Genomic DNA, 57671 nt, shown 5'->3' with positions numbered 1-57671 from the left:
TCGTATTTAAGCTGAAATTTTAGAAAACACACGACTCTGTAGCTATACGCTCTACATGCATGATTTTTGACTCTGCTTTTTAGTTGTTAATGACAATATCTCTGCGTATTTCTTGATTTTTATTCAATAGTATTTTGCCAACTCAATGATTTTTAGTGAGATAAATTCATTCTAAGATGCCTGTCATCTCTAAACAATAAGTCCTTTTAATAACGATAAAAGGCTGTTTTAAAATGAAATATTCAGGTGGAATACATGAAAACCAAACATTATTTAACATTGAGTGATGCAGAAGTTTTATTGGAACGCGCACAGCAAGCTGCCAATGAAATGGGTCTGAACGTCAGTATTTCTGTTGTTGATGAAACAGGAAGTCTGTTAACTATGAAACGTCTTGATGGAGCATCACCCTTGACGGCTAGCTTTTCTTTGGAAAAAGCCAAAGGCTCTGCAATAAGTAGACTTCCATCAAAAAGCTTGGAGGATATGATTAAGAACGGCCAAATTGGTATTCTTAATATGAGCAGTTTTTCTGGTAGCTTAGAAGGTGGTGAACCAATACTGTATCAAGGGAATCTAATAGGTGCGGTAGGTGTCTCTGGTGCTCAATCTTTTCAAGATGCTGAAATTGCACGCTCAGCAATAGATGCTTTTTTAGCACATGTAACTCAATAAATAATAATGCTGTATAAGTAAAAAATTATCAGGTTACGGTCAAAATTAAAAAAAGCAGTAAGATTAATCTTGCTGCGTTTTTTTATGTCTGGTTTATAACGACCCGTGAAGTAAACAAGCTTAGTGCTTTGTAAGTTAAAAAATCTAACTGATTCTAATAAGCTGTATAAGTTGTTAAGAGGGAAACCTGTATTTGCGTATTGGCCAGAGTGGTAGCAAATACGGATATTCAACTATACACACCCTTTTTAGGCAAACGTAACGATTTATCTTTGGATAATTACCCAGAAGTTTCTCTAGATGATGCCCGCTCGCATCATTCAGGATTCTATCAGGAGGCATTAGATCAGACAGCATGATAAGGTTATATGAATGCTAAGTTTGAGGGGGAGGCGGTCTTGGATGTAGTTAATGAGTTTTATAATCGTGATGAACAGGGACAGCCCCTAGACTGATACTTTAAATACGAATGTAGGACCACTGCAAAAGGAATTAGTACAGAGTGTCACGGTACTGAATTAAAGAATCTTAGGGCCGTTTATTACCTATATTCTTATTTTATTTTCATATTTTAATGGAATATATCAGTTTCATATTTTTAATAAGTCTAATCTAAACAACTTTTTTGAAATAAAATCCACAAAAGCTCTGATTTTGGGAGAAAGATGACGGTTTGACGGCCATAATGCCCAGAACTGAACGAGTTCCTGTTCGGCATTATTCAATACAATTTGAAGTTTTCCCTCTTCGAAAGCTTTATACACCAAGAAATCAGGCATGTAAGCAATCCCGTGTCCATCAATCGTAGCAGTCAATACGGCCTCCATGTTGTTAAACGTTAAGATAGTGTGTAGCCGTAGTTGTGACCAGAGAGGATCGGCTGACATCGTCCATGCCATGAGCTTCCCAGTATTTGGAAAGCGATAACGTATGCAGTCATGCTGTTCCAATTCAACAGGTGTGCGTGGGATGCCCCTACGTGCAAGATATGCAGGCGCTGCACACAATACATGACGACACGTTCCTAGCCGCTGCGACATCAGTTTAGAATCTGGCAGATCTCCACTACGTATGACGATATCAAAACCTTCCTTAATGACATCGACAAGTTGGTCATTAAAATCAATGTCTAGCTCAATTTCTGGATAAAGTCGGCGAAATTCAGGTAGCTCAGAAAGTAAGAAGTGGTAACCGATGGTCGGCAAGCTTAATCGCAGCTTACCGCGTGGTGTCTGGATGGCATGCGACAGCATAGCCTGTGCTTCGTCGAGATCGTCCAAGATTGATCGACAACGTTGATAGAACATCTCACCTTCAGCAGTCAAATGAACTTTGCGCGTGCTGCGCTGAAACAATCGTACTCCCATCGCTTGTTCAAGCTTAGCAATACTTTTGCCCACAGCAGATGCGGACACACCGAGTGCGCGGGCAGCACCGACAAAGCTGAGTGCTTCAGCTGTTTTTACAAAGTAGACAATTCCATTAAAGCTATCCATGAAATACCCGATTAATTATAGAATTTTATTCCATTATAAGTGGAATTATATCGTATTTATCTAATATTAAGTCGAAATTATACTCACCATAGCAATTCATTCACTGAAATCATCTTTCTCAGAATAGGTATTTTCATGACAAATACGACTTTCACCACTGACCGAAGCAAAGTACTCATTCTGGTTTCGATTTGCCTTGCTGCGGTAGTCCTGCCATTGAGCTTTACTGGAGGAGTAGTTGCAACGCCTATGATTGGCCATACTTTGGGCGGTAGTGCCACAGCCCTTACATGGATCACTAATGCTTTTATGTTAAGTTTTGGCAGTTTGTTAATGGCCACTGGAGTCTTGGCCGATAAGTTTGGCCGGAAACGTATGTTTATTCTAGGCATGACATTATTCATTATTACTTCGCTGGTTTTAAGCATGTGCTCGACTGTAGTATGGCTTGATGCATTACGTGCCATACAAGGAGTCGCTGCAGCGGCAGCGCTGTCTGGTGGTTCGTCTGCGCTGGCACAGGAGTTCGAGGGACATGCGCGTACACGCGCTTTCAGTATGCTAGGCACAAGCTTTGGGGTAGGCCTTGCTTTCGGTCCTCTAATGTCTGGTGCATTAATTGACATATTTGGTTGGCCATCAATTTTCTTTGCAATTGCAGGCATTGGTACTGTGGCACTGATTTTGGGAATGTCACAAATGCGTGAAACGCGTGATCCCGATGCGACAGGATTTGACTGGTTAGGTATGCTGACCTTTACAGGGGCCTTGTCGCTTTTCACATTTAGTGTCATTGAGGTGCCTGAAAGTGGCTGGACGAGTCCAAAGGTGATGACTTTATTGATTGCTTCATTGGTTTTGTCGGTCATCTTTATTTTTATTGAACTACAAGTGACGAAACCAATGCTTGATCTCAGTTTGTTTCGTTATCCACGTTTTATAGGCGTGCAGATGCTGCCTATCGGAACTTGCTATTGCTATATCGTGTTGATTGTCCTATTACCGCTGCGCTTTATTGGAGTTGGTGGTTATTCTGAAATCGAAGCAGGTCAGTTGATGCTGGCTTTATCGGCACCATTGCTCGTAATCCCCATGCTGGTTGCTTCGTTGACACGCTGGATCTCAGCCAGTGTTCTGTGCGGAATTGGTTTCGTAATCGCTGCGATTGGGCTTTATTTGCTTGGCTTGATCAACGATGGTCACTCTGGGTATGCTGTCATCATTGCAATGTTACTTATTGGGGTTGGCGCTGGTATGCCGTGGGGACTCATGGACGGGCTTGCAATCAGTGTTGTGCCTAAAGAGAGGGCAGGGATGGCGACTGGTATTTTTAATACCACGCGAGTTGCGAGTGAGGGTGTTGCGCTAGCCATTACCGTAGCTTTGCTGTCGACTTTCGCTAGCATGAAGCTACAGTTTTTATTATCAAATAGTGCGAGCTCTGTTACAGCTTTGCGAATCACGGAAGCATCACAGCATATTGCAGTAGGCGATCTCTCTTCTGCATCTGCAATGTTACCTGAGATGAATCGCAACCTTCTTATGTCGAGTTATACCAATGCTTTCCAGAGCCTGACTTATGTTTTGATCGTCATTACTCTCTTGTCGGCTCTTATTGCCTTCTTCTTCTTGAATCGTACATCGCGTACGAATTGCGGTTATTCAGATAATGAGCATATTGAATCAAAGTCAGACACCATATGACGGTCACTCCATTGATTAGTCAGTCTTTGGATATATTGGTATGAGATACAGTAATAGTGTAAACGGTGGAGCACAAGTGCTCCTAAGGAATAATTGAGGTTGTATGGCTTGATATTGTTTTTCCAAATCTGAGCAAATTGTAGGTTGGGGCCGGCTAGGATTACTGGCTCAATTCGGTCAAAAACCGCCAATCGAAGCTGCTTTGAATTCGATTTGCTACAAAATGTGGTAAAAATTACGTTGTAGCTGATGAACTTTCTGAAAAATTTGCTATCAAGGCTGCATTCTCTTTATCTGCTTAAGACAATACGGTTGTTTGCTTTAATTGTAATAAAGCAAATGTAGATGCCAAAAAGATAGTAAAAGTGCACAAATATTTTTCTTTCCCGCCACGTGAGATCGCAGAGTTCGTCACCCCCCTCACCAAATCAAGAACATGAAATTGATCTACTACTTGTTAAAGGTGCGAACAGTTCGTGGTGGTTGAAAGATAACCAAATTCTTAAAAAGATAATGGCTTTTTTTATGCATATAAATTACTAAAAATAATCTTACGCTCTTTTATATATTTCTAAGTATGGTCTCTCCCGTTCGAGGGTTTGTTAAAGTCACATTTTCAAGCGCCTGAATGTACCAAGAATTGTTCTTCTTGGTGAGTACAGTAAGAATGAGAGTATCAATTTGATGGGGGCCCTGAAGGTTGAGCTACGCCCGCAGTTAAGCGACTCCAAAAGTGTGAAATACAGATATCATCACTCATTGGTGTAATGTCTATGAGTTCATTTTCTAGTGTTGAGTCGCTATAGATGGTGTCATGAATAGGCTGGTGTAGTGCAACAATTTCATCAACGCCTTTAACGTAATGGCCAAAACGATTAACGAAAGTCGCGTCTTGATGAAAAAGAGCAGCAAAGGCCTTCATATCATGATTATTCCAAGCAATTTGAAATGCTAGAGGAATGTCTTCTGGGTTTATTATGTGTTGACTCATATCATCCCTACTATTTAAGTTTTAAGTCCATTTTGAATATATTATAAATGAATGGGCTTCGACATGCTTAAGCGGAACAGCTAGTCACAGCTCAGCATGCAAGGACTTATTCCTATAAACACGCCATACTTTTAACGCAAAAAAGTTTAGGGGTGAGCAGTATTAAACAACTATAAGTTTGAGCTAATCGATGGATAAGTTTTTAGAAAAATACAGATAAAAATATAAGATAAATAGAAATGACTCATAATGACTTTAATATACTGTTAATAATCAAACATCCGTTAAAAATTTAAATAGAATCTTCGATTTTTTGGGGTTTTTTTAATGTTTAGAACGAATTAATTAAGTTTAAAATATGGAGAATTTGTATATCGGATAGCATTTATTAGTTTTATTAAAATTAGAGTTATATAAATCTTGTGAATTATAGGTTTTTACTTCGCTAGTTTTGTACGTTTTTCATCCTAATGATGATGGCGAAATTCAAACATTGCAGCTAAAAGCTTAATTTTTTTAGAAAATATGAGCCTAAACAATCGGAATTTATATATTATTAAATAGACTTCAAAACTAAAACTTTAATCTTGATTTAAGTTCAATTATTTAATTTATGACATATCTTGATTTCTTTAATGGGTCAGAAAAACAAACATGACTTCATTTGAGCCAAATCAGAAAATTAAAGAGAGTATAAAAATGAACCAGTTTGTAACAAACACGAATAATATTATTCGTGGAAAGTATCATCCGGAATTTTTGCAGCATGAAGTCTTGGCCGATATTTTTGTCCATACTGCACAAACTCTTCCTGATAAAACGGCTTTAATTGAAGCAGATAAAACGTTGAGTTATGGTGAGTTATATCAGCAAGCCTTAATTATGGCTCAACATTTGACGATAAGGGGGGTAAAACCTGGTCATATTGTTGGCTTATGGTTGCCTCGTGGTATCGAGCTTTTAAAAGCTCAATTGGCGATTTGTTTAAGTGGCGCAGCATGGCTTCCTTTTGATATGGATACGCCAGCGGACCGTATTGCTGTGTGTCTTGAAGATGCCGACGCTGTAGGAATGATTACTACAGATGAATGGCATGCACATTTAGATGAAGTACCACAAACAAAGTGGACCAATACCGAACTGCAAAAACCACTCAGTGAAAACATTCCTTTAGCTAAAACGACTCCAGAACAGCCTGCGTATATTATTTATACATCGGGTTCGACAGGTAAGCCGAAAGGGATTGTGATTACCCAAAGAAATATTTGTCACTTTTTACGTAGTGAAAATAATGTTTTGGGTATTCAAGAGCAAGACAAAGTCTATCAAGGCTTTTCTGTTGCTTTTGATATGTCATTTGAAGAGATTTGGCTTTCTTACTTGGTCGGTGCAACATTATGGATTGCACCTAAGTCGCTTGTGAGTGACCCTGAACGTTTATGCCAAATATTAAAGCAAGAACAAATTACAGTATTGCATGCTGTACCGACATTACTTGCTTTATTTCCAGAAGATGTACCTAACTTAAGAATTATTAACTTAGGTGGGGAAATGTGCCCGGATTCACTGGTTGACCGTTGGGCATTGCCTCATCACAAAATGTTTAACACTTATGGTCCAACTGAGACTACGGTTACTGCAAGCCTTGAGGCGTTAGAGCGTGGCAAACTCGTCACGATTGGTAAGCCTTTACCAAACTATGGCATGTTGGTCATTAACGCTGAAAGAGAATTACTGCCGCAAGGTGAAACAGGTGAGCTCTGTATCTTTGGCCCAAGTGTGGCAGAAGGATACTTAGGTCGTCCTGACTTAACCGCTGATAAGTTTATTCAAAACCCGTGGGCAGACGGTCCAGATGAACAATCGCTCTATCGCACCGGCGATTTGGCTAAAATTGATGAATTTGGTCAAGTACACTGCTTGGGACGTGCGGACGATCAGGTGAAAATCCGTGGTTTCCGTGTGGAACTTGGTGAAATCGAAGCTGCGCTTTGCGATATTGAAGGTATTGGTACTGCGGCAGTTATTCTTCGTCCAGAAGACGGTATTGATCAGCTTATTGCGTTTATTGCGCCAGAAATTGATGCGAAAAAAGCAATCGAAATTAAAGAACTCCGTCATAATTTAAGCCAACGTTTACCACCTTATATGGTGCCAAACCGTTTTGAGATTATTGAAGAAGTTCCACGTTTATTGTCAGGAAAAATTGACCGTAAAGCTTTAAAAGCACGTCCACTTACGAGTGTGATTGACCGTAGTGAATCTGACCAACCGCAAAACCCGGCAGAAGAAATCTTATTTGGCATTTTGAACCGCTTGTTCCCAAATATGCCGATTAAACTCGATTCAGATTTCTTTGACGACTTAGGCGGCCATTCACTTTTAGCGGCTGTTTTAATATCGAACTTGCGTGAACACCCAGAATATAGCCATCTGACTATTCAAAACTTATATCAAGCGAGAAGGGTTGGGGCAATTGCTGCACTCATGCTAGAGCAACCAACGCCTACTGTATTTGATAGCCAAATTGGACAAGATAACCCTCGTAACCAAACTTATAAGTGGTTATGTGGTATTGCACAGCTCGTTACCATTCCAGTTTTAATTTCGATTAATATCTTGCAGTGGTTAGCGCCATTCTTTACCTATCACTATTTTACTGGTGGAACACGCGACAGTATCCCAAATGCTATCGCGATGTCTTTATTGGTTTACATCAGCGTTATTATTGCCAGTTTTGTTGTTTCAATTTCTGTAAAACGACTATTAATGATGGGCGTTGGTGCAGGGCAATATCCATTATGGGGATTAACCTATTTCCGTTGGTGGTTAGCAGACCGTATTAGCAACATTTCACCAGTTTATTTATTGTCAGGCTCGACTTTACTTAACTTATATTTGAAAGCGCTTGGTGCGAAAATCGGCCATGACGTGACGATTAGTTCAGTGCATATTCGTATGCCGTCTTTACTTACTGTTGAAGATGGGGTGAGCATTGGCTCTCAAGTAAACTTAGAGAATGCCAAAGTCGAACATGGTCACTTGGTTTTAGGTTCAATTCACTTAAAAGAAGACAGTTATGTGGGCTCTTATGCTGTATTAGAAGAAAATACAGTGTTGGAAAAACAAGCTCACGTAAATGCCTTAACTTCAATTGAATATGACACAGTGGTACCAGCTGGAGAAATCTGGGATGGTACACCTGCGAAGAAAATCGGACATGTAGACGATCACGATAAATTACCAGAGCGTCCAAAATTATCGTTTATTCGTAAAATTGCAGAATATGCATATTATGGAATTAGTGCGTTAATTATTGCGTGTTTGTTCTTTATTCCAATTTTCCCAAGCTTCCTGTTGGTCGACTGGTTAGATGCAAACGTATTTAATATTAACCCGAATGAACATTTACAAATCGCACTGTACTACTTCATTTTAGCGATTCCAGCTAGTGCAATGATGATGATGATTACTGCTGTAATTTCTTCAGTCATTCGTAAAGTTGCATTGCCTCGTCTTGAAACAGGAACGTATGCGGTTCATGGTGGTACGTATTACCGTAAATGGTTTGCGTCTCAAATCTTGGAAACAAGCTTACAAACCTTGCATGGCTTGTTTGCTACGATTTATGCGCCAACATGGTTCCGTATGCTCGGTGCAAAAGTAGGTAAAAATACTGAAATTTCTACCGCAAACGGTGTTATTCCAGAAATGCTGACTTTGGGTGAAGAAAGCTTTATTGCCGATGCTGTAATGCTAGGTGATGAAGAAATCAAAGGCGGCTGGATGACATTAAAATCGACCAAAATTGGTAACCGTAGTTTTGTCGGAAACAGTGCGTATATTGCTGATGGTACCGTGTTACCAGACAACGTCTTGATTGGCGTGCAATCTAAAACACCTGATAACGTTGAAATGTACGATGGTCAAACTTGGTTTGGTTCACCGCCATTGTTATTGCCTGCGCGTGAAGCTGCTGAAAAATATCCAGATCATTTAACATTCTTACCAAGTATCAAACGCCGTTTAATGCGTGGTTTTATTGAAGGCCTTCGTGTTGTATTACCTGCTGCTCTTGCGATTGGTGTGGGTTATATGATCGTGCTTGAGATTATTGATGTTATTAACAAATACAACATTCCAACAGGTTTGTTGGCTTTAACTCTAGCTGGTTTACTCTATGGCGTAGGCTGCTTCGTTATTGTTGCGTTATTGAAGTGGATTTTGATTGGTCGTTATGAGCCACGTTCAGCTCCTATGTGGACTATGTTTGTATGGTTAAGTGAAGGGATCACAAGCTTATATGAGTCAGTTGCGATTCCGAACTTCTTAAACTACTTAAGAGGAACGCCAATGTTGCCATTCTTCTTGCGTATTTTAGGTGTTCGTATTGGTAAAGACGTCTATATGGATACAGCCGATATTACAGAGTTTGACTGTGTAAGCATTGGTGACCGCGCTGAGTTTAATAGCTTCTCAGGCCCACAAACTCACTTGTTTGAAGACCGTATTATGAAAATCGGACAAGTGAATATTGGTAACGATGTTGTGGTAAATACACGCAGTATTATTTTGTATAACGCCAACGTGAGCAACCATGCCGTGTTGGGGCCATTAACATTGGTCATGAAAGGTGAAAATATTCCGGCTAAATCTGCTTGGATTGGTTCACCGGCTGTGCCTTGGGTTCATAAATAATAAATTGTTGAATTGAAAAAAGCCTCTGTAGAAACAGGGGCTTTTTATTATGTGTTGTAAGCGAACTTATTTATTCAGTTGCCATAAATGCTTCATGATAAGTAACTTCTCCTGAGGGAATATGATTAGTGAAGCTTATAGCTTGAAAATATTCATTCGGTACATTAGGTAAATTTAAATCAGGGTATGATTTAAAACCAAATCGACTGTAATAATTTGGATCACCTAATAGAACGCAACCCTTTCCGCCTAATTCTTTTAACTTTTGAAGAGCTGCATTCATTAAAAGAGAACCAATGCCAATTCCTTGTTTCTTTGGACATACAGAAATAGGGCCTAGACCATACCAACCAGTTTCACCTGACGTGATTGTAACTGGTGAAATAGCAACATGACCTACAATTAAGCCATCTTCTATAGCAACTAAAGAGATCGTGAGTTGCTTATGTTTCCGAAGGCTATTCACAATAAATTGTTCAGTATGACTAGAATGCTCTTCATTTAAGAACGCGGCTTTCGTCAACGCTTCGATATTTTTAATATCTTCGGGTTGTTCATCTCGAATTATAATATTCATATTTTTCTTTCTCTTAATAAATAGCCACTTATATCAACGATTGTCTAGTTGAGGGCGGACAGTCTGGAGTCCTAACAATGTAATTTGATAAGGTTGGCTATTTTTAGACTTGATTAAGCGTTTTGCTTTTAGCTTTTTAAACACATCTAATGAACAATCAGATAGCACAAAACCTTCTCGTGTATAGCATTCAACGAAATAGACTGTGCCTGATGCGTCACGTTGGTATTTAATATGTCCGCCTTTGGCAAGGACATGGAGAGTTCGTTGTTCGAACTTTGAAAGATTCATGTTGGAGCCTTGATAATAATCAAACGTGCAAATAGAAGTGATCAGAAATATGACCACAGAAAAATTGCGATATTGATAATCAACTCAATAATAAAAATTGAGAGTGATTATCAGATGATTACTATCTCCAACATATAAACCTCTTTTAGAAGGGGGATACTTTTATTCAAAGGATATATTAACTGTATATATCACTTAATAACAAATGTTTTTTATATTCATAGACCTTTCATTTATATAAAATCAGGCAACAAAAAATTATGTATGAGTTTTAGTAAATGAAAAAAACAATTTTTAGCCTAATTTTCGCTACCTGTGCAGCTTTTTCAAATAGTATTCAAGCAGAAGAAGTTTATTATCAACAAGAAGATATCGCTTATGCTTTTGAACTAGATTCAATCGAATTTTATTTGCCGAGTAAAAGTAAATTTAAAATTACTGCTACCAGAAAACTAGTTGGCGTACCCGAAACAAAGTTTTATACAGGTGATTTTGATAAAGATAATATTGCACAATTTCATATGGCTTTTGACTGTTCACACAAGACGATACAGATTTTAGACTTTATGATTGGTGATAAAAATAATGGTGAACTTAAGTACAAGAGCGATAAAAAGAGTGAAGTAATGAAAGCCACGGGTGAGAATGATTTAGCTATGCTTAATTTAGTATGTGAAAATGCTAACGCTATAAAATAGTGTCTGTGAATCATAAAGCTTGTTTTTAATACACGTATATACAATTTTCTTGGCGACCCACCTTTGGAAAAAATGAAGCTAAAGATTTAATAATTATGATACCTGTACAGACATTCTCGGTTTTTGCAATTTTTCTGTTGTTTATTGCTCCATTGATTGGTGTTGTACTAACACTCGGTTTATTGGTGAAAGCACTATTCTTTTGGCGAAAGAAGGCTCAAAAGCCTGTGAGTTTTTTTTCTAAAAAAACATTATTTATTACGCTAGTGGCATTAATATGTGACCTGTGGGCAGGTTATTTATTTTATATGAGTGCATCGGTAGAGTATGAGATTGCTCTTAAGCAGCATTACAAGGAACGTCGCAGCCATTTCGTTTTATCTCAAGATGCACAATATGGCGAACTGTTGATTCCTAAAGGGAGTTTAATTAGTCGTTACGATGTTTTTGATAACGGTGAGCCACAAGTACTCTTTAGCTTACGTGGATTACAGGCGGTACGCTTCCCTCATCCTGTACTAGTCGCAGGAATGTGGGTAACTGCGATGGAGCCTCCTCGAATGGAATTGGCGTGGGATCAGCAAATAGGTCCAGTCATGCGCTTTGATCCTAAGGAAGAAAATGGCTATGGTAAATGGGTTTACGATACGAAACGTCCTACCATCGCTTGTTCTCGTGGAGACATCGTACTACTTGAAATACCTCTCATTGATTATGATATTCAAAAAGAATTTGGTAAACCTGAGCCTGATGGAGCTAATGCTCGTTTTCGCCCGAGTGAGTGGGGTGTTCAACAATGCGAAAAAGGTCAGGGTCCAATTAAGGTTAGTCCTGCATATACTGGGACTGCACCAAAGAAACCTTGGTTTTATAAATAATAAGTTGTTGAATTGAAAAAAGCCTCTGTAGAACAGGGGCTTTTTTTATAATTTAGATAATGCCCATAATATTAAATTGATCAAAATTAGGTTAAATATTGGGAGTCAGTTCATTTATGCACATTCCAAGCTTTTAATAAACGCCAGATATTTTTATCTACCTTTTTCCAATCTTTTAATGATTCGTAAGGCATTGTCCATTTTATACTTATATTTGGATATAGAGGTGTTTCAACTTCTGTAGTCACTACAATTTGATTATTTCCATCATGTTGTTTAGCAATTGTCATTAAAAATTCAGAATGATAGGAGTCTGATGCATTTCCTATACAATGATAAAAACGAGAAATATGAGCTTTCAAATTCTTAAGTGAGTAACATTCTAATTCAAATTTTTTGAATAAATCTTCATCTTTAATAACTTCTTGAGAGGTAAAATAATTTATCCACTCTCGTGGTGTTTTTTTATATCTTAAATATATTGGATCAGCAGTATTAAAATTTTCTACTATTACTTTTACTTGGTTTTGATGACTTGTATCATAGAAATTATTAATTTCTATATTTTTAGCATTATTCAAAAGTAAGTTAAATTGCATAGGATTTTCAGGGTCTGCAACATTTTCGATGGTATCATTTTTACTTAGATTTTTTATTTTAGGAATAAAGTTAATAGGAAACTGACCAAGAAAAGGGCTCTTTAAAATAGTACCTTTTGCAATATTTGTTTTATCACCTACAACTGTTTTTAAAATTAAATTTGATGAAATACCCCAAACAACTAAATCCCCTTGTTTAGAAGTGTCTTTATAATATTTGACATTAGATTTTTCAGTTAAATGTTGAGATGCTGTTTTCGATGAGTCTGTGCATCCGAATATAGCAGTAGATTGTATTAGAATAATTATAATTTTCATGAAGTTCATAATGAGAATTTTCCATTCATGTCTAGATTAGAATATATAACTATGTGGCTTATAGAGAAATTCAGAGATAAATAAGAATATTTACTTATTAAATTTCTATAAAATCAAAGTAATACACCTTATACGGATAAAAAATGGGAGCACTCAGCTCCCATTTTCTATTTTTGCTCATGTTCTTTGTAGTATTGATGCGCTCTCTTAGAATTATGCTTCCAACTTTTAGCCACTTTGTGGAAATATATTGGAAGATCATCCCAAATAATTAATTATAAAGGGATTTTATTGTCATATTCTATTGGGTACCCATTATGTTAAATAGACCTTTGGTCTACTACTAATTTTAAATCTCAATCAGATTAATGGGGAAGCTGTGGAAACGCCTTTCTATATTTTTCTTGATCCTGATACTTACTAAAGTTTTGTAATCTTTGTACGACTTTTTGATCATTACTCATGGATTCCGTTGCATAACGCCCTAAATACTCAAATGATTGTGTTAGCGCATTAGTTCCTTCATTTTCTACAACTGCAGTAACCGCTTGAGTACAACTTTGCGTCATGATTTTATCAAAAATATTTGCAACCCTGCGATCTACACGTTCTAAATCTGCGCTTGAGATTTTTGCGTAGTTTGCTAAATCTTGTTTCGCAGCAAAACCAAAAAACATCCATTGCACCATATCCTTACGGTCTTGTTCGGTAACTGAACTTTTTAAACACTGAACTAATTTATCCTGATATTCCCCAGCATGGCTGAATGAAGTAATAAATAGAGAAGACATTAGTAATAAAATAAATTTTAATTTGTATGAATGCATAAATAAGCTCTAGCAAAACAACTAATTGATATTGAAAATTAAAATAACATATTCTTTGTATATAATGTTAGTGGAAGATAAAAATCCCAAACAGTGATATTTTGATTTTATAAACCCCCATTTAACAATAACTCACCCATTATTTATCCTTACTTTTTAATGATCTAATTTAAAACAAATGTCATTTTGTGTGCTTGACTGCAAAAGGGTTGGGCACTATTCTTTGCCTGCTGGCCTACATTGCCAGTCGGTCGTCGCAGACCGAATATTATCTCCCGCATCAGAGCCATTCCTTCTGAGGAATACTCATATGTGGTAGCCACTCGTTCCTTTCCCGTAGCGGTAGGACGGGAGAGGGACACCTACGGGTGTGCTAGTTTGAGATAATACTAGTCTGCGAACCCTTTCTCGTTCTGCCACCATAATTCTATAAATGTCTGGCAGAACTCCCTATAAAAAGGAGTTGGCTTTGTACATCCATTATTTCTTGGCAACCTTTGCCAAACGCTATAACAACACAACTTAGTTTTTAACGGGTTTGATCGCTATGCGGCTGATTAGGCTTTAAATCGTCACGACTAAAAACTTGCAGCAACAATAAAACTTGAGATGTGCCAAGCACAGTCTTTATAGGCTTTGCTACGCCTTTTTTTCAGCTTTTAAAAAGTAAAAGGCTTTTATATCCCATTTATATACAACAAAAATTTAATTTTATAACGGTAAAACTATGCCAAATTTAATTCTCCCAACACGTGCTTTTGAGGTTATCAAAAAAGGGATCGATTTATTCCACTACGGTGGCTTTCACATGGTCGGTGTCGACAAAATTGTGAGAGAAACCGAAGTGAATAAAATGACGTTTTATAACTATTTTCACTCGAAAGAACGCTTCATTGATATCTGTTTAATCGTGCAAAAAGAACGGCTGCAAGACCAAGTGATTGCAATGGTGGAGTACGACCATGACACAAGCACAATCGATAAACTTAAGAATCTTTATGAGCTACATACCAACTTAGAAGGGCAATATTACTTATTATTTAAGGCCATTTTTGAAACTAAAAACAGCTATCCAAACGCTTACCAAACTGCGGTGAGGTACAGAACATGGCTGACCAATGAAATTTATAGCCAACTTAGATTACTCAAAACTGATGTTTCTTTTACTGATGCCAGGCTGTTTTTATATATGATTGATGGCGCAATTCTTCAGCTTTTAATGTCAGAACAGAACGATGAAAATGAGAGATTATTAGTGCGCTTTTTAAAGCAGTTTAAATTTAGCGAACCTATGTAATCTCTACACTTTTTTTAAAGAGAATTAAGTCTGAAAAAGCCCTCAGATGAGGGCCTTATATATTGCTTTTCTAGCTCAGCGCTTCTTTGAGAAACCCTTGTTGGCCAAAAAGCTTTTCTCGAAATTCAGCTTCTAACTGTTCGGTTTGCATATGTAGAGGATTAAAACCTTCGTCTCTGACATCAAGCATATCTACAAATGCTTTAGATAAAATTCCTAACCGATTAACTCCGCCAAATCCTAAATAAACCCCATCCTTCAATTGTTTGAAGGTGAATTTTATATCTTTTCTTTTTAAAATCTTGATCCAATATTCAAACATAATAGGCATGATAAGTTTTGTGACTCTAGCTAAAGCGAGTTTTCTGTTTTTGCTAGAATTTCCTCCTATCGCATTTAATACATCAAACGCGACCGATTTATGCTCAAGTTCTTCAAGGGCATGCCACTCCCAAAGATTTCTGCTTTCTTGCGTAGTTTTTTCTTTAATTAACTGGTCTGTGAGCAATAGGCGAGCAAGTGTAGCTGTGTAATGTTCCATCACTACGGTAGCAGCGACTTGTTCGATTGCTGAAAGTTTACGTAATTTATCTAAACGAGCTTTGGTTTTAGCTTCAATTTCGACCACTTCAGGATAGTTAGAATGGAGGAAATGATTGTTCAATGTTTTATGTTCACGGCTATGAAAAGCTTCTTGAGCAATAAAAGCTCTTATGTCTTCTAATAAGTTTTCATCCTTAATTTGGCTTCGAACGTTTCTAATACTTTCTATAAAAAACATTTCACCCGGAGGAAACATTGCGGAAAGTACAACAAACAAAGAAGTGACGACAGGATTTTCCTCATAATAAAAAGAGTAACTTTTATTCGCATCGTAAGAAAGTTCAACATTACGGCGAACAATTTTTTGATTTGATGCTAGAGCTGTATTCATTTTTCTAACTCATCTTTTAAAAAATAATTGATCAAATTTTGATTTCTATTAGAATTTATCAATGAATTTATACGGAAAAAAGCCGGATATTTATAAGGATAAAAAATGAAGGTAACTACAAGAAAACCAAAACAAAATAGAGCGAAAAATACCTTCGAATCTATAGTAAGTGCAGGATTTATCTCTGTTATGAAAAATGGCTTGGAGCATACGACTGTACTTAAAGTTTGTGAGATTGCAGGCGTCGGATCGGGAAGTTTTTATGAATATTTCAAAAATAAAGACGCGCTTTTTATCGAGATGCAGCAACACTTCATTGTAGAGATATCCAAAGCCATTTATGAGGTGATTCCTGAAATTTTAGATTTAGAGATCCCTGAAGCAATCCGAACAATTTTTTTAAAAATTGGTGAACTTTTGGCGAAAGATAATAATAAATATTTTTATTGGCTCAGTGTTTCTTCTAAATACAGTACTGAAGCAAGTCAGGTAAAAGCTGTGAAAGCGATAAATGTATTAGCTATTGAATATGCGATGAAACATCCAGAAGTATTAAAAATCAAAAATTTAAAAATGATGGTTTATATTTTAATTCACTCAAGTATCGCTTTAACAATGAACTTTTTTACTTCACAAAATATAGGTTTTACCTTTGAAGAGTTAGTTGACTGCTTAATTAATATTACGATGTCATACATAGAAGATGATAGGAATAAGGTCGCTTAATTTTCTGTTCGCAAATTTATGATTTTTAGTGCCTAAATGCATGCCAAATTAAAGGCTTCCAGCTATTTATAATAAAAAGAACAAATAGGATGAAAGCCTAAAATTTGAATAACGACTTAGAATGTATTTTGAATAATCACATCGTCATAAGGAAGTTTACCCACACGAGGGTAAGGCTCGGAAGCCGACTTACCAACTGCAATCATTAAACATACTACGTGGTCTTCAGGTAAGTTAATGAGCTTCGCCATAGCGTCAAAGTCAAAGCCATCCATTGGGCAGCTATCTAAACCATGTTCTTGAGCAAGTAACATGAGGGTTTGAGCAAAAATGCCCGCACTACGCATCACTTCGTCACGTTGGGTTTGTGGGCGGTCACGATAATACTGGTCAATTGCACCAGCCATAATATTTTGAACTTCTGGAGTTGCACCATCCCACACACGTTTGGCATCAACTTCCCATGTATTTACTTTTGCACATAATACAATCAGTAAAGATGCTTCTGTAACTTGTGGTTGGTCCCAAGCAATTGCACGAATTTTTTGTCTTAACTCAGTGTCTTCAATAATCACTGGACGCCAATGTTGCAAGTTAAAAGCACTTGGTGCATTTGCTAAAACTTCTTGTAATAACTCTTTCTTGTTATCTTCAGATAATTCAAAAGAAGGGTCGAAGCGTTTAATTGCACGGCGCTTACGGAGAGCATCAATAACATTCATAAGATTTTCCTACTTAAGAGGTGGGTAGCAATACTAGTTAGCTTTATAACGTTGAGCTACTTCAGCCGAAGAAAAGTTTGGTAGTAAAGTGATACGTGATTTTTCAAAATTATTCCATTGATTTTCGTCTTTAAGCACAGGAATTGTAATTGTTTCTTTGCGATCAAAGCCGATTAGAGCAGCATCGACCAAATCATTGACATCCATTAATGGTGGAACTTGGCTTAAGTCGATGCCTGAACGTTCCCAAATTTCGGTTTTAGTGGCAGAAGGCAATACCGCTTGCACATGCACGCCATGATCTTTTAGCTCTAAATGTAAACCTTGGCTAAAAAAATGTATGAAGGACTTAGTTGCACCATAAATGGTAGAGCCAAATTCAGGGGACAACCCAACCACAGAACCTAAATTAATAATTGAGCCTTTACCTTTACGAACAAGTTGCTCTGAAACTGCATGAGACAACCGAACCACCGCAGTCATATTTAAAGTCATGAGTGTTTCAATTTCTTTAATATCCTGAGCTAAAAAGTTCCCGCTTAGTGTAATACCTGCGTTATTTACCAAAATTTCAATATCAGCATCGTTTTTAAGTACATCTTCAATTTTACTGATGTCTTGATCCTTTGATAAATCGGCTTGAATGAACTCGACTTGTACACCGTATTTTTCTTGAAGATCTTTTGAGAGTTTATCTAAACGGGTTGTGTCTCGTGCAACCAGAATTAAGTTATGACCACGTTGAGCAAATCGGTCTGCATAGACAGAACCAATCCCTGACGAAGCCCCTGTAATAAGTACTTTTGATTGAGCTGACATGTGATGTCTCCACGCTTTAATTTTTAGATGATGATCATAATCTAAAATAACTAATTTTTGATGTCAATCATAATCAATGTATAATTATGACCAGTAGGGTGAATAAAAGTGGGTGCGCCAACATGAAAGTCAGTAAAACTCAGGTAAAAGAAAACCGAGATAAAATTGTTGAAAAGGCGACTCAACTGTTTCGTAGCAAAGGCTACGATGGGGTCGGCATTGCCGAGTTAATGTCTAGCGCAGGTTTTACCCACGGCGGCTTTTATAAACATTTCAGCTCGAAGACTGACCTTGTCTCAATTACCGTTAAACATGGGCTTGAGCAGGTTTTAAAAAGAATCGAAGGTTTAAACTTAACTCAATTTATTCAGCTTTATGTGTCCCGCACTCATCGAGATAATCGAGATTTGGGCTGCACACTAACAGCGCTATCTTGTGATGCCGCAAGACAGCCAGACGAAGTAAAAGTCGAATTTGAAGAAGGCATTGAGCAACTTATTCAGTTCATTATGAACGAACGAGCCAAACAAGTTTCTTTGGAAACACCAGAGTTGAGAAAGCAAGCCATTAATATTCTTGCTCAGTCTGTAGGGGCAATTGCCTTGTCTCGCGCATGCCCAGACCAATCAAACCTTAGTGATGAAATATTAGAAAGCTGTAAAGAGAGCCTTTTAAAATTAGCCGATTAAGCTTTGTTATCCGTTAAGCTGGTTTGGCTAAACTGAATTAATCTCGCAATATCGACGGTTCTTTCATAAATGAGTTCTGCTACATGTTCGCAGGCCTGTTCTAATGTAATGGGACCATTGGCGAGTGAAAAAGCAGCCGTAACGCCATGCTCATAAAGCGCTTGGTAGCCTTCGCCTAAAGAGCCTGCAATAACAATAACAGGAACATTGTGCGCCTTAGCAATTTGATTCACCCCAAATACGGTTTTACCGCTTAAGGTTTGTTGGTCAAATTTACCTTCGCCTGTAATGACCCAATCTGCATGAGCAATTTTATGCTCAAGTTGATTCAGTTCGGCTACGACTTTAACACCAGCTTTAAAGCTTGCATTTAAATAACTTTTGGCGGCAAAGCCCAAACCACCAGCGGCACCAGAACCCGCTTCATCTCGTTTGTCGAAACCTAAAAGTTGTGCCGTGACATCGGCAAAATGGGCAAGGGCTGCATCGAGTAACTGGACTTGAGCAGGAGAAGCGCCTTTTTGTGGGCCAAAAATATGTGATGCGCCGTTTGGGCCACAAAGTGGATTGGTCACATCGGCAGCCAGTAAAAACCGTGTATGTTCAATGCGTGAGTCGAAATGTGTTAAATCAATTTTGGATAGGTTGCTTAGAGCTAGGCCACCTGCGGGTAAAACGTTTTGGTTAGTATCGAGCAAAACAGCACCCAAAGCACTGAGTAAACCTGTGCCGCCATCATTAGTAGCACTACCGCCCACGGTTAAAATAATATCTTTTGCGCCTGCGTCTAAAGCATCCAAAATGAGCTGGCCTGTGCCAAAGGTTGTGCTGTGGCAAGCGTCTCTCTCAGATGGGGGCACTAACTGTATGCCGCTCGCTTGAGCCATCTCAATGATGGCGATCTTTTGATGTTCTAACCATCCCCATTTGGCCTGAACAGGCTGGCCTAATGGCCCGACTACAGTTTTTTCACGCCATTGACCTTCGCAGACTTCTAAAACAGCTTCAATGGTTCCTTCACCGCCATCTGCCATTGGACATAAAACAGTTTCTGCATGAGGAAAAACCGCTTGCCACCCTTTGGCAATGGCTTGCGCTACCTTCAAAGCAGATAAGCTGTCTTTAAATGAGTCAGGGGCGATCACAACCTTCATAAATGCTCTAATAAGGATAAGTTTCTCATTGTTTTATACTGCTTAATACCAAAAAACCATAGATAAACACATGTAAGTGTCAATTTTAAAACGCTTTCAAACTGTTAAAAATGAAACCCAATAATGTTTTTATCTGTAAAAACCACAGCCATTAAATTTTTAACCTATTGTTTTATATGTTTTTATATAAATAATGTGATTGGGTTGAATGATTGTAATTGTAAACAATATGGCACATATTATAAGAGCGGTTGAGCCAGCTTTTAAAAGATGAGCAATAACATAAAAAGCAGACTCTACTCATGGGTAAACAGCGGGTAGCTTTGATAAAACCATAATTAAATTGTGATTTCACTGAGCCTGTTGAGTGTAAAAAAGATAAGAGGATGAAAAAGTGGATAATTCAGAAGAACAAAAGCACATACAGGAAAATAATAGTTTTGCGCGAATTGAGCCATATACTCATCCTGCTGGCGGGTGGGGCGCATTGCTTAGCGTTGCCCGAAACTTAAAGCGACAAGACATTTTAGGCAAAGGCTCAATTACCTTACTTAACATTAACCAGCCGACAGGTTTTGACTGTCCCGGCTGTGCATGGCCAGAAAAGAAAGACGCTCACGCATTTAACTTTTGTGAAAATGGTGCCAAAGCGGTTGCCTTTGAAGCGACCAGTAAAACCGTTACTCCCGAATATTTCGCAGGGCATACCGTCAGTTGGCTGTCAGAACAAAGCGATTTTTTCCTAGAAGACCTAGGCCGCTTAACCGACCCAGTTCGTTATGATGCTGCAACCGATAAATATGTTCCTATTTCGTGGGATGATGCATTTAAGCTCATTGCTCAACATTTACATGCGCTAGATAACCCAGACCAAGCGGCATTTTATACGTCGGGCCGTGCCAGTAACGAAGCAGCATTTTTATATCAATTATTTGTGAGAAGCTTTGGTACAAATAACTTTCCAGACTGTTCGAACATGTGCCATGAAACCACAAGTGTCGGCTTGCTTGACTCAATTGGTTTAGGAAAGGGCACAGTCACCCTAGATGACTTTGATATAGCTGATGCTATTTTTAGTTTTGGGCATAACCCCGGCACTAACCATCCACGTATGTTAGGTACTTTACGTGAAGTTTCTAAACGCGGCGGCAATATTATTGCGATTAACCCAATTAAAGAACGAGGCCTAGAGCGTTTCCAAGACCCACAAGCACCGCTTGAAATGATGACCAACGGCAGTACGCCAATTAGTCGTTATTATTTCCAGCCTAAAATTGGGGGTGACTATGCACTCATGTTAGGGATGTTAAAGCACTTAAATGAGTGGGATAAAAAAGCACTTGCCTCAGGTAAACCAAGCGTTTTTGACCGAAACTTTATTGCGGTCAATACGGTTGGTTTCGATGAAATGATTGCCGAGGTGGAAAGAACTGAGTGGGCAGATATTTATAAGCACTCAGGTCTGTCGCCTGAACATTTAGAAAAACTCTCTAAACTCTTTTTAGAGTCAGAGCGTTCCATTTTCTGTTGGGGAATGGGGATTACTCAGCACCGTCACGGAACTGCTAACGTACATATGCTGGCAAATTTATTGTTGGCGCGTGGTCAAATTGGCAGACCGGGTGCAGGGCTTTGTCCGGTTCGTGGGCACAGTAACGTGCAAGGCGACCGCACGATGGGTATTAATGAGTTACCTAGCCCGAAATTACTCGACAACATTGACCGTGTATTCGGTATTAAATCACCAAGAAAAAATGGGCATGGTGTGGTCGAAACCATTAAAGCTATGGCTGAGGGCGAGGTCAAAGTCTTCATTGGTTTGGGCGGAAACTTTGCGGTGGCAACTCCCGATACTCCATATACCCAAGAAGCGCTTAGAAAATGTGATTTAACTGTTCATGTCGCAACGAAATTAAATCGTAGCCATTTGGTGTGTGGTAAAGATGCACTTATTTTGCCATGTTTAGGCCGTACCGAAATTGATGAGCAGCTTCATGGCCCACAAGCCATTTCGGTTGAAGACTCAATGAGTAATGTTCACTTGTCGGCAGGGCGCAATACGCCAATTTCTAAAAACATATTGTCGGAACCCGATATCGTGGCAAGAATGGCTGAAGCAGTACTTCCAGACAGTCAAATTAAGTGGAAATGGTACATCGAAAGCTATGACCGTATTCGCGACTCAATTGCCGATGTATTTGATGAGTTCCATGACTTTAACTTACGCGTCTATAAACCGGGCGGTTTCCATCTAGAGCATCCAGCCAATCAGCACATCTGGAATACAAAGAGTGGTAAAGCGCAGTTTATGATCACACCGCTCAGTGAGGTTTATGCCGATAAGGAAAATCAGTACGCTGCGGCATATACCGAAAGTAAGGTTTATACCTTAATGACCACTCGCTCTCATGACCAATACAACACCACTTTATATGGTCTAGATGACCGTTACCGTGGGGTGTTTGGTCAGCGCCGTGTGTTGTTTATGAATCAAGCTGATATTGATGAAGCGGGCTTTGAAGCTAACCAGTGGGTTGATATTGAAAGTGTTTTCTCGGATGGCGTGAAACGTATTGTGCATAGTTTCCGTATTGTGCCGTATAACATTCCGCGCGGCAGCTTGGCGGCTTACTATCCGGAAACCAATCCTTTAGTGGCCTTAAGTAGTCATGACAAATATGCCAAGATTCCGGCATCAAAAAGTGTTCCTGTCATCTTGCATCCCGGAAATGCACCTGAGCACTTTAACTTGGCAACAGCCGTTGACCCTGAAGATGCAGATAGAAAAGTCAGCAGCCTTTAAATCAAAGATGATATTTAAAATGTAATTCAAACAAATGGCGCTCTAAACAAGCGCCATTTTGAAATAAAGGAAATAATTTTGACACCACATTCTTATGGGGTTGAAACATTACAAGTACAGCGGTTTAACAAAACCGAGTCTGAAAATGTTTTAGATCATATTGTGCAAGAGTACCCAATCGCCTTGGTGTATAACGGTATTTCACATGCGGTGATGATGGCAACACCAACCGATGTCGAATTATTTGCCAGAGGTTTTAGTCTCTCAGAAGGTATTTTGACCAGTTTAAAAGAGCTATATGCGCTTGATGTGCATCAAAGTGAATTGGGAATTACGGTTGAAATGACCATTTCATCGAGAGCATTTGCGGCACTAAAAGAACACCGCCGTATGATGGTAGGTCGTACAGGCTGTGGTTTATGCGGAATTGAGAGCTTAGAGCAGTTTCAGTTAGATGTTCCCAAAATTACAACACATGCATCAAAAATATGGCTTGAGCAAATTCCAAGTGCCATTTCCCATTTAAAAGCCCAGCAAGAAATTACAGCTTTAACAGGTGGGGCACATGCCGCAGCATGGGTGGTTGATGGTCAAATCGTGGCGTTATTTGAAGATGTTGGCCGCCATAATGCCTTAGACAAACTAATTGGTTATTTAGCGCAAGAAAACTACGACACCAGTTTAGGTTTTGTGGTAATGACCAGTCGGGCAAGTTATGAACTGATACGAAAATGTGCCCAGTTGAATATTAGCCTGCTAGCTTCAATTTCAGCACCGACCAGTATGGCCATTCAGTTAGCCAAACAATCTGGCCTCACATTGGCAAGTTTCTGTAGGGGAGACAGATTTGTTTTATATACAGAAATTTAAAATATATCGTTCAATATGATGGGCTTAAAACGAAGCTCATCTGACATTTCTGTTGCTTTTAAGCTAAGGATAGATTTTATAGATTATTATAAAACTCTAAAGGTTCAGAGTCTGTCCAAATGTCTTGGGTACAATCAATAAAAGAATGGGCAAAACGTCTAAAAAAACAAATTATTATGCTTTGGTTTGCATCAAGGCATTCTCAAATGCCGTGGTTACCTAAAGTGATTGCGGTCGTGGCTGTGGCTTATGCTTTTAGTCCCATCGATTTAATTCCAGACTTTATTCCTATATTAGGCTTTGTAGACGATGCCATCATTTTACCCATACTCATTTGGTTAGCGCTTCGTTTTACGCCTCAACAGGTTATTTTCGATGCGGAACAGCAAGCGAATGAATGGCTAGAAGAACATGAAAAAGGGCCACGAAATTATTTGGTTGCTGTACTTATTATTTTAATGTGGCTCACTCTTGCGGTGATGGCTTATTTTTATTTTGGTGGTGGTTTGTAGTTGAACTACGCTTAGAAAGGTTGTCGTAATTTAATGCCCTGAACATTGTGCTTTGCTACAACTCAAAGGATAATAACGTTTTTATAAGCTATGAGTTGCAGACAATGAAAATCGTCGCAGATGAAAACTTGGCATTTACCGATTACTTTTTTTCAGAATTTGGCGATATTCAACACCATGCAGGACGCACCTTAACGCACGCAGATGTAAAAGATGCTGAAGCTTTATTGGTTCGCTCAGTCACCGCAGTGAACGAAAGTTTAATTCAAAACACCGCTTTAAAATATGTGGGTAGTGCCACAATCGGAACCGATCATTTAGATATTCAAGCCTTAGAAAAACATGACATTACATGGGCCAATGCAGCAGGTTGTAACGCACAAGCAGTGGCTGAATATGTGATTACTGCTTTACTACATTTAGATGTGAACCTTTTAGAACAACAAGAAAAATTTACGCTAGGCATTGTTGGTCTTGGAAATGTGGGTAAACGTTTGGCCTATATGGCTCAGTTGCTTGGTTGGAACGTAATTGGTTTTGACCCATTTGTGCAGTTAGATTCAATTGAAAATGTAAGCTTTAAAACCCTATTGCAACAAGCCAATGCCATTTCCATTCATGTGCCGCTCACTAAAAACGGTGAACATGCGACATATCATCTTTTCAATGAACAAACTTTTGCACAACTTCAACCTGACACCATTTTAATTAATAGCGCTCGTGGTCCGGTGGTGAAAGAAGCTGCTTTAATGCAAGACATTCAACGCACCCAGCGTAAAGTGGTGCTCGATGTATTTGAACATGAACCAGTCATATCGGATGAGCTTTTAAATATGTTGGCGTTGGCGACACCGCATATTGCAGGTTATAGCTTGGAAGGTAAGGCACGCGGTACACAAATGATTTATGAAGCGTTTTGCCAAAAATTTGGATATGACATCAATAAGCGTTTCGAAACTCAGTTACCTGCATGCGAAGACTATTTTTCAGGACATGATTTAAAGGCAGTGCTCAAGCAAAAACTATCTCAAATTTATGATATTGCTCAAGATGATGCCAACATCCGTGCCTGCGTTAAAGACGGCAAAGTAGAGCAAAAAGCATTTGATTTATTACGTAAGAATTATCCGCTGCGCCGTGAATGGGCAGCACACGGGGGACCACAGGCATGAGTTTAAGTTATCAACCTACTTGTTCAATTGATGCTTTAAAGGCTCGTGCTAAGCTTTATACCCAAATTCGCCAGTTCTTTGCAGAACGTGATGTCATGGAAGTTGAAACGCCAATCGTTTCACAAGCAGGTGTTACCGATGTGCATTTGGCTTCGGTTCAGACTTTGCGTCATATTCATGGCAAGTTGCAAACTCAATATTTACAAACCTCACCAGAGTTTGCCATGAAACGTTTATTGGCAAGTGGTAGCGGGCCGATTTATCAAATCTGTAAGGTTTTCCGAGATGATGAACACGGGCGTAAACACAACAGTGAATTTACCATGCTTGAATGGTACCGTCCGGGTTTGGACTTAAAAGCGTTAATGCATGAAACAGCCGATTTATTACAAACCTGTTTGCAGCATCGTTTTGGTGAAGTTCGTCCATTTATTTTAAGTTATAAACATGCCTTTCAGGACCGCTTGGACATTAACCCATTGCAAGCGACTTTAAAGCAACTCAAAGATACTGCGAATCGTGTGGGATTAAATCTTGATTTAGGTGATGACCGCTTAGCTTATATGGATTTGTTATTTTCTCATTTTGTTGAGCCAAGTTTAGGTTTTGATGCGCCTGTATTTTTAACTGACTTTCCGCCAGAAATGGCGTCTTTGGCGAAAGTAAAAGTAGATGAAGATGGGGAAGAAGTCGCAGCACGTTTTGAGGTTTATATTGAAGGCTTAGAGCTTGCCAATGCTTACGATGAATTGCTCGATGCAGAGGTGTTACGTTCACGCTTTGAAGCAGATAATGCAGAACGGGCTAAGCAAGGGCTGCATGTCATGCCATTAGATGAGCACTTGTTAGCAGCTTTGCCTCATATGCCTGAATGTTCAGGAATTGCTTTAGGCATAGACCGTTTACTCATGGTTGCTACAGATCAACTTAAAATTGAAAAAGTCATCGCATTTCCAGCTGAAATTGCCTGAGGGCGAGTAAATAAAAAAGCCACATATTGTGGCTTTTTTATTTGGAGCTTATTTAAATTAAGCTTGTTGAATACCTGCAACAACCCAGTCTTGCTGAGAGCCAACAGGTTTTACAAAGTGCCAGATTTCAGTAAATGGCTGTGGCAAGCTATTTAAATCTTCACTTACTGTACCTGTAAAGCGTACGCTCACAATGTATTGACCATTTTCAGTCGCACTGTCTACAACCATTGCATTTAAGTTACTAAACTCGGCAACGTCCTGATCTTGATTCTCCATGATGTCGTTATACATAGAGCTATAAAGTTCAGGTGTTAAGTAGCGACGAATTTCTTCGATGTTACTTGCACTGTTAATTGACTGAATGTGGTTAAAACGCTGACGAGCAACACGTAAGAAAGAAGCAGGTTCGCTACCATCTGGTAACTGGTTGCCATTACTTGTTGTTGCACCGCCAAACGGAGCTTGAGTTGCTGTACCACCGCCAACAGACTGACCAAAAATATTGGTGTTGTCGTTTGAGTTCGTTGGCGCAGCTGAACGGCCAAATGTATTTTGACCGTTGCTGTTTGGAGCGTAAGGATTATTTGCTGCTAATTTTTTTTTCCCGCCAAATTTGCGGAATACAAAAAAAGCAACAGCAGCAGCAAGTAATACCCATAACCAACCTGGGATACCACCTTTCTTCTCTTGTTGCTGTTGAGCAGCTTGTTGCTCGTTGTCAGGCTGGGTTACACGTTGTTCAGTTGATGTTGGTTTGTCATCAGCTAAAGCATGTGCTGCAACAGCACCTACGGCAGCACCAGCTACACCAGCTGCAACCATTGAACCAACACCCGGACCAGATCTCTGAGGTGCTGTAGCAGGTTGTTGAACTGGAGCCACTTGACGAGGTTGTTGATATGACTGGCTTGAAGTGGTAGAGCGTGCCATGCCGTGGCTTTTACCACCACCTGCACGTTTTGCTTCAGCAAGAGGAGAAATTGCCAAAGCAGCCATTAAAATACCGGTTATCAAGCCACGCTGGTGTACTTCCATAGGAAATTCCTGTTTAAAATTAATTTGTAATAGTATTTATGCAGCCATTTACACTAAATTTCAACTATAAAAATATGTTTTTTTATGTCAATTCATCGCTGAGCTGCATCGCTTCGGTGAGTGCTTCATGTAAGCGAGCAACAGCAATCACTTGAACTCCTGGAATCGCTTTTTGTGGGGCGTTGCCTCTAGGTAAAATGACATATTTAAAGCCATGTTTTGCCGCTTCTTTTAAGCGCTCTTGTCCATTTGGTACAGGGCGAATTTCACCTGAAAGTCCAACTTCACCAAAAACTGCAAGTTGCTGAGGCAATGCTTTGGTACGTAAACTCGAAGCACAGGCTAGTAAAACAGCCAAGTCAGAACCTGTTTCAGTAATTTTTAAACCACCAACAATGTTGACATAGACATCTTGCCCTGTGGTTTGTACACCACCATGACGGTGCATGACAGCAAGCAACATATTTAAGCGGTTTTGTTCAAGACCAAGTGCGACGCGTCGTGGTTGTCCTTGGGCATCATCAACTAAAGCTTGGACTTCGACCAAAAGAGGGCGAGTTCCTTCACGGCTAATCATGACAATTGAACCGGGAATTGCTTCATCGTAACGACTTAAGAAAATAGCAGAAGGGTTCGCTACTTCGCGTAAACCTTTATCGGTCATGCCAAATACGCCAAGTTCGTTGACTGCACCAAAACGGTTTTTAACAGCACGAATCATACGGTAACGTGAGTCGGACTGGCCTTCAAAATAAAGTACGCAGTCCACCATGTGTTCTAAAACACGCGGACCTGCGAGTGCACCTTCTTTGGTCACGTGGCCAACAATAAATAGCGCCGTGCCACTATTTTTTGCATAACGGGTTAATAACGCAGCAGATTCACGAATTTGTGAGACACCACCTGGTGCAGATTGGAGCGTTTCTGTGTAAAGCGTTTGAATCGAGTCTAAAATTGCAACAACAGGTTTTTCTTGCTCTAAAACTTCACAAATCCGCTCAACGCAGGTTTCAGCCATGACTTTTAACTGATCTGTCGGCAGGTCAAGGCGCTGAGCACGTAAGGCCACCTGAGATAACGATTCTTCACCCGTAATATAAAGTGCAGAGCTTTTTGCACTTGCCATGTGGGTTGCGGTTTGCAAAAGAATAGTCGATTTACCAATACCCGGGTCACCACCAATGAGTACCACTGAGCCTGTGACCAAGCCACCGCCAAGTACACGGTCAAATTCGCTAATACCTGTAGGTAAGCGGGTTTCATGAGAAACCGAGACTTTATTAAGTGTTGTGATATTGGCAACTTGGCCTGCGTAGCCACCAATTTTAGGACGCGCACGATGCGCTGTAGTAGGTTCGAGTTTGACTTCAGTCAGAGAATTCCATTCACCACACTCTGAACATTGACCGGCCCATTTAGGATGATCAGCACCACATTGTTCGCAACGGTAAACAGTTTTGACTTTGCTCATATTCGACTTCGGTTAGATAACTTCATAATCAGTAAAAACAGAGTATAGCAAAACGACACCCTGAACGTAGGCAGAACCCGATCATTTTTCAAAGGCCTATTTTTCACCCGTTGTCCAAAAATATTGGAATGCATTTTGCTTTAGCTAAGGTGGGAAATTTTTAGGATATTTACCTATGTCTAATCTTCAGCATCATGATCATGCTGGCGACTTACAGCGTAAGCTGACCAATCGCCATTTACAATTGATCGCTATTGGAGGGGCCATTGGAACAGGCCTGTTTATGGGGTCGGGCAAAACTATTTCATTGGCGGGGCCGTCAATTTTATTTATCTATTTAATTATTGGCACCATGATTTTCTTTCTTATGCGTGCTTTGGGAGAAGTTTTACTTTCCAACCTAAATTATAAGTCTTTTGTCGATATGGCTTATGACCTGATCGGCCCTTGGGCTGGCTTTTATGTCGGGTGGACCTACTGGGTAAGTTGGGTGCTCGTAGGTATGGCAGATTTAACCGCGGTAACGAGCTATTTGAGTTTTTGGTTACCTAATGGAGTCAGTTTTAGTCCAATAGAACAGGCCATGATTAGTGCAGGCTGTGTTCTCTTTTTATTAGTTTTAAACTTATTAACGGTTCGTCTATTTGGCGAAGTAGAGTTCTGGTTTGCGATTATCAAAATTGTTGCCATTATTGCTTTAGTCCTTGCCGGCATCTACATGGTAGTGACCAAGTTCCAATCACCATCTGGTTCTGTTGCTGCTATCTCTAACATTTGGAATCATGGCGGTATGTTCCCTCATGGGGTAAATGGTTTCCTTGCGGGCTTCCAGATTGCGATCTTTGCTTTTATTGGGGTGGAGTTGGTCGGGACTACAGCCGCTGAAACTAAAGATCCACATAAACATTTGCCTAAAGCAATTAACGCAATTCCGATTCGTGTCATTTTGTTCTATGTATTGGCATTAATGGTGGTGATGTCTGTAACACCTTGGGATCAGGTAAAGGCAGATCGTAGCCCATTCGTTGAATTATTCTTAATGGCAGGTATTCCAACTGCTGCAATTATTATGAATCTAGTGGTGTTGTCATCGGTAATGTCTTCGATGAACAGCGGTATTTTTTCAACTAGCCGAATGATGTACGGCTTATCGCGTGATGGTCAGGCACCTGAAACTTTGGGTCAGTTGACTAAAAGCGCAGTTCCAGCAAATGGTTTAATTTTTTCCTGTGCCTGTATTATGGGCGGTGCTTTATTACAATATTTTGTGCCAAATACGATTGAAGCATTTACCTTGGCAACCACGTTATGCACCATTTTATTCTTAACGGTATGGATTTTGATTTTGGTATGTTACATCCGCTACCGTAAGTTATCTCCTGAACTGCATGAAAAATCGAACTTTAAAATGCCGGGTGGGGTAGCGATGAGTTATGTCGTTATTGCTTTCTTCTTATTTACGATTGCGATTTTAAGCCTTGAAGCAGACACAGCTAAGTCGCTTATGGTCAGCCCAATCTGGTTCTTTGTACTTGCAATTGGTTACTTTGGTTTTTATAAGTCAAAAATAAAACGTAATTTTGCCCAAGAATAAATAACTTAGAAGCAAAATATAAAAAGGCAATCGATCAGATTGCCTTTTTTAATTGAAAAATCAAAGTGGTTCAAGTCTTATTTGTAGACTGGAAGGTGCGTTGTATTGCTATGTTCTTGTGCGTATTATCGGATTTAATTGTATGTATCTTGAAATTATCAGCCATACAGACAAAAATTGGTTAGCTGAAAAGTTGTCAAAAAATATACATTTAAAAAGATACCTGCAAATGGTGCGATATCGTCTTTTTGATTTGAATTTAGCTAACGGACTAAAAAAATTACTGGAGTGTATTCATAAAATGTCGAATCAAAATCTGAGCGACCCTCATGAACAAGGTGAGCTCCATCGTAGTCTTTCCAATCGGCATTTACAGCTGATTGCAATTGGTGGTGCCATCGGTACTGGATTATTCATGGGGTCAGGTAAAACGATTAGTCTTGCCGGCCCATCTATCTTATTCATTTATTTGATTATTGGTGTGATGGTGTTTTTTGTCATGCGTGCGCTTGGCGAATTACTCCTGTCAAATCTGACCTATAAATCATTTATTGACTTCACCACAGATTTAATTGGCCCATGGGCAGGTTATTTTGTGGGGTGGACCTATTGGTTGTGCTGGATCACGATTGGTATCGCCGATCTTTCTGCAATTATCTACTACTTACAATTCTTCAATAACGGGCAGCCTTTCTCACCTATGGAAGGTGCAATGATTAGTGTGGCCGCTATTGTATTTATTATGGGTTTGAACCTATTAACTGTACGCCTATTTGGTGAGTTAGAGTTCTGGTTTGCACTTATTAAGATTCTTGCGATTATTATTTTAATTGCAGTGGGTCTATGGATGATCTTTACCGGCTTTACTTCTAGTACGGGCGAGGTGGCTTCATTTACTCACTTGTGGGCAAATGGTGGGTTCTTCCCAACAGGGGTGCATGGCTTCTTGGCTGGCTTCCAGATTGCAATTTTTGCTTTCGTGGGTGTAGAACTTGTCGGCACAACTGCTGCTGAAACCAAAGACCCTGAGCGTAACTTGCCTAAAGCGATTAACTCAATTCCAGTTCGTATCATTATCTTCTATGTCTTGGCATTGCTTATTGTAATGTCGGTAACGCCGTGGAACAGAATTGATCCAGCGATTAGCCCATTTGTAAACTTGTTTAGCCAAGCAGGTATTGCAGCGGCAGCAATCTTAATGAACTTAGTGGTATTGTCATCGGTTATGTCGTCAATGAACAGCGGTGTATTCTCAACAAGCCGTATGTTGTTTGGTTTATCTCGTGAAGATCAAGGACCGAAAGCTTTTGGTAAATTGAACAGACGTGCAGTACCTGCAAATGCATTGTATTTCTCTGCTGCGTGTTTATTGTTAGGTGCGGCATTACAGTATTTTGTACCAAATACAGTTGAAGCCTTTACACTTGCAACAACGCTTTCAACCATTTTGTTCATTTGCGTGTGGTTACTGATTATCTGGAGCTACATTCGTTATTACACGACGCGTCCTGAACTGCATGCCAAATCAACATTTAAATTGCCGGGTGGGTTATTTACGTGTTGGATCACGATTATTTTCTTTGTGGGCATGATTTACGTGTTGTCTTTAGAGCCAGACACGTTTAAAGCACTGAAAGTCAGTCCAATCTGGTTTGTTATCTTGATCATTGGTTATTTCTTCTTCTATAAACCACGTCATAAAAAATAATGAAATTGATTTGCTTATGACTAAACGCTGGCTGAAAAGCTGGCGTTTTTTATGCATATTGTTTTTCTATTCAAGTTTACTCTTTAGCCGCTTGCATGATCACGGTATACTGCATCGAATTGTTTAAATCAGGTGCTCAGATGCTTCGTGTCATTTGCCTCATCAGTTTATTGAGCAGCAGTATTTTGCTTACAGCTTGCGGTCAGTCAGGAGCATTACAGCTACCTTCTGATCCAAATTATGACAACCGTGCAAAATACTTGCTCTATCGTAATAAAGAATCAAAACAAGTTGTGCAAAAGGATGAAAAGGCTGAACAGCCAGTCGAGTCGTCATCAGCTCCAACCCAAACAACTTCACCTTAAGCTTTGAAATAAGGACACATTCATGAGTTTCACCCGCATTAATGGAGTATTGCATGCAGAGCAATGTTCTCTAGAGCAGCTTGCGCAGCAATTTGGCACACCGTTATATGTTTATTCAAAAACAGCTTTTGAAAAACATTATTTAGATATGGACCGTGCCTTTGACTTTATTGATCATCAAATCTGTTTTGCGGTGAAGTCTAACTCAAACTTGGCTGTTCTTAGTGTCTTGGCAAAACTTGGTGCGGGTTTTGACATTGTGTCTGGTGGTGAGCTGGCTCGTGTTTTAAAAGCGGGTGGGGATGCTTCTAAAATCGTATTTTCAGGTTTAGGTAAAACTGAAGTAGATATTGAAACATCACTCAATGTAGGTATTGCTTGTTTTAATGTCGAGTCTTATGCAGAGCTGGACCGCATTCAAAAAGTAGCTGCTCGCTTAGGTAAAAAAGCGCCTGTTTCATTACGTGTAAATCCAGATGTCGATGCAAAAACGCATCCTTATATTTCAACTGGTTTAAAAGAAAATAAATTTGGTATTCCAAGTGATACCGTTTATGAAACCTATCAATACGCAGCTTCTTTACCTAACCTTGAAATTGTAGGTATTGATTGCCACATTGGTTCACAGCTCACTGAAACTAAACCATTTGTTGATGCTTTAGATCGTGTCATTGTGATGATTGATGAGCTGAAAAAACTAGGTATCAATCTTAAACATATCGATATCGGTGGTGGTTTAGGGGTTTGTTATAAAGATGAAACACCGCCAAGTGTTGAAGAATATGCAAACTCTATGAAACCTGCTTTAGAAAAGTTAGGTCTTAAGGTTTATATGGAGCCGGGCCGTAGCATTAGTGCAAATGCGGGTGTACTTTTAACCAAAGTTGATTTGCTTAAACCAACGACACATCGTAACTTCGCGATTATTGATGCAGCAATGAATGATTTGATTCGTCCTGCTTTATATGAAGCTTGGATGGATATTCAGCCTGTTGTACCACGTACCGATACTGAAGAAAAAGTATGGGACCTCGTTGGTGCGATTTGTGAGACAGGTGATTTTATTGGTAAAGATCGCGCACTCGTATTACAAGAAAATGACTTGTTGGCTGTACTTGGTGCAGGGGCTTATGGCTTTGTTATGAGTTCAAATTACAACACGCGTGGCCGTGCTGCAGAAGTCATGGTATCAGGTGAAAAGAGCTATTTAATTCGTGAACGTGAAACGGTTGAGTCGCTTTGGGAAAAAGAACGTTTATTGCCTGAGGAGTAAATGAGATGTTATTAGAATTTACCAAAATGCATGGTTTGGGCAATGATTTCATGGTGGTTGACCTAATTAGCCAAAGAGCTTATTTAGATACAGCAACCATTCAACGTTTGGCAGATCGACACTTTGGTGTTGGCTTTGACCAGCTTTTAATTGTTGAACCACCAGATTTACCAGAAGCTGACTTTAAATATCGCATTTTCAATGCAGATGGTTCTGAGGTTGAACAATGTGGTAATGGCGTACGTTGTTTCGCGCGTTTTGTACACGAGCGTCATTTAACCAATAAAACCAACATTACCGTGCAAACCAAAGCAGGTATTGTAAAGCCAGAGCTTGGGCAAAATGGTTGGGTGCGCGTAAATATGGGCTATCCAAAATTTCTACCAAATGAAATTCCATTTATTGCCGAAGAGCCAGAAGCTTTGTATACCCTTGAGTTGGCAAATGACCAAAACATTAGTATTGACGTGGTAAACATGGGTAACCCACACGCGGTCACTATTGTTCCAGATGTGTTAACTGCTGATGTTGCTGGTATTGGCCCACAAGTTGAATCACATAAACGTTTTCCTGAACGTGTGAATGCTGGTTTTATGCAAGTGATTGATGATAAACATGTTCGCTTACGTGTATTTGAACGTGGTGTTGGTGAAACACTAGCGTGTGGTACAGGAGCATGTGCTGCTGCGGTAAGTGGTATGCGCCGTGGTTTACTTGCGAACTCAGTTGAAGTTGAACTTGCTGGCGGTAAGCTACAAATTGAATGGCAAGAAGGTGATGTGGTTTGGATGACTGGTCCAACAACCCATGTATATGATGGGCGTTTGGATTTACGTTATTTCCAAGGTTAATCGCATGGCCTAAATAGAAGCCTCTTTTCATCAGTTAAAGTGATAAAAGAGGCTTTCTTTTATATGTACAATAATTTTTTAATTTCATTACTTTATAAAAATATGAATAATTTAATTTTCTTACCTGGTGCATCAGGCAGTACGACATTTTGGCATCCTTTAATTGAAAAATTACCTCAGCAATACCGTACAAAAATTATTGGTTACCCCGGTTTTGGCGATACACCAGAATCCCTTGAAGTGAAGAGTTTTGAAGACCTAACAAATTATGTGGTCGATCAAATTAATGAAGAATCTATCATTATTGCCCAATCTATGGGTGGGATTTTTGCCGTTGCCGCAGCGCTACAAAAACCTCATTTGGTGAAAGGGCTGGTCTTAATTGCTACTTCTGGTGGAATCAACCTTAAACGATTTAATGTGCAAGACTGGCGTGAAGCATACCGCCAAACATTTTTAAAATATCCAGATTGGTTTGTTACCACTAATGCCAACTACGAAGAGTTTTTGCCAGATATAAATGTTGAAACTTTATTAATCTGGGGCGATAACGATTCAGTGAGTCCTGTTCAGGTAGGCCAGTATTTGAATCAAAAGTTTGAAAAATCGACGTTATATGTTGTGAACGGCGGGGACCATCAATTAGCAGAAAAACATGCCGATGAAGTTGTAGTCCAAATAGAAAACTACTTAAAAACTTCATGTAAATCTTTAGCTATTATTTAGCGTGCTATGCGTTAGCACGCTTTTTTAAAAGTTATCTTTTACTCAAAGCTAATTTCAATGCGAACAACACAAAAATACTGCCTGTAATTCGGTCCATATATTTCACAAATTTAGGTTGTTTTAGATAACGTGAAAGTGGCTGCATGGCTAAAATTAATAAAGTTGACCATATTATTCCAATCACGACATGAATCATTACAAGTCCCATTACCCAAGTGACAGCCAATGCTTGCGCTGGAATGAACTGGGGAAGAAATGAAATATAAAAAATGCCAACTTTGGGATTAAGTAAATTGCCAAAGAAACCTTTAATAAACCAATTCTCTGAGGTAGAGCGATTTGAATTATTTTCTTGTATGTCTGCAAGTTGGCTACGTGGTTTTAAAATCATATTTAAACCCAGCCATGCGAGATAAGCAGCTCCCATCCATTTCAATAGATTAAAGGCTAAGTTTGAAGCCATAAGTAAGGCACCTAAACCGCAGGCAACGATAACTCCCCATACAATACAGCCAAGACTAATTCCAAGAGCTGCTTGGAACGCTTTAGACTTACCCTCAAGTGTAGCGGTACGAATAATTAAAGTCGTATCTAAGCCGGGGGTAAGTGTAAGTAAAGTAATGGCAATTAAATAAGGAATGAGTACGGTGGTCATGGCAGCAAGGTCCAATGAATACTTGGTATAAATTGTAATATATAAGTTAGATTCATTATGCTGTCCGATATGAAATTTTCCTCATCAAATAGTTTTTGGTACACTCAAAAAAAATGGGCAAATAAATGGAGAGCAATTTGGATTTCGCATTACAACTGCTCTCGATGTGGTTAAAAGAAAGAAAAATTCAAAATCAGTCTGAGCATACAATCACGGCTTATGAGCGAGATGTGAAAAGCTTTCTTGAGTTCTGTAACTCAAAAAAAATTGATTTAAAAAATGTTGAAGCTTCAGATTTACGTGAATATCTGGCTCAGCGTGTTGAGCAAGACCAGTTAAGCGCAAGTAGCATGCAGCGTCATCTTACTTCTATTCGTCAGTTTATGAAGTGGGCTGAACAAGGCAAATATCTAGAAATTAATCCTACTGACGATTTTAAGTTAAAACGCCAGCCTCGGCCTTTGCCGGGCATGATCGACATAGAAACAGTTAATCAAATTTTAGATCAACCTATGCCGGAAAAACCAATTGATCAGCAATTATGGTTACGAGATAAAGCCATGTTGGAACTACTGTACTCAAGTGGTTTACGACTCGCTGAACTACAGGGCCTAACCATTAAAGATATCGATTTTAATCGTCATCTTGTTCGTATTACGGGTAAAGGAAATAAAACCCGTATTGTCCCATTTGGGAAAAAGGCAAAAGAAAGTCTATTGAACTGGCTTAAAATTTATAAAATCTGGAAAGGTCATTTTGACCAAAATGCTTTTGTTTTTATTTCTCAACGAGGTGGTGTACTTACTCCACGTCAGATCGAGAAACGAGTAAAACTTCAGGCGCAAAGAGCAGGTGTAAATGTCGACTTACATCCGCATTTACTTCGACATTGTTTTGCCAGCCATATGTTATCAAGTAGTGGTGATTTGCGTTCAGTTCAAGAAATGTTAGGTCATAGCAACTTATCGACTACCCAAATTTATACGCATATCGATTTTGATCACTTGGCTCAAGTGTATGATCAGGCTCATCCGCGAGCGACCAAGCATTAAGTCATTTAAGTTAAATTATTTATCAATACGCGACTTTGATTGCACTGAATAAGATGAATGTAGAGATCATTTGTACTTTTTTACAAATTTGTTTAAAAGAAATATGTTAAATTACCCAATTGACCATTTTGAACTTTGCACATTTTGTCGGCATATATGGCCTAAAAACGACAAAATTTGACTCATTTATAAGGCGCTTATGTTTCTGACTAATAAGGTAAATAAGATAAAAAGATAATAAAAATCAATGTATAAAATAGACTTTAAAAAGAATAAAATAAGGGCGAGTCAGCTGTGAAATTTTTTTTATGAACTGATGATTTCATTTTTTTTGTACTGTTCCAGAAAATTGTGACTTGACCGAAATGCCAAACACATTGCAAGATAGGGTACCTAAAAAATTTGAATTGAAGAGTTAATATACTTTTCTCAACATTTACTTTTGCTAGAACAGCCGAGGATTACATGAAGGCTCTTGTTGCTGTAAAACGTGTGGTTGATGCCAACGTTAAAGTTCGTGTTAAGCCGGACAATAGTGGGGTTGACCTTACCAACGTTAAAATGTCAATTAACCCATTTTGTGAAATCGCAGTGGAAGAAGCGGTTCGCTTAAAAGAAAAAGGAACAGTATCAGAAATCGTTGTTGTTTCTATTGGTCCTAAAGAAGCTCAAGAACAAATCCGTTCTGCAATGGCTTTGGGTGCAGACCGCGGTATTTTAGTTGAAACCACTGATGAAATTGGCGCTCTAGAAGTTGCTAAAATCTTAAAAGGTGTTGTTGACGCTGAGAAACCAGAACTTATCCTTCTTGGTAAACAAGCAATTGATGATGATTCTAACCAAGTAGGTCAAATGCTTGGTGCATTATTAGGTGCTGGTCAAGGTACGTTTGCTTCTGAAGTGAAAGTGGATGGCGGTAAAGTACAAGTGACTCGTGAAATCGACGGTGGTTTACAAACTGTTGAACTTGCGCTTCCTGCAATTATTACAACTGACTTGCGTTTAAACGAGCCACGTTATGCTGCATTGCCTAACATTATGAAAGCTCGTAAAAAACCGCTTGATACTAAATCTCCTGCTGATTACGGTGTTACAGCTGGTACTAAGCTTAAAACTGTTAAAGTTGAAGCTCCAGCAGAACGTAAAGCTGGCGTACAAGTGAAATCTGTAGATGAGCTTGTTGAAAAATTGAAAAATGAAGCGAAAGTGATCTAATACGGAAGGATAAAATCATGAGTATTTTAGTTATCGCTGATCACAACAACCAGACACTTAACGGTGCTACTTTAAATGTTGTTGCTGCAGCTCAAAAAATCGGTGGTGATATTACTGTATTAGTTGCTGGTTCAGGCGCTCAAGCAGTTGCTGACGCTGCTGCTAAAGTTGCTGGTGTAAGCAAAGTATTGCTTGCTGACAACGCTGCTTATGCAAACCAATTAGCTGAAAACGTAGCTGGCTTAGTTGCTGACTTGGCTAAAGGTTACAAATACGTTTTAGCTGCTTCTACAACGACTGGTAAGAACATTCTTCCACGTGTTGCTGCACTTCTTGATGTAAGCATGATCACAGACATTATTTCTGTTGAGTCTGCGAACACATTCAAGCGTCCAATCTACGCTGGTAACGCTATTGCAACTGTTCAATCTGACGAAGCAATCATTGTTGGTACTGTTCGTGGTACAGCATTTGATCCAGTTGCTGCGGAAGGTGGTTCTGCTGCGATTGAAACAGTTGGCGAAGTAAAAGATGCAGGCATTTCTAAGTTTGTATCTGAAGAAATCGTTAAACTTGATCGTCCAGAATTAACAGCTGCTCGTATTGTTGTATCTGGTGGTCGTGGTGTAGGTTCTGGTGAGAACTACCACAAAGTACTTGACCCATTAGCTGACAAGCTTGGTGCAGCACAAGGTGCTTCACGTGCAGCAGTTGATGCTGGCTTCGTACCTAACGATTTCCAAGTTGGTCAAACTGGTAAAATCGTTGCACCTGAGCTTTACATTGCTGTAGGTATTTCTGGTGCGATCCAGCATTTAGCTGGTATGAAAGATTCTAAAGTTATTGTTGCAATCAACAAAGACGAAGAAGCGCCAATTAACAGCGTTGCTGACTACTGGTTAGTTGGTGATTTAAATGCTGTAGTACCAGAGTTAGTAAGCAAGTTGTAATTTACAGCTTGTCACTTATTCGAAAAACGCCCTTGTGCTATAAATAGCCAAGGGCGTTTTTTTATTTAGATCATTCTTATGAATATTAATTATTCCGCTTCCATCGAAGCTCATCAATTGCACCAGTCATTGGTGAGATTGGCGCGGGCAGATATGGCACGAGATTATTTATGTATTCGATCTAAAAATCAGCATGGGCTTTCCAATATTAAAGTTAGCCAGTTGCACATGGGATTTATTCTATATGGACAACAACAATTAAATCTTCAAACAAAACAAATCAATTTTAGTGCTGGCGACCTCTATATTATAAAACCCGATACGGTTATCGATGCAGTTAATCTGCCTGACCCTATAACGGGTGAATATCTCACTATTCTTGTGCCTATGTGTGATGAAGTCATTCAAGCTGCACAAATGATTTGGGCGAAGCCCGTAGTCGACAGAACAGAAGCAATATTAAAGTTTTCAATTGATGATTTTGCTACCTCTTTAACCGAGTGGCAAACAGCTTTATTTAATCATGATGTGGTGAAAGCACGTTTATGTATTACCGCTATGCTTGTACAGTTATGCCAACAGCATTGTTCAGATGTGCTAATTGTACCGCCACCTAAATTGACGAAAATCATTCACGATTGGGTAATAGAGAATCCACAGCACCATTGGCAGTCTAGTGAGTTTGAAATGCGACTAGGTTTGAGCAGCGCAACACTTCGCCGCAAGCTTAGCCATGAAGATACGACCTTAAGAGAAACGATTACGCATGCCCGTCTTACTTATGCACTTGAGTTGTTGTATTCCAAAAAACTACCCATGAAAACCATTGCAGCCAAATCAGGATACCAGTCTGTTGCTATTTTTCGTGATCGCTTTGTGGAGCGTTATGGTATAGATCCAGCTGTTCTAGCTGCCGAATAAGTCAATTTGAGCGTTTCTTGTAGTTTATTGAGCGATTTAAATAGATAAAAACCAATAGAGTTAAAGTATGAAAATACCAAGGACTCTATGATGAAATCATTAAAATCACTTGCGATATTATTGCTGCTGAGTGCCAGTACAGTTATACATGCAGAACAAAAGCCAACCGTGCATCAGGTTGATGGTTACTTTTTACAGCCCGTAGGAAACCTAAAAGTAACGGCATTGTTTGATGGGGAACTGGGACTGCCTCGTAGTGATTTACTGGGTATTTCGGCTGAAAAAGCCAATCAACTGTTTGAAGAAAATTTTGTTCCTGTAGATGAGCATAATCAGATTGTCACGGATTTCTCTGCCTATCTTGTGCAAACGCCTACGCAAAATATTTTGATTGATGCAGGGACTGCAAAATGTTTTGGCCCAACTTTAGGTCATGTACGTGAAAACTTGAAGAAAGCAGGCGTACAGCCTGAACAAATAGATACGATTTTAATTACACATGCCCATCCTGATCATTTATGCGGTATTACACTCGATGGCAAAATGGTTTATCCAAATGCGAAAGTTTATCTGGCGAAAGAAGATGTCGACTTTTGGACATCATCTGCAAATGAAGCAAAAGCCACCGATTTTTTTAAACCAATATTTAGAATGACGCGTGATGCCTTGCAGCCATACCAAAAGGCAGGGCAACTCGTTACTTTTACCAAAGCCACTTTTAACGTACCGAATGTTCAACTGATCGTGACTCATGGTCATACGGAAGGTCATTCTTCATACTTAGTAGATGGACAAAACGGTCAAAAGTTCTTAGGTCTAGGTGATGTGGTGCATTACGGTGCAGTCCAATTTCCTTATCCTGAAGCAAGCTACAAACCCGATACTCACTCGAATCAGGCTATAGCTGTTCGTAAGAATATCTTTGAACAAGCCTATAAAAACCAATGGTGGGTAGGGGCAGCACATATCGCTTTTCCTGGCATTGGACACATTGGTAAAAGCTCAAAAGGATATCAATGGATACCGGCTCAATATCGTCCTGTAAAATGATAAGTTCAAATTGATTATTCAAAAAAAAAAGCAATGAATTTGAAAAATGGACTCCGAATCTTTAGCTCAAATATTGCTAAGTTGGGTTAAGACGAAAAGTTTGATTCTTTAAATAGATGAAATGTGTTCTAAAAAGAGCACTTTCATGCTGTTTATATTTTGGTCGAATAATTGAGTTTTAAGGAATACATTTAAAAGTAGAAACCTATAATTTTAACTTATTAATTCTAATGGAATTTTTATTGTAAAAAAATGCTATTTTCAGATCGCTAAACTCCCAGTTAGCGAGCAATTTATGCTATAGTATACAGCTATATTTTTTTCGATTTTAGTTCACTTTCCGGAACTAAATTTTTTGCAAGATCAAGACATATAAACGGATAGAAATATCTATCTGTAAGAAGGAGTATGCATGAGCGTATCGGAAATCCGACCGATTGCCATTGAGGACGAACTCAAGCATTCATATTTAGATTACGCAATGAGTGTAATCGTATCTCGTGCATTGCCGGATGTGAGAGACGGTCTTAAACCTGTTCACCGTCGTGTGCTTTATGCCATGCACGAATTGGGCAATGACTATAACAAAGCCTACAAGAAATCTGCTCGTGTCGTTGGGGACGTAATCGGTAAATATCACCCGCATGGTGACTCAGCTGTTTACGAAACTATTGTTCGTATGGCTCAAGACTTTAGCTTACGTTATTTATTGGTTGATGGTCAGGGTAACTTCGGTTCGATCGATGGTGATAGTGCCGCAGCGATGCGTTATACCGAAGTCCGTATGACTAAGCTGGCACATGAGCTTCTTGCAGATTTAGAAAAAGACACAGTTGATTGGGAAGATAACTACGACGGTTCGGAACGTATTCCTCAGGTACTTCCGACACGCGTTCCAAACTTGTTAATTAACGGTGCTGCGGGTATTGCCGTAGGTATGGCAACCAACATGGCACCACACAACATGACAGAAGTTGTGAATGCTTGTTTGGCTTATGCTGACAATCCGAATATTTCGATTGAAGGATTGATGGAATACATTACCGGTCCTGACTTCCCTACAGGCGGTATTATTTACGGTAAATCAGGTATTGTTGATGCCTATCGTACCGGTAAAGGTCGTTTACACATCCGTGGTAAATACCATTTCGAAGAAGATGAAAAGACAGGTCGTACAACCATCGTCTTTACTGAAATTCCATACCAAGTAAACAAAGCAAGAGTAATTGAACGTATTGCTGAGTTGGTAAAAGAGAAAAAACTTGAAGGTATTTCAGAGCTTCGTGATGAGTCTGACAAAGACGGTATGCGTATTGCAATTGACTTAAAACGCGGTGAAAACGCAGAAGTCGTTGTAAATAACTTATTCTTAAATACCCAGCTTGAAAACTCATTCAGCATCAACATGGTTTGTCTAGACAACGGACAGCCAAAATTGATGAATCTGAAAGATATTATTGCGGCATTTATTCGTCACCGCCAAGAAGTTGTGACACGCCGTACCATGTTTGAATTACGTAAAGCACGTGAACGTGGTCATATCTTGGAAGGTTTGACAGTTGCTTTAGCAAATATTGATGAAATTATTGAAACCATCAAAACTTCTGCTAACCCTGCTGAAGCGCGTGAGCGTTTACTTGCTGGTGAGTGGGCAGGTGGTGGTGTTATTTCATTACTTGAAAAAGCAGGTGCTATTTCTGTTCGTCCGGATGAAATTGAAGGTGAAGATCCAAATCGTCCATTTGGTTTAAGCGATTCAATTTACCGTCTATCTCCGACACAAGTAGGCGCAATTTTAGAATTACGTTTACACCGTTTAACAGGTCTAGAACAAGACAAGTTACACGCAGAATATACTGAAATTTTGGGTCAAATTGCTGAACTTACAGCTATTCTAAATGACTTCAACTTGTTGATGGGTGTTATTCGTGAAGAGTTAGCACAGGTATTACAACAATATGGCGATGCACGTCGTACTGAAATTGTTGAATCTCGTGTTGATTTCTGCCGTGAAGATTTAATTCCAGAAGAACAAGTTGTATTAACTGTTTCGCAAACTGGTTATGCAAAAACTCAACCACTTTCAGACTATCAGGCACAGCGCCGTGGTGGACGTGGTAAGTCTGCAACCTCAATGAAAGATGATGACTTTATTCAACATCTGATTGTGGCATCGAACCACGCGACTGTACTTTGCTTTACCAACGTGGGTAAAGTGTACCGTCTGAAAGTATTTGAGGTTCCTCAAGCATCACGTGGGGCAAAAGGCCGTCCAATCGTGAACTTGTTACCTTTAGATGCAACAGAAACAGTCACTGCTATCTTGCCTTTAACAGAGTTCCCAGAAAACCACTATGTGTTTATGGCGACAGCTTCTGGTACGGTTAAGCGTGTTGAGTTAGAACAGTTTGCAAACATTCGTTCAAATGGTTTACGTGCTATTGAACTGAATGAAGAAGATACCTTGATTGGTGTTGCGATTACTGATGGTAATCAGCAAATCATGTTGTTCTCTAACGAAGGTAAAGCAATTCGTTTTGCTGAAACTGACGTACGTGCAATGGGTCGTACAGCGAAAGGTGTACGTGGTATGCGCGTGAGCTTTGCAAGCAGTACTTTAAGCGAAGAAGATGTAGAAGTTGAAAACGATGAATCAGATGATAATGATGATTCAGCAGATTCAAGTCTAGTAAGCCGCATTGTATCGCTTGTCGTTGTACCAGAGACTGGTGAAGTACTGTGTGCGAGTGCCAACGGTTACGGTAAACGTACTCCTGTAAATGACTTCCCAACCAAGAAACGTGGTGGTAAGGGCGTTATTGCAATTAAAACAAGTGAACGTAACGGTGAGCTAGTTGGTGCAGTTTCTATTGATGAAACTAAAGAGTTATTGTTGATTTCTGATGGTGGTACGCTTGTTCGTACGCGTGCAGCAGAAGTTGCAATGACAGGCCGTAATGCTCAAGGTGTTCGTCTCATCCGTTTAAGCGAAGAAGAAACTCTTGTTGGCGTAGTTTCAATTGAAGCTGTAGAAGATGAAGAAGAACTTCTTGAAGGCGAAGTAGATACGACTGAAACAGATAGCGAAGAAGTTGTATCTAATAATGAAGATACTTCTGAAGAGTAAAATGTTTTAAAATAAAAAAGGAAGCTTAGGCTTCCTTTTTTATTTCTGATTTATTTATTTTGCTGAATGGAAAATAAACACATCATAGTTTCTGTAATGCAAAGTTTTTACCGACGGATCTTTAGTTGCAAAATTATTAGGTTGGCTTACCACGATCAAATCTTGCTTTTGAACTAGAGCATCTTTGAGCTGCTGTTCGCTCCACAAATACTTTTTAAGTTGTGGCTCAAATAACAAGCCATCTTTAATTTCTAAAGAAGCGCTATCAGAGTGAACATTGTCCCATTCATTTACAATATAAACAGGCTGTTTAAGCTGTAAAAGGAAAGGCACATCATAAAAATAGTAATTGTAGAAAACTATTTTTGTAGATGGGGTGATGTACTCAGCAAAATCTGTTTGGCCCACATTGTTTTTAGTATCTAAAATACGAACAGCAAAAGGAACCGAACTACATAGAACAATTAAACTCATAAAAATATAGTTTAAATAGCTCACTTTCTGCTTTTTATATAAGCATACTAAAACCAGTGGAAGCACAATTAACAGTGTACCAATGGTGTAAATGAATATGGCTTGATGTTGAAAAAATGGTTGATTCGCACGGAGAAAATGTGGGGTGGCCACAATACCAATCCCAAGAATCATAATAAATACAGGAGTACCCCATACCTGTAATTTGGTTTTATAACTGCTTTCAAGAACTTTGTTAATCACAAGCGCCAAGAAAATAGTAAGGGGTGGTACAGCAGGTAAAATATAGCCCGCTAGTTTAGAAGGCGGAATAGAGAAGAAAACCGTAACAGAAATAAACCACCATACAAACAGGGCAAATACACCAGATTGCTTATAATCTTTAAAGACGGACTTAATAGACTCAAATCTACTCGCAAAAAACCAAGGTAAAGAACCGATAAACAAAATAAGCAGATAGAAGCACCAAGGTTGCTTGTTATTAAATTCTTTTGAACTAAATCGACTAAATTGTTGGTCAATAAAGAAATAATGTAAAAATTGAGGATATTTGCTTTGTACTGCGTACAACCATGGACTAACAATAAGTAAGAATAGCAAGATAGCCAATGGGTTAAGCAGAGAAGGTATTTTTTTCCATTGTTTTGTGTAGAGTAACCACGGTAACAGGATCATACCTGGAATGAGAACGCCAATAAGACCTTTACTTAGAAAAGCGGCTGCACCAGCGACATAACCTAAAAATAAAATAGATTTTCGTGCAGAAATGGTGAAATCAGCAAAGCATAAAACGCTTAATGTAATCCCCGATGCTACTAATAAGTCATGGTTAATATACTGGCTACTACCAAAGAAAAGCAGGTTGGTCGCTAAAATAATAACCGTAAGCTGTGCTACACCTTCCGAAATATGCTTTTTTACAAATAAGAATAGACCCACTAACATGAGGGTACCAGCTAACACAGGTACTAACCGTAACACCCAGACATGTACACCAAAAAGCTCCATAAACATAGAACTTAACCAGTGTAGGAGTGGAGGTTTATGCATGAATGGCAAACCATCGATTCGTGGAGTTAACCAATCTCCAGATTCGACCATAGCTCGGCTAATATCTCCATAGCGGCCTTCGTCAGGTACAGATAGAGGTCTTATCCAGGAAAGAAGAAGTAACCAACACGGTAAAAAAAATAATAAAAATTTGGAATTACGAAGCCATTGCTGCATACACAATCCTTAATGTTGAAATGCAAAAAAACGGTTAAGCAAAAAAGTCACGACAGAGGTCAGAACAATTGCAATACACACTAAGGTTGAAACAGGAATGTTAAAATAGAGGTTTGAGAGTAAAAGAAAACTTTCATTAAATAAAAAACCTAAACCTGCAACCAATGTGAATTTTGGTAGAGTCTGACGATGATCAAGATGCTGTGCTTTAAACGTAAAAATACGATGCCCGAAATAGCTCACCCAATAGGCGACTAAAAATGCAAGTAAATTGGCATATTGCAGTGCAACATGCTTCTGAAAAAGAAGCATGGCTACACTATAGTGAGTAAGTGCTGCTGCGGCCCCAGTAGTGGCAAAGCGCGTAAGCTGAAGAATATGAGCAAACATGTTAGAAACTTGAGAAAGTGTTTTCCGGCTTTGTGATAGATTTTTCTTGTTTAATACGAGAATGTTCAGATGCAACAATGTATTTTGGTCTGTTTTTTACTTCCGCGTAAATACGGCCAACATATTCACCAACAATACCAAGGAACAACAACTGTATACCACCAAGTAAAGTCATACCGGCTGCAAGTGTTGCCCAACCTGGAACAGAAATTCCTTCAATCAACGTTTTAATGATGATCCATACGCCGTAACCCATAGCACCTAAAGCTAGGATTGCACCTAAATAAATACAGATGCGTAAAGGTAAATCTGAAAACCCAGTTAAACCTGACATAGCCAAGTTAAATAGAGATTTTATGTTGAAGCTAGAACGGCCGTGCTGACGTTCTTGTTCAGAAAAATTAACGCCTATACTTTTGAATCCAACCCAAGCATAAAGACCCTTCATATAGCGGTTTTTTTCTGGCAATTGTTTAATTGCTTCAACAACTTTTGCATCTAGTAGACGGAAGTCGCCAGCGCTTTCTGGAATATCGATCGGAGAGCTTAAGTTTAATATACGATAGTAACCTTGGGTTAACACACGTTTAAGCCAAGATTCTGTAGTACGATTGCGAATACCATACACCATGTCATAACCATTTTTCCAAAGGTTAATCATGGTTGGAATTGCTTCAAATGGATGTTGAAAATCAGCATCAATCAGTAGGGTAACTTCACCTGTCACATGATCTAAACCAGCACTTAAAGCTGCTTCTTTACCAAAGTTGCGTGAAAGTTCAAGCACAACCAATGGGTAATCATCAATCATTGTTTGTAGAATAGGAATAGTGTCGTCTTTACTCCCATCATCTACCACAATAATTTCAAAGCTAAGATTTTGCTGTTTTAGACTATTTGCTAAAGCAGGAATAAAAGTTTTTAAATTTTCTGCTTCGTTATAGGCTGGAACAACGCAGGATAAAAATGGTTTTGTGTTCATTGCATTGCCCCTAGTCTAGTGAGCTGGATACCATATTGGTGACAATCAAGTTGAAACTGATCCGAACTGAAATATTCATATTCTTGTATTCGGGCATGTTGAATCGGATCTTGATCATTTGATTCTGCAAGCGCTGGATGGCACATAATCAGTAAATGGTCTTTTGCATTTGCAAGCCAATACTGGTTCAGTTCGCCATAGTCAGTTTGTTTAAAATCATAGATGCCGGCAAATTGGTCATTTTGATTAAAATGATATGTTTGACATGCTTTTGCTAAAGAATTAGAACCCAGTGCAGACAGTACACGAGTCTTAAAACGATAATGAGGTAAATCTATCGGGTGCTGTAAATTTCGAATCCAACCCGTAAATTTTTTCTCTTTTAACAATTGCAGCAAAATATCGCGTATGAATGGAAATTGATGAATATGCTGATGTCCATCAATAAAATCTGGGTGCTTTCCCATGACTGAAACGAATAAATCCCATTGTTCTTCAATACATTGGGTAATTGATTCACGATTTAGAGTTGAGGACCATGCACGTAAAATCAGCATGGGTAAGGAAAAAACAGTATTACCTGAAGCGAAAGCATGGGTAAGATTTAAATGCAAACCGATATCAACTTGATCGCTAAACGGTTTTAATTTGGCAGCAGCAGTTTCCCATAGTTCAGATTGGGTCATACATGAGGTTGCTTGAAGTGCACCTTGTTCAATTAAATGAATAATTGCATCAGATATTTCTGCATTCATTGCAAAGTCATCTGCGCAATAACACACTTTTGGCATATCCAAATTCCACCATAGGGCAGGATTGCAGAACTATTCTGCTTAGCTGCTGAAAAACTATACTAATTACTATGGAGAAAATTTCTTAATTTCAACTTAAAGTTTTCTTAAGGTTTCATGACAATTGATACAAATTAATACTTTGAATTTATTTATTTTTTTATAAATTTTTAGTCAATTATTTAAGAAATAAGCTTTAACTATAAGATTTTATAGTAAATAAAAATATAATTTATACACATTCATGTAGGCTTAAATTTACTTGGAATTTTTTAAACGTGAATAGGCAATAATTAAAAAAATGATTCCAATTGTTGCAAGAAAAATCAATTTAGGAATCACAACATTTAAAGGAACACCCATTTGATTAAGCTGTACAAACATTTGTACACCGTGTGTAGAAGGTAAGCACCAAGCAAACCATTGTAACCATTCAGGCATGGCATGGTGAGGCCATGCGGTACCAGTTAATAAAAAAAGCGGAACTGAACTAAATACAATGATATGTCCGGCACGTTCAGGCATGTCTAAAAGTGAGCCAATCAACATGCCTAATCCAATCACACAACTAATAAAAATTGGAACCGCGACGAGTAAACCAATAAAATTACCACCATGTGGATAGTCGTTGAACCACAAGGTAAAACCAAAAAGGTAAAAACTGCTTAAACAACCAATCGTAAAGAGGCTGGCAAAAATTCCAGCAAAGCGAATGGAGGTAATTTTTTCATGCTTTTCGCGGTAGCTTGCAATCAGCATGGCTAAGCCTAATACAATCGTTTGATGAATAATGAGTGTTGCAACTGCTGGAAAAATATAGCTTCCATAACCTGAAAGAGGGTTAAATAAAGGAACCTGATGAATAGAAAGCGCTGGTTGGAAATGTGTACGCTCTCCAAATTTTTCAACATATTCTTTTAATGTGGCCTCAATAGATGTAGCAAGACCTAACCCAATTTCTTTAGTTTTTAAAAAGTTGGTTGTACTTAAGTATAAGCCAATTCCACCAGTTTCCCCGCGGCGTAGACTCTGTGTTAAGTTGTTGGGTAAAAGCAAAATACCATCTGCTTTTTGCTCGCGAACCATTTGTTCGGCTTCGAGAAAATTAGCAGTGACATCAACAATTTTAACGTGCGGACTATTGCTTGTTTGTCCAATAATTTGAAAGCTTAAAAGACTCTGTTCTTCATCAACAATGACAATTGGAATTGATTCGGCACGTTCAGCTTTATAGGCAGTTGGATAAAAAAAGCTATAAAGAATGACTGATAAAATCAGTGTCGTGAAAACCGAACTGTTACTAACAATATCTTTAAATGTTTGTCCGTAAGCCTTTAAGAATTCTTTCATTGTGCTGTCCCCCGAACTAATTTGTTAAGCAGCAGGGAACTCAAAATGAAATAAATAAGACAGTAGCCAATGAGTATTAAAAAGGGCGTCATTGAAATAAAAAGTGGACTTCCAATCACCCATTGTTCGGTTTGGAGCTTTGCATAAGGTGTATATGGAATTATTAAAGACCAAAATTTAGTGAAAATCGGTGCATTATTTAAAGGCAGAGTAACCCCTGCAAAACTTAGAGAAGACCCGCCATATACCGCAATAAAACCAAAAGTTTTACTTAAATTTTTGGTCGCCAGAATGACGGTGCTACTAATGAGTGCATAAGCAAAATAAAGCAAGAACTGGGCAACTAATAAGAAACTGAGCGAACCTGCGACAAACCAACCTCGAATCTCAACGAGCCAAAACATCCATAGCCAAGTCCAGAGACAAAAAATAAAGCTATAAAGTAAATTTTTAGCCAGTAAACCACGAATAAAATTTTCACGGTTAACCCACTGGGTTAATGTGCCGCGTTTAAGCTCTTGTCCAATAGCAAAAGCCACACAACAACAGAGTAATAGATGCAAAACAGCAGGAACCATGAAAGGCTCTAAATAAAATTCATAGCTCATGCTTGGGTTATAAAGCGTTGAAATTTTGACGTGCGCTGTAGGAATATCTAAATAGGGGATATTATTTGCTAAATAACTCTGGCCTGCGTAGTCTGCTAAAGCATTGAGTGTACTGACTAACATGGCAGATGAAATTGTATTCCCTACGCTAAAAAAAGATTGGTTAAAAGCAATGCTTATTTGAGCATCTTGAGCTTTTACAAAACGTTTTTCGGCACCATCCGGAATAAAAACATAACCCCAAATTTTGGTTTCATTGAGTAGTTTTTCAGCTTCGGTCGAGCTTGCCGTAATTGTTTTAACATCTACCGTATGATTTAACGAAAGATACTTTTCAATATTGCGGCTCAGCTCACTTTGGTCCTGATCAATAATTGCGATAGGTAAATGTTCAGCCTTACCTGCATAAAACATGCTGCTAAACAAAAAAATGATAAAAGCAGGGATGAGTGTCACCATGCACAAATCCCATTTATTGCTTCTTAGATAGTTTAGTTCACGTAATATACTAGCAAACATGCTTTATTTTTCTTCTTTAATTTTAAATAGAACACTCATGCCAACTTTTAAATCTTTGACAGGACGCTCAGGCACCAGATGCAATTTAAAGCTGCGAATATCATAACCGCCAGTCTGACGAGTGGTTTTAATCGTGGCAAATTCACCTTCTGCATCAATATTTTTTATTTTAAACATCACGGTTTGATTCAGCGCAGGAATGAATCCTTCTAGCGTTTTATTTTTATAAACAGAAGCGTATTGATTTTCACCGACATTTAAACTCACCCATAAATCATCATCTTCTAAAATGCTGACAACAGGTACACCCATCGCAACCAGTTCGGAAGGCTTACCATAAGTTTTGGAAACTGTACCAGAAATAGGAGCGAGTAAACGGGTTTCTGCTTCAAGTGCTTGGGCTTCACTGACTGCTGCTTTTGCAATATCAACTTGAGCATCTGCTGTAGATTTTTGTTGGCTGGTACTTCCGCGCTTTGCTCGTGCATATTGTTGATAAGATGCTTCACTTAACTCTTGAGCAGAAGTTTGTGCTGCTAACATCTCATCTCGTCTTTGACGTGAAATGACACCTTGTCTATATAAGTTTTCACCACGTTGATAAGTGGTTTTTGCAAGGTTTGCTTGAGCTTTCGTACTTTGCCAATTGGCATAAAGAGTATCGATATTTTCTTGTTGGGAGCCTCGGTCTACAGTCGATTGAAATGCTAAAGCCGATTGTAAGGTTGCTAAAGCTTGTTGCTTTTTAGCTTCAATTTCTGGGCTAACTAAACGAACAAGAGGTTGTCCTTTAGAAACTTTTTGGCCCTCTTGGACATAAATTTCTTCAATACGACTTGGAACTTTAGTACTGACGTGAATAGTTTCAGCCTCAACTCTGCCTTGTAATTCAATAGGCTTGGGTTGATAGCTTTTCCATAAACCGAAAATAATCAAACCCAACAAAGCAATAATGACCACACCAATAACTAGTTTAATTTTCGAATTTTTAGGTGGTTGTGTATCACTTTTATTCGACTTTACTTCTTGAGTACTGTCAGTTTGATTACTCGGTTGATCTTGACCTGTTTGCTCTGTATCCGTAACAGGTGAATCTTGCTGAGAAGAAGATGATTCTTGATTCATTTTATGCCCCTATTAACGGATATAGTCAGTGTGTGGTTGAGTCACATAAGCTTTAAACTGGTCCATAGAACCATGGCTTTGCAATAAGGTTGCAAGTGACATGACATATTTATATGCATTTAAAGCCATTTCTGTTTTTAGAGCACTTAATGCATTTTGTGCATCAATGACTTGGGTGGCTGTTCCCATACCTTCACGGAAAGAAAGTTCTTGAATACGTAAGTTTTCTTGAGCTGCACTGATATTTCTTTGCAATAGCGTGTGACTTTGCTGTGCGGAATTGAGCTCGTTATATGACTTATTTAATAATCCTTCAATTTCTTGTTTCGTTCGTTCAGTCATGAGTTCTGAAGCATAGCGTTTTAACTCGGCAGCATGAATATTTTTATTTTTATCTACACCCGAAAACAGGTTGTACTTTGCCATCACACCTACAATCCAGTTTTCCTTTTCATCGAGTGAATATTCACCAAAAGCAAATAGGCTTGGTTTCTTTGCTGCTTGTTGAGCTTGAATATTTGTATTAGCTAATTGAGTATCTAACTGCATTTTTTGCACAAGGCTCGATTTTTGAGCGTAACTACTTAGCAGTGCTTCTAAAGATTGGCTACGAACTGTATTTACAAACAGAGGCGTACTTAAATCAGGATTGCTTTGCTGATGCAGAAGATTGTTTAAACTAAATTGACTGGCATTCAGGTTTGCTTGTGCGTTTTGTAAAGCTCGCTCTGCATTGTTACGAGCAACTTCAAATTGCATGCGTTGACCTTTACTAATAAAACCTTGCTGTTCGAGTTTTAGTGCATTGCTGTAATGTTTTTGCATTGCATTAAAGTTAAATAAACTACTCGCGACCAGTTGTTGCTGTAATTGCACATTAAAATAACTTTGTACCACTTCAAACCGCTGGATATCTTGTTGTTGTTGGCTTGAAAGCTGAGAGCGCTGGGCCTGAATGTTGGCTATCTTTTTGGCACTAGTGGTTAAGCCCCCTGTGTAGAGCGGCATGACAACCGAAATAGACGGGCGTACGACCTGATCTTCTACAGTTAAATTGGCGTAGTCAGGAAAACGATTTATACCATCATGGATGATTTGGTTTGAACCTTCCTGAACTTGTCCCAAAACATCGGATGGAATGACATTGTTCCACTGTGAAAGCTTATCATTGAGCCCTTGGCTTAAATCATTCTCAAGCTTTTGTTTAAAAGCACCCAGTGGCACATCGGTTTCACTGTGAAATGCGTATGCTCTAACGTTTAAATCAACTCTGGGTAACCCTAACCCTTTAACTGCTTCAGCTTCTAATTGAGAGGCTTGTTGTAAGGCTTGGTTGGCTTGAGTGCTATATGAGCTTTTTAAAGCTTGTTGTTCTGCTTCAGCATAACTTAAGCTTTGTGCATAAATAGGCGTTGTAATAAATACTCCCAATACCAACGCAAGGTAATTGGGTTTAAAGAAAAAAGGGCGTATTGACTGTCGATACTGATGTGTTGGCATTTTATATAACAATTTTTGATCATCCCTTATAGTTTAAATTTCTTGTTATTAAATTCAATTATCATATTGTTTATTATACAATTGTATAAAAGCACAAAATGATTTTGAGTTTATTTTGCGTGATGGAAAATCATACAGCAAGTTTTTATATATTCAGCACAGTATGGGAAACTCTATTCACAAGTCAAGTTGAACTTTATTTAGTAAAACTTATAAAAAAATAAGTGAAAGCAAACAAATAAATAAAATAGTTATTGAAAAAATAAACCTAAATACGCCCTAGCATTGAAATATTTACTAGAGAAGCTGCTGCAAGCTTAAGCAATCTGTGGTTAAATGCCTTTTTTTATTGTGTTTCACTTTACAAGGGAAAAATCATGCGCGCGTACAATTTCTGTGCTGGTCCTGCTGCATTACCTACTGCCGTTTTAGAAAAAGCTCAACAAGAATTGTTGGATTGGCAAGGTAAAGGTCTATCCATCATGGAAATGAGTCACCGTAGTGCTGACTATGTTGCGGTAGCCGAAAAAGCTGAAGCAGACTTGCGTAAGCTTATGAATATTCCTGAAAACTATAAAGTGCTGTTTTTACAAGGTGGCGCGTCATTACAATTTTCAGCAATTCCTTTAAATCTGCTTGGTAAAAATAACAAAGCAGATTATATCCATACAGGAATTTGGTCTGAAAAAGCGTTAAAAGAAGCAAAACGCTATGGCGACATTAATGCTGTAGAAGCAGGCATTAAAGTAGATGGTAAGTTCGCAATTTCTGATCAAAGCGAATGGAACTTATCTGATGATGCTGCTTATGTTCATTATGCAGATAATGAAACAATTGGCGGATTACAGTTTGCAGGTATTCCTGATGTTAAAGCACCACTTGTTTGTGACTATTCATCAAGTATTTTATCTGCTCCATTAGATGTGACCAAGTTTGGTTTAATCTATGCAGGCGCACAAAAAAATATTGGTCCTGCTGGTTTAACAATCGTTATTGTTCGTGATGACTTACTTGATCAAGCTAAGCCAGAAATTCCAAGCATTTTAAAATATGGTGACCAAGCGAAAAATGGTTCTATGGTGAATACGCCATCGACTTATGCTTGGTACTTGTCTGGTTTAGTATTTGAATGGTTACTAGAGCAGGGTGGGGTAGACGCTATTCATAAAGTTAACCTTGAAAAAGCTCAGTTACTTTATGGTTATATCGATTCAAGCGATTTTTATAATAATCCGATTGCTATTCCAAACCGTTCAATTATGAATGTACCATTCACTTTGGCAGATGAAGCTTTAGAAAAGCAATTCTTGAAAGAAGCTGAAGAAAATCATTTATTGAACTTGGCAGGTCACCGCTCAGTTGGTGGTATGCGTGCAAGTATTTATAACGCAGTTCCATTAGAAGGCGTTCAAGCGCTTATTCGCTTTATGGATGATTTTGCTAAACGTAATGGTTAATTAAATCAAATAATAAAGCCCTCGAAAGAGGGCTTTATTTATTGTGCAATTTATTTATTAAAAAGGGACAAAACCAAATTGATGGATCATCATTGCGGCTAAGAACATACCTAAAACAAAAAAGCAAAACGCACCAGTATCGACCCTTATACGTGGGTTACTAGTTTGAATGAGGCTGGTGGTTTGTTCAGGTATAATCTTCATTCAATAGCCTAATTTTTAAAATATTAGTGAAATTCAATTAGTTTCACTATTTTTAGCATAAATATTCGCCTGAATCCAGATATTACCGCGAATATATTCACCAATATTAAAGTTTTTGTACAAATCATTTTGGGTCGCAATGCGCACTAATATGGCAGGAAGATCATCTTCTAAAACTAAAGTGACATCATAAAGAGTATATTCTGCTCCCATAAATGACATTGAAGTTTTACCTACAATATTACCTTGGAACCAAGCCTCATCTTCCTGACCAAGATTTTCCCCATATAAATATGCAACCATTTTCGAAAAATCAACCGTTACAGGTTCTTGATCTTCCTCAGTTTTTGGCTGCCATTCATTAATGAGTTCTTGTAGGTTTTCAGGTGCAACTCCATTATGTTCAGTTAAAATTGCATTTAGTGCACGGTGATGCTTAATTGATGCCGGATCATCTACAACAATGGTTTCACCAGCAGGGACTGATTCTAATTCATAAGCCCATGCATTAAATTGAACTTGGTAAGTTTGGGTTTTGTCATATTGACAACGATTAACACTAAATAAATTATCAAATGCATAAACAGTCGTATTTTTATTTAATCTTAAACTTAATACTGCCTGAGTTGCTGAGTCACAAGTAATGATGCGCTCAATTTGCGCATTATATTGATAAGGACTTTCAAAACTAGGGAATGCTGTTTTTAAAGCACGAGGTTTTTGATTTTCAACCGCAATAATTTGGTTAATAGTGACATTTTGTCCTTGAGGACCTTGAATCAGCCAAAAAGATTGATCCATTTCATCTTCATTTTGGCATAAACCCATTGGCATTACAGGAGCATCAAGCGCCAGTCCAAGCCATTTTGGTACATCTGTCTCTGGATGGGAGGTCAATAGATTCCAATGCTCTCCATGACTACCAAAATTTTGGTCGTTTACCGTAATAACTTCTGGACTGTTTTGATTTTTCATAAGTACGATTGATGTTGGGTTTATCTCACTTGTTATATTAAATCGAGGGTAATTGCTATTTTTCAAGTCAACATATGTAAATTCTCTTGTAAAAGCACATATTTACTTATTAAAAAGCCTTTTAATGGGGAAAATCACTCATTTTTAAGAGCGAATATGACTGACTGTTAAGGTATTGTTAAAATTAAATTTAGAAAACAAGTTTTATATTTAGCGCTATTCTCTAGTGAAATGCATCTGTTAGACTTAGATTTTTAGTGGAAATAGAGAATAACGTGCTGCCATTTAAGCTGTGGGTAGACGCAGATGCATTACCTAAAATTTTGCGTGAAGTCATTTTACGAGCTTCAGATCGTTATCAGTTAGAAGTGATTTTTGTAGCCAATCAAAATGTCGGAATTACCCCATCGGTACGTATTAAATCAATACAGGTTTTAAGTGGAGCCGATCAAGCCGATCAGGAAATTGTAGACCGTATGTCTGAAAATGACATTGTCATTACACAAGATATTCCGCTTGCTGCTCAAGTTATTGAAAAGGGCGGTATTGCGATTCATCCACGTGGAGAAATTTATACCACTGCGAACGTAAAAGCACGTTTGCACTTACGTGATTTTATGGACACGCTGCGCGGCGCTGGTGTACAGACAGGTGGCCCACCTCCAATTTCAGAACGTGATAAGCGTGAGTTCTCGAGTTCACTCGACCAAACGATTTTAAAGCAAAAACGTAAAACTGCTTAGTGAGCCTCTTATGCCATCCCAAACCAACTTGGCTTCAACGTATGTGTTGCTTGTATTTATTTGGGCAACGACGCCTTTAGCCATTGTATGGAGCGTGTCTGACTTACATGTTATGTGGGCTTTGCTGTTACGTTTTTATATAGCATTACCTCTTTCGGTTATCGTGTTATTGGTCTTAAAAACAGCTTTTCCGATTCATAAACAAGCTATCCATAGTTATTTTGCAGGTTCTTTTAGTTTAATTGGCTCTCAAATTTTTACTTATGCTGCAACTCAATATTTAAGTTCAGGCATGATCGCCCTCATGTTTGGTCTAGCACCTATTATGGCTGGTTTAATTGGTCGTTTCGGGTTTGGTCAGAATCTTTATAAATTGCAATGGCTCGGTATGGCGATTGCTGTTTGTGGCCTAGCAATCATTTGCTTAAATGGATCTGGTCAGCACGTGCATCCATTTGGCATTGTTTTAATGTTGATTAGTGTTTTTGTTTATTCATTTTCTATTTTTTGGGTAAAAAAAGTGAATGCCCAAGTTCAGCCCATGGCTCAGGCAACTGGTTCAATTTTGGTTTCATCACTTTTGGCGAGCTGTCTTATCCCATTTATTTGGCAATATGCACCGAGCCACTTACCGCAAGCTAAATCTTTATTTGCTTTAATTTATACAGTTCTGATGGCTTCACTCGTTGCCATGTTCTGTTATTTCAAGCTTGTACAAAATATCAAAGCAACTACTTTATCACTTACAACTGTGATTACGCCTATGTTAGCTATGGTGATTGGTGCTGTTTTAAACCATGAGCACCTTTCAATAATGGTTTTTGTAGGGGCATTTATTATCTTGTTTGGTCTATTCCTTTATTTTTATAAAGACATTCAGGCAAACCGTAATTTTGCTCAACATATTAA

Annotated in this window: 50 protein-coding genes and 2 pseudogenes (1 of these 52 only partly in view); 29 read left to right on the top strand and 23 right to left on the bottom strand. The window is 38.7% G+C overall.

The window, feature by feature from the left end; genetic code table 11:
- Positions 1-255: 255 nt before the first annotated feature.
- Together ACG59Z_RS03905 and ACG59Z_RS03900 are read left to right on the top strand one after the other, a co-directional pair.
- Entirely contained in the window at positions 256-675 is a 420-nt protein-coding gene (locus ACG59Z_RS03905) for a heme-binding protein (RefSeq protein ID WP_400197988.1), read from the top strand.
- A gap of 95 nt (positions 676-770) precedes the next feature.
- Positions 771-989: pseudogene (locus ACG59Z_RS03900) on the top strand (Arm DNA-binding domain-containing protein); the annotation flags it as partial.
- Between the two features lie 276 nt (positions 990-1265).
- On the opposite strand, the gene ACG59Z_RS03895 reads toward ACG59Z_RS03900, so the two are convergent.
- Entirely contained in the window at positions 1266-2171 is a 906-nt protein-coding gene (locus ACG59Z_RS03895) for a LysR family transcriptional regulator (RefSeq protein ID WP_400197987.1), read from the bottom strand.
- Positions 2172-2306: 135 nt separating this feature from the next.
- Here ACG59Z_RS03895 and ACG59Z_RS03890 point away from each other — a divergent pair, with 135 nt between their 5' ends.
- Positions 2307-3875, top strand: coding sequence for an MFS transporter (locus tag ACG59Z_RS03890; protein ID WP_400197986.1), 1569 nt, complete (start codon positions 2307-2309; stop codon positions 3873-3875).
- Between the two features lie 561 nt (positions 3876-4436).
- Here ACG59Z_RS03890 and ACG59Z_RS03885 read toward each other — a convergent pair.
- Positions 4437-4911, bottom strand: a pseudogene (locus tag ACG59Z_RS03885) (SgcJ/EcaC family oxidoreductase).
- A gap of 654 nt (positions 4912-5565) precedes the next feature.
- On the opposite strand from ACG59Z_RS03885, the gene posA reads away from it, so the two are divergent.
- On the top strand, positions 5566-9564 hold the full coding sequence (gene posA, locus ACG59Z_RS03880; protein WP_400197985.1) for a delta-poly-L-ornithine synthetase PosA: 3999 nt from the start codon (positions 5566-5568) through the stop codon (positions 9562-9564).
- A gap of 70 nt (positions 9565-9634) precedes the next feature.
- Here posA and ACG59Z_RS03875 read toward each other — a convergent pair whose 3' ends face one another.
- Complete coding sequence (locus ACG59Z_RS03875; protein WP_400197984.1) at positions 9635-10141, bottom strand: GNAT family N-acetyltransferase; 507 nt, start codon at positions 10139-10141, stop codon at positions 9635-9637.
- Positions 10142-10174: 33 nt separating this feature from the next.
- Complete coding sequence (locus ACG59Z_RS03870) at positions 10175-10432, bottom strand: YjhX family toxin (RefSeq protein ID WP_001054060.1); 258 nt, start codon at positions 10430-10432, stop codon at positions 10175-10177.
- A 278-nt stretch (positions 10433-10710) separates the two neighbouring features.
- Here ACG59Z_RS03870 and ACG59Z_RS03865 point away from each other — a divergent pair, with 278 nt between their 5' ends.
- Positions 10711-11130, top strand: a complete 420-nt coding sequence (locus ACG59Z_RS03865; protein ID WP_343569054.1) for a hypothetical protein — start codon at positions 10711-10713, stop codon at positions 11128-11130.
- A 137-nt stretch (positions 11131-11267) separates the two neighbouring features.
- Positions 11268-12008, top strand: a complete 741-nt coding sequence (locus ACG59Z_RS03860; RefSeq protein WP_400198023.1) for a hypothetical protein — start codon at positions 11268-11270, stop codon at positions 12006-12008.
- Between the two features lie 110 nt (positions 12009-12118).
- On the opposite strand, the gene ACG59Z_RS03855 is transcribed toward ACG59Z_RS03860, so the two are convergent.
- A complete protein-coding gene (locus tag ACG59Z_RS03855; RefSeq protein ID WP_400197983.1) occupies positions 12119-12925 on the bottom strand; it encodes a hypothetical protein in 807 nt (268 codons plus the stop codon).
- Between the two features lie 365 nt (positions 12926-13290).
- Positions 13291-13716 (bottom strand): hypothetical protein, encoded by a 426-nt coding sequence (locus ACG59Z_RS03850; protein WP_228148400.1) that lies wholly within the window; start codon positions 13714-13716, stop codon positions 13291-13293.
- Positions 13717-14479: 763 nt separating this feature from the next.
- Here ACG59Z_RS03850 and ACG59Z_RS03845 point away from each other — a divergent pair.
- Positions 14480-15049, top strand: a complete 570-nt coding sequence (locus ACG59Z_RS03845) for a TetR/AcrR family transcriptional regulator (RefSeq protein ID WP_400197982.1) — start codon at positions 14480-14482, stop codon at positions 15047-15049.
- A 70-nt stretch (positions 15050-15119) separates the two neighbouring features.
- Here the strand turns inward: ACG59Z_RS03845 and ACG59Z_RS03840 are convergent, their stop codons facing one another.
- Complete coding sequence (locus ACG59Z_RS03840; RefSeq protein WP_400197981.1) at positions 15120-15983, bottom strand: metal-dependent hydrolase; 864 nt, start codon at positions 15981-15983, stop codon at positions 15120-15122.
- 105 nt (positions 15984-16088) lie between these two features.
- Between ACG59Z_RS03840 and ACG59Z_RS03835 the strand changes: the two genes are divergently transcribed.
- Positions 16089-16709, top strand: a complete 621-nt coding sequence (locus ACG59Z_RS03835; RefSeq protein ID WP_368568098.1) for a TetR/AcrR family transcriptional regulator — start codon at positions 16089-16091, stop codon at positions 16707-16709.
- A gap of 116 nt (positions 16710-16825) precedes the next feature.
- Here the strand turns inward: ACG59Z_RS03835 and ACG59Z_RS03830 are convergent, their stop codons facing one another.
- On the bottom strand, positions 16826-17431 hold the full coding sequence (locus ACG59Z_RS03830) for a nitroreductase family protein (protein WP_311086751.1): 606 nt from the start codon (positions 17429-17431) through the stop codon (positions 16826-16828).
- Between the two features lie 33 nt (positions 17432-17464).
- Positions 17465-18250: an SDR family NAD(P)-dependent oxidoreductase gene (locus ACG59Z_RS03825; protein WP_400197980.1), complete on the bottom strand. Its 786-nt coding sequence runs from the start codon at positions 18248-18250 to the stop codon at positions 17465-17467.
- Between the two features lie 122 nt (positions 18251-18372).
- Between ACG59Z_RS03825 and ACG59Z_RS03820 the strand changes: the two genes are divergently transcribed.
- Positions 18373-18939 (top strand): TetR/AcrR family transcriptional regulator, encoded by a 567-nt coding sequence (locus tag ACG59Z_RS03820; RefSeq protein WP_311069470.1) that lies wholly within the window; start codon positions 18373-18375, stop codon positions 18937-18939.
- Here ACG59Z_RS03820 and ACG59Z_RS03815 read toward each other — a convergent pair.
- Positions 18936-20093, bottom strand: a complete 1158-nt coding sequence (locus ACG59Z_RS03815) for a glycerate kinase (RefSeq protein ID WP_400197979.1) — start codon at positions 20091-20093, stop codon at positions 18936-18938. The genes ACG59Z_RS03820 and ACG59Z_RS03815 overlap by 4 nt on opposite strands.
- A gap of 394 nt (positions 20094-20487) precedes the next feature.
- Between ACG59Z_RS03815 and ACG59Z_RS03810 the strand changes: the two genes are divergently transcribed.
- The 5 genes from ACG59Z_RS03810 to epmA all read left to right on the top strand — a co-directional run bounded on the left by ACG59Z_RS03810 (position 20488) and on the right by epmA (position 26421).
- A complete protein-coding gene (locus tag ACG59Z_RS03810) occupies positions 20488-22896 on the top strand; it encodes an FdhF/YdeP family oxidoreductase (RefSeq protein WP_400197978.1) in 2409 nt (802 codons plus the stop codon).
- A gap of 78 nt (positions 22897-22974) precedes the next feature.
- Positions 22975-23766, top strand: coding sequence for a formate dehydrogenase accessory sulfurtransferase FdhD (gene fdhD, locus ACG59Z_RS03805; protein WP_400197977.1), 792 nt, complete (start codon positions 22975-22977; stop codon positions 23764-23766).
- A gap of 119 nt (positions 23767-23885) precedes the next feature.
- Complete coding sequence (locus tag ACG59Z_RS03800; RefSeq protein WP_400197976.1) at positions 23886-24278, top strand: YkvA family protein; 393 nt, start codon at positions 23886-23888, stop codon at positions 24276-24278.
- Positions 24279-24382: 104 nt separating this feature from the next.
- A complete protein-coding gene (locus ACG59Z_RS03795; protein ID WP_400197975.1) occupies positions 24383-25450 on the top strand; it encodes a 4-phosphoerythronate dehydrogenase in 1068 nt (355 codons plus the stop codon).
- The gene (gene epmA / locus ACG59Z_RS03790; protein ID WP_311069466.1) at positions 25447-26421 is read left to right on the top strand and encodes an EF-P lysine aminoacylase EpmA; all 975 of its coding nucleotides are present in this window, start codon (positions 25447-25449) and stop codon (positions 26419-26421) included. Before ACG59Z_RS03795 ends, epmA begins: the two co-directional genes overlap by 4 nt.
- Before the next feature lie 57 nt (positions 26422-26478).
- On the opposite strand, the gene ACG59Z_RS03785 is transcribed toward epmA, so the two are convergent.
- Positions 26479-27459 carry a Tim44 domain-containing protein gene (locus ACG59Z_RS03785; protein WP_400197974.1) on the bottom strand — a complete coding sequence of 327 codons (981 nt, stop codon included), beginning with the start codon at positions 27457-27459 and terminating at the stop codon, positions 26479-26481.
- Positions 27460-27541: 82 nt separating this feature from the next.
- Entirely contained in the window at positions 27542-28930 is a 1389-nt protein-coding gene (gene radA, locus ACG59Z_RS03780) for a DNA repair protein RadA (RefSeq protein WP_304402689.1), read from the bottom strand.
- A 175-nt stretch (positions 28931-29105) separates the two neighbouring features.
- Here radA and ACG59Z_RS03775 point away from each other — a divergent pair, with 175 nt between their 5' ends.
- The 6 genes from ACG59Z_RS03775 (at position 29106) to ACG59Z_RS03750 (ending at position 35447) form a co-directional block, all read left to right on the top strand.
- Entirely contained in the window at positions 29106-30524 is a 1419-nt protein-coding gene (locus ACG59Z_RS03775; protein ID WP_400197973.1) for an amino acid permease, read from the top strand.
- A gap of 301 nt (positions 30525-30825) precedes the next feature.
- Positions 30826-32232 carry an amino acid permease gene (locus ACG59Z_RS03770; RefSeq protein ID WP_263614411.1) on the top strand — a complete coding sequence of 469 codons (1407 nt, stop codon included), beginning with the start codon at positions 30826-30828 and terminating at the stop codon, positions 32230-32232.
- A 140-nt stretch (positions 32233-32372) separates the two neighbouring features.
- A complete protein-coding gene (locus ACG59Z_RS03765; protein ID WP_068936861.1) occupies positions 32373-32597 on the top strand; it encodes a lipoprotein in 225 nt (74 codons plus the stop codon).
- A 22-nt stretch (positions 32598-32619) separates the two neighbouring features.
- Positions 32620-33870 carry a diaminopimelate decarboxylase gene (lysA, locus tag ACG59Z_RS03760; RefSeq protein ID WP_400197972.1) on the top strand — a complete coding sequence of 417 codons (1251 nt, stop codon included), beginning with the start codon at positions 32620-32622 and terminating at the stop codon, positions 33868-33870.
- 5 nt (positions 33871-33875) lie between these two features.
- Positions 33876-34721 carry a diaminopimelate epimerase gene (dapF, locus tag ACG59Z_RS03755; protein WP_396519068.1) on the top strand — a complete coding sequence of 282 codons (846 nt, stop codon included), beginning with the start codon at positions 33876-33878 and terminating at the stop codon, positions 34719-34721.
- Positions 34722-34823: 102 nt separating this feature from the next.
- Positions 34824-35447, top strand: a complete 624-nt coding sequence (locus tag ACG59Z_RS03750; protein ID WP_400198022.1) for an alpha/beta fold hydrolase — start codon at positions 34824-34826, stop codon at positions 35445-35447.
- A gap of 31 nt (positions 35448-35478) precedes the next feature.
- On the opposite strand, the gene ACG59Z_RS03745 is transcribed toward ACG59Z_RS03750, so the two are convergent.
- Positions 35479-36102, bottom strand: a complete 624-nt coding sequence (locus tag ACG59Z_RS03745; RefSeq protein WP_400197971.1) for a LysE family translocator — start codon at positions 36100-36102, stop codon at positions 35479-35481.
- A 164-nt stretch (positions 36103-36266) separates the two neighbouring features.
- On the opposite strand from ACG59Z_RS03745, the gene xerC reads away from it, so the two are divergent.
- The 6 genes from xerC to gyrA all read left to right on the top strand — a co-directional run bounded on the left by xerC (position 36267) and on the right by gyrA (position 44417).
- Entirely contained in the window at positions 36267-37154 is an 888-nt protein-coding gene (xerC, locus tag ACG59Z_RS03740; protein WP_396462482.1) for a tyrosine recombinase XerC, read from the top strand.
- Between the two features lie 465 nt (positions 37155-37619).
- Entirely contained in the window at positions 37620-38369 is a 750-nt protein-coding gene (locus ACG59Z_RS03735; protein ID WP_000646180.1) for an electron transfer flavoprotein subunit beta/FixA family protein, read from the top strand.
- A gap of 17 nt (positions 38370-38386) precedes the next feature.
- Complete coding sequence (locus tag ACG59Z_RS03730) at positions 38387-39319, top strand: electron transfer flavoprotein subunit alpha/FixB family protein (RefSeq protein WP_004699815.1); 933 nt, start codon at positions 38387-38389, stop codon at positions 39317-39319.
- 78 nt (positions 39320-39397) lie between these two features.
- Positions 39398-40240: a helix-turn-helix domain-containing protein gene (locus tag ACG59Z_RS03725; protein ID WP_400197970.1), complete on the top strand. Its 843-nt coding sequence runs from the start codon at positions 39398-39400 to the stop codon at positions 40238-40240.
- Between the two features lie 90 nt (positions 40241-40330).
- Positions 40331-41290 carry an MBL fold metallo-hydrolase gene (locus ACG59Z_RS03720; RefSeq protein WP_400198021.1) on the top strand — a complete coding sequence of 320 codons (960 nt, stop codon included), beginning with the start codon at positions 40331-40333 and terminating at the stop codon, positions 41288-41290.
- Positions 41291-41702: 412 nt separating this feature from the next.
- The gene (gene gyrA / locus ACG59Z_RS03715; protein WP_396519078.1) at positions 41703-44417 is read left to right on the top strand and encodes a DNA gyrase subunit A; all 2715 of its coding nucleotides are present in this window, start codon (positions 41703-41705) and stop codon (positions 44415-44417) included.
- A gap of 54 nt (positions 44418-44471) precedes the next feature.
- Here the strand turns inward: gyrA and ACG59Z_RS03710 are convergent, their stop codons facing one another.
- The 8 genes from ACG59Z_RS03710 to ACG59Z_RS03675 form a co-directional block, all read right to left on the bottom strand.
- Positions 44472-46118 carry an ArnT family glycosyltransferase gene (locus ACG59Z_RS03710; RefSeq protein WP_400197969.1) on the bottom strand — a complete coding sequence of 549 codons (1647 nt, stop codon included), beginning with the start codon at positions 46116-46118 and terminating at the stop codon, positions 44472-44474.
- A 9-nt stretch (positions 46119-46127) separates the two neighbouring features.
- Complete coding sequence (locus tag ACG59Z_RS03705; protein ID WP_311069456.1) at positions 46128-46508, bottom strand: GtrA family protein; 381 nt, start codon at positions 46506-46508, stop codon at positions 46128-46130.
- 1 nt (position 46509) lies between these two features.
- The gene (locus ACG59Z_RS03700) at positions 46510-47490 is read right to left on the bottom strand and encodes a glycosyltransferase family 2 protein (protein WP_400197968.1); all 981 of its coding nucleotides are present in this window, start codon (positions 47488-47490) and stop codon (positions 46510-46512) included.
- Entirely contained in the window at positions 47487-48281 is a 795-nt protein-coding gene (locus ACG59Z_RS03695; protein ID WP_400197967.1) for a ChbG/HpnK family deacetylase, read from the bottom strand. The genes ACG59Z_RS03700 and ACG59Z_RS03695 overlap by 4 nt, the downstream gene beginning before the upstream one ends.
- Before the next feature lie 258 nt (positions 48282-48539).
- The gene (locus ACG59Z_RS03690; protein WP_400197966.1) at positions 48540-49631 is read right to left on the bottom strand and encodes an ABC transporter permease; all 1092 of its coding nucleotides are present in this window, start codon (positions 49629-49631) and stop codon (positions 48540-48542) included.
- On the bottom strand, positions 49628-50758 hold the full coding sequence (locus tag ACG59Z_RS03685; protein ID WP_400197965.1) for an ABC transporter permease: 1131 nt from the start codon (positions 50756-50758) through the stop codon (positions 49628-49630). The genes ACG59Z_RS03690 and ACG59Z_RS03685 overlap by 4 nt, the downstream gene beginning before the upstream one ends.
- Positions 50759-50761: 3 nt before the next feature.
- Positions 50762-51883 carry an efflux RND transporter periplasmic adaptor subunit gene (locus ACG59Z_RS03680; RefSeq protein WP_263614398.1) on the bottom strand — a complete coding sequence of 374 codons (1122 nt, stop codon included), beginning with the start codon at positions 51881-51883 and terminating at the stop codon, positions 50762-50764.
- A 12-nt stretch (positions 51884-51895) separates the two neighbouring features.
- On the bottom strand, positions 51896-53383 hold the full coding sequence (locus ACG59Z_RS03675) for a TolC family protein (RefSeq protein WP_400197964.1): 1488 nt from the start codon (positions 53381-53383) through the stop codon (positions 51896-51898).
- Between the two features lie 377 nt (positions 53384-53760).
- Between ACG59Z_RS03675 and serC the strand changes: the two genes are divergently transcribed.
- Positions 53761-54840: a 3-phosphoserine/phosphohydroxythreonine transaminase gene (gene serC / locus ACG59Z_RS03670; protein WP_019457297.1), complete on the top strand. Its 1080-nt coding sequence runs from the start codon at positions 53761-53763 to the stop codon at positions 54838-54840.
- 57 nt (positions 54841-54897) lie between these two features.
- Here serC and ACG59Z_RS03665 read toward each other — a convergent pair whose 3' ends face one another.
- On the bottom strand, positions 54898-55044 hold the full coding sequence (locus ACG59Z_RS03665) for a hypothetical protein (protein ID WP_019457296.1): 147 nt from the start codon (positions 55042-55044) through the stop codon (positions 54898-54900).
- Positions 55045-55077: 33 nt separating this feature from the next.
- Positions 55078-56019: a hypothetical protein gene (locus tag ACG59Z_RS03660; protein WP_400197963.1), complete on the bottom strand. Its 942-nt coding sequence runs from the start codon at positions 56017-56019 to the stop codon at positions 55078-55080.
- Between the two features lie 257 nt (positions 56020-56276).
- Between ACG59Z_RS03660 and ACG59Z_RS03655 the strand changes: the two genes are divergently transcribed.
- Both ACG59Z_RS03655 and ACG59Z_RS03650 read left to right on the top strand, forming a co-directional pair.
- Entirely contained in the window at positions 56277-56762 is a 486-nt protein-coding gene (locus tag ACG59Z_RS03655) for a YaiI/YqxD family protein (protein WP_077163168.1), read from the top strand.
- Between the two features lie 10 nt (positions 56763-56772).
- Positions 56773-57671 carry the 5' portion of a DMT family transporter gene (locus tag ACG59Z_RS03650; protein WP_400197962.1) on the top strand. 10 nt of this gene lie beyond the right edge of the window, so only the first 899 of its 909 coding nucleotides appear in the window; it begins with the start codon at positions 56773-56775; its stop codon lies beyond the right edge, outside the window.

The sequence above is a fragment of the Acinetobacter sp. ABJ_C1_1 genome, from assembly GCF_044684115.1.
In the GTDB taxonomy this organism is placed as follows: domain Bacteria; phylum Pseudomonadota; class Gammaproteobacteria; order Pseudomonadales; family Moraxellaceae; genus Acinetobacter; species Acinetobacter nosocomialis_A.
This window is presented reverse-complemented; position numbering and strand designations above follow the sequence as displayed.

What these genes read in the sequence shown, in the direction of transcription:
- ACG59Z_RS03905 (WP_400197988.1), top strand. Translation starts at nt 256, where the DNA reads ATGAAAACCAAACATTATTTAACATTGAGTGATGCAGAAGTTTTATTG.
- ACG59Z_RS03895 (WP_400197987.1), bottom strand. Translation starts at nt 2,171, where the DNA reads ATGGATAGCTTTAATGGAATTGTCTACTTTGTAAAAACAGCTGAAGCA.
- ACG59Z_RS03890 (WP_400197986.1), top strand. Translation starts at nt 2,307, where the DNA reads ATGACAAATACGACTTTCACCACTGACCGAAGCAAAGTACTCATTCTG.
- posA (WP_400197985.1), top strand. Translation starts at nt 5,566, where the DNA reads ATGAACCAGTTTGTAACAAACACGAATAATATTATTCGTGGAAAGTAT.
- ACG59Z_RS03875 (WP_400197984.1), bottom strand. Translation starts at nt 10,141, where the DNA reads ATGAATATTATAATTCGAGATGAACAACCCGAAGATATTAAAAATATC.
- ACG59Z_RS03870 (WP_001054060.1), bottom strand. Translation starts at nt 10,432, where the DNA reads ATGAATCTTTCAAAGTTCGAACAACGAACTCTCCATGTCCTTGCCAAA.
- ACG59Z_RS03865 (WP_343569054.1), top strand. Translation starts at nt 10,711, where the DNA reads ATGAAAAAAACAATTTTTAGCCTAATTTTCGCTACCTGTGCAGCTTTT.
- ACG59Z_RS03855 (WP_400197983.1), bottom strand. Translation starts at nt 12,925, where the DNA reads ATGAAAATTATAATTATTCTAATACAATCTACTGCTATATTCGGATGC.
- ACG59Z_RS03850 (WP_228148400.1), bottom strand. Translation starts at nt 13,716, where the DNA reads ATGTCTTCTCTATTTATTACTTCATTCAGCCATGCTGGGGAATATCAG.
- ACG59Z_RS03845 (WP_400197982.1), top strand. Translation starts at nt 14,480, where the DNA reads ATGCCAAATTTAATTCTCCCAACACGTGCTTTTGAGGTTATCAAAAAA.
- ACG59Z_RS03840 (WP_400197981.1), bottom strand. Translation starts at nt 15,983, where the DNA reads ATGAATACAGCTCTAGCATCAAATCAAAAAATTGTTCGCCGTAATGTT.
- ACG59Z_RS03835 (WP_368568098.1), top strand. Translation starts at nt 16,089, where the DNA reads ATGAAGGTAACTACAAGAAAACCAAAACAAAATAGAGCGAAAAATACC.
- ACG59Z_RS03830 (WP_311086751.1), bottom strand. Translation starts at nt 17,431, where the DNA reads ATGAATGTTATTGATGCTCTCCGTAAGCGCCGTGCAATTAAACGCTTC.
- ACG59Z_RS03825 (WP_400197980.1), bottom strand. Translation starts at nt 18,250, where the DNA reads ATGTCAGCTCAATCAAAAGTACTTATTACAGGGGCTTCGTCAGGGATT.
- ACG59Z_RS03820 (WP_311069470.1), top strand. Translation starts at nt 18,373, where the DNA reads ATGAAAGTCAGTAAAACTCAGGTAAAAGAAAACCGAGATAAAATTGTT.
- ACG59Z_RS03815 (WP_400197979.1), bottom strand. Translation starts at nt 20,093, where the DNA reads ATGAAGGTTGTGATCGCCCCTGACTCATTTAAAGACAGCTTATCTGCT.
- ACG59Z_RS03800 (WP_400197976.1), top strand. Translation starts at nt 23,886, where the DNA reads ATGTCTTGGGTACAATCAATAAAAGAATGGGCAAAACGTCTAAAAAAA.
- ACG59Z_RS03795 (WP_400197975.1), top strand. Translation starts at nt 24,383, where the DNA reads ATGAAAATCGTCGCAGATGAAAACTTGGCATTTACCGATTACTTTTTT.
- epmA (WP_311069466.1), top strand. Translation starts at nt 25,447, where the DNA reads ATGAGTTTAAGTTATCAACCTACTTGTTCAATTGATGCTTTAAAGGCT.
- ACG59Z_RS03785 (WP_400197974.1), bottom strand. Translation starts at nt 27,459, where the DNA reads ATGGAAGTACACCAGCGTGGCTTGATAACCGGTATTTTAATGGCTGCT.
- radA (WP_304402689.1), bottom strand. Translation starts at nt 28,930, where the DNA reads ATGAGCAAAGTCAAAACTGTTTACCGTTGCGAACAATGTGGTGCTGAT.
- ACG59Z_RS03775 (WP_400197973.1), top strand. Translation starts at nt 29,106, where the DNA reads ATGTCTAATCTTCAGCATCATGATCATGCTGGCGACTTACAGCGTAAG.
- ACG59Z_RS03770 (WP_263614411.1), top strand. Translation starts at nt 30,826, where the DNA reads ATGTCGAATCAAAATCTGAGCGACCCTCATGAACAAGGTGAGCTCCAT.
- ACG59Z_RS03765 (WP_068936861.1), top strand. Translation starts at nt 32,373, where the DNA reads ATGCTTCGTGTCATTTGCCTCATCAGTTTATTGAGCAGCAGTATTTTG.
- lysA (WP_400197972.1), top strand. Translation starts at nt 32,620, where the DNA reads ATGAGTTTCACCCGCATTAATGGAGTATTGCATGCAGAGCAATGTTCT.
- dapF (WP_396519068.1), top strand. Translation starts at nt 33,876, where the DNA reads ATGTTATTAGAATTTACCAAAATGCATGGTTTGGGCAATGATTTCATG.
- ACG59Z_RS03750 (WP_400198022.1), top strand. Translation starts at nt 34,824, where the DNA reads ATGAATAATTTAATTTTCTTACCTGGTGCATCAGGCAGTACGACATTT.
- ACG59Z_RS03745 (WP_400197971.1), bottom strand. Translation starts at nt 36,102, where the DNA reads ATGACCACCGTACTCATTCCTTATTTAATTGCCATTACTTTACTTACA.
- xerC (WP_396462482.1), top strand. Translation starts at nt 36,267, where the DNA reads ATGTGGTTAAAAGAAAGAAAAATTCAAAATCAGTCTGAGCATACAATC.
- ACG59Z_RS03735 (WP_000646180.1), top strand. Translation starts at nt 37,620, where the DNA reads ATGAAGGCTCTTGTTGCTGTAAAACGTGTGGTTGATGCCAACGTTAAA.
- ACG59Z_RS03730 (WP_004699815.1), top strand. Translation starts at nt 38,387, where the DNA reads ATGAGTATTTTAGTTATCGCTGATCACAACAACCAGACACTTAACGGT.
- ACG59Z_RS03725 (WP_400197970.1), top strand. Translation starts at nt 39,398, where the DNA reads ATGAATATTAATTATTCCGCTTCCATCGAAGCTCATCAATTGCACCAG.
- ACG59Z_RS03720 (WP_400198021.1), top strand. Translation starts at nt 40,331, where the DNA reads ATGAAATCATTAAAATCACTTGCGATATTATTGCTGCTGAGTGCCAGT.
- gyrA (WP_396519078.1), top strand. Translation starts at nt 41,703, where the DNA reads ATGAGCGTATCGGAAATCCGACCGATTGCCATTGAGGACGAACTCAAG.
- ACG59Z_RS03710 (WP_400197969.1), bottom strand. Translation starts at nt 46,118, where the DNA reads ATGCAGCAATGGCTTCGTAATTCCAAATTTTTATTATTTTTTTTACCG.
- ACG59Z_RS03705 (WP_311069456.1), bottom strand. Translation starts at nt 46,508, where the DNA reads ATGTTTGCTCATATTCTTCAGCTTACGCGCTTTGCCACTACTGGGGCC.
- ACG59Z_RS03700 (WP_400197968.1), bottom strand. Translation starts at nt 47,490, where the DNA reads ATGAACACAAAACCATTTTTATCCTGCGTTGTTCCAGCCTATAACGAA.
- ACG59Z_RS03695 (WP_400197967.1), bottom strand. Translation starts at nt 48,281, where the DNA reads ATGCCAAAAGTGTGTTATTGCGCAGATGACTTTGCAATGAATGCAGAA.
- ACG59Z_RS03690 (WP_400197966.1), bottom strand. Translation starts at nt 49,631, where the DNA reads ATGAAAGAATTCTTAAAGGCTTACGGACAAACATTTAAAGATATTGTT.
- ACG59Z_RS03685 (WP_400197965.1), bottom strand. Translation starts at nt 50,758, where the DNA reads ATGTTTGCTAGTATATTACGTGAACTAAACTATCTAAGAAGCAATAAA.
- ACG59Z_RS03680 (WP_263614398.1), bottom strand. Translation starts at nt 51,883, where the DNA reads ATGAATCAAGAATCATCTTCTTCTCAGCAAGATTCACCTGTTACGGAT.
- ACG59Z_RS03675 (WP_400197964.1), bottom strand. Translation starts at nt 53,383, where the DNA reads ATGCCAACACATCAGTATCGACAGTCAATACGCCCTTTTTTCTTTAAA.
- serC (WP_019457297.1), top strand. Translation starts at nt 53,761, where the DNA reads ATGCGCGCGTACAATTTCTGTGCTGGTCCTGCTGCATTACCTACTGCC.
- ACG59Z_RS03665 (WP_019457296.1), bottom strand. Translation starts at nt 55,044, where the DNA reads ATGAAGATTATACCTGAACAAACCACCAGCCTCATTCAAACTAGTAAC.
- ACG59Z_RS03660 (WP_400197963.1), bottom strand. Translation starts at nt 56,019, where the DNA reads ATGAAAAATCAAAACAGTCCAGAAGTTATTACGGTAAACGACCAAAAT.